At 74.3% G+C, this 57,671-nt stretch carries 44 protein-coding genes (1 of these 44 running past the window's edge); 21 read left to right on the forward strand and 23 right to left on the reverse strand.

Annotated elements, in window-relative coordinates; genetic code table 11:
- Positions 1–139: 139 nt before the first annotated feature.
- Positions 140–1,021 (reverse strand): DUF3027 domain-containing protein, encoded by an 882-nt coding sequence (locus ACFVUH_RS29275; RefSeq protein ID WP_355360892.1) that lies wholly within the window; start codon positions 1,019–1,021, stop codon positions 140–142.
- 599 nt (positions 1,022–1,620) lie between these two features.
- On the opposite strand from ACFVUH_RS29275, the gene ACFVUH_RS29280 reads away from it, so the two are divergent.
- The 4 genes from ACFVUH_RS29280 to ACFVUH_RS29295 all read left to right on the forward strand — a co-directional run bounded on the left by ACFVUH_RS29280 (position 1,621) and on the right by ACFVUH_RS29295 (position 5,227).
- Positions 1,621–2,997 (forward strand): MFS transporter, encoded by a 1,377-nt coding sequence (locus tag ACFVUH_RS29280; RefSeq protein ID WP_387916378.1) that lies wholly within the window; start codon positions 1,621–1,623, stop codon positions 2,995–2,997.
- Between the two features lie 74 nt (positions 2,998–3,071).
- Positions 3,072–3,605, forward strand: a complete 534-nt coding sequence (locus ACFVUH_RS29285) for a hypothetical protein (RefSeq protein ID WP_387916310.1) — start codon at positions 3,072–3,074, stop codon at positions 3,603–3,605.
- Between the two features lie 10 nt (positions 3,606–3,615).
- Complete coding sequence (locus ACFVUH_RS29290; RefSeq protein WP_355359981.1) at positions 3,616–4,389, forward strand: futalosine hydrolase; 774 nt, start codon at positions 3,616–3,618, stop codon at positions 4,387–4,389.
- The gene (locus ACFVUH_RS29295) at positions 4,382–5,227 is read left to right on the forward strand and encodes a 1,4-dihydroxy-6-naphthoate synthase (protein ID WP_387916311.1); all 846 of its coding nucleotides are present in this window, start codon (positions 4,382–4,384) and stop codon (positions 5,225–5,227) included. Before ACFVUH_RS29290 ends, ACFVUH_RS29295 begins: the two co-directional genes overlap by 8 nt.
- 18 nt (positions 5,228–5,245) lie before the next feature.
- On the opposite strand, the gene ACFVUH_RS29300 is transcribed toward ACFVUH_RS29295, so the two are convergent.
- Positions 5,246–5,629: a cold-shock protein gene (locus tag ACFVUH_RS29300; RefSeq protein WP_350541364.1), complete on the reverse strand. Its 384-nt coding sequence runs from the start codon at positions 5,627–5,629 to the stop codon at positions 5,246–5,248.
- A gap of 470 nt (positions 5,630–6,099) precedes the next feature.
- Here ACFVUH_RS29300 and ACFVUH_RS29305 point away from each other — a divergent pair, with 470 nt between their 5' ends.
- Positions 6,100–6,336: a hypothetical protein gene (locus ACFVUH_RS29305; protein WP_355359987.1), complete on the forward strand. Its 237-nt coding sequence runs from the start codon at positions 6,100–6,102 to the stop codon at positions 6,334–6,336.
- Here the strand turns inward: ACFVUH_RS29305 and ACFVUH_RS29310 are convergent, their stop codons facing one another.
- Positions 6,337–6,972: an HAD family hydrolase gene (locus ACFVUH_RS29310; protein ID WP_355359990.1), complete on the reverse strand. Its 636-nt coding sequence runs from the start codon at positions 6,970–6,972 to the stop codon at positions 6,337–6,339. It abuts the gene before it with no gap.
- 100 nt (positions 6,973–7,072) lie between these two features.
- On the opposite strand from ACFVUH_RS29310, the gene ACFVUH_RS29315 reads away from it, so the two are divergent.
- The 4 genes from ACFVUH_RS29315 (at position 7,073) to ACFVUH_RS29330 (ending at position 11,143) form a co-directional block, all read left to right on the forward strand.
- Positions 7,073–8,101 carry a FecCD family ABC transporter permease gene (locus ACFVUH_RS29315; protein WP_387916312.1) on the forward strand — a complete coding sequence of 343 codons (1,029 nt, stop codon included), beginning with the start codon at positions 7,073–7,075 and terminating at the stop codon, positions 8,099–8,101.
- Positions 8,098–9,150, forward strand: coding sequence for an iron ABC transporter permease (locus ACFVUH_RS29320; RefSeq protein WP_355359996.1), 1,053 nt, complete (start codon positions 8,098–8,100; stop codon positions 9,148–9,150). The genes ACFVUH_RS29315 and ACFVUH_RS29320 overlap by 4 nt, the downstream gene beginning before the upstream one ends.
- Before the next feature lie 15 nt (positions 9,151–9,165).
- The gene (locus tag ACFVUH_RS29325) at positions 9,166–10,056 is read left to right on the forward strand and encodes an ABC transporter ATP-binding protein (RefSeq protein ID WP_387916313.1); all 891 of its coding nucleotides are present in this window, start codon (positions 9,166–9,168) and stop codon (positions 10,054–10,056) included.
- A 103-nt stretch (positions 10,057–10,159) separates the two neighbouring features.
- On the forward strand, positions 10,160–11,143 hold the full coding sequence (locus ACFVUH_RS29330) for an iron-siderophore ABC transporter substrate-binding protein (protein ID WP_355360002.1): 984 nt from the start codon (positions 10,160–10,162) through the stop codon (positions 11,141–11,143).
- 7 nt (positions 11,144–11,150) lie between these two features.
- On the opposite strand, the gene ACFVUH_RS29335 is transcribed toward ACFVUH_RS29330, so the two are convergent.
- The 4 genes from ACFVUH_RS29335 to ACFVUH_RS29350 form a co-directional block, all read right to left on the reverse strand.
- A complete protein-coding gene (locus ACFVUH_RS29335) occupies positions 11,151–11,522 on the reverse strand; it encodes a hypothetical protein (protein WP_387916316.1) in 372 nt (123 codons plus the stop codon).
- 6 nt (positions 11,523–11,528) lie between these two features.
- Complete coding sequence (locus ACFVUH_RS29340) at positions 11,529–13,076, reverse strand: protein kinase (protein ID WP_387916318.1); 1,548 nt, start codon at positions 13,074–13,076, stop codon at positions 11,529–11,531.
- A 476-nt stretch (positions 13,077–13,552) separates the two neighbouring features.
- Complete coding sequence (locus tag ACFVUH_RS29345) at positions 13,553–14,776, reverse strand: hypothetical protein (protein ID WP_387916320.1); 1,224 nt, start codon at positions 14,774–14,776, stop codon at positions 13,553–13,555.
- Positions 14,773–15,648: an RNA polymerase sigma factor gene (locus ACFVUH_RS29350; RefSeq protein WP_387916380.1), complete on the reverse strand. Its 876-nt coding sequence runs from the start codon at positions 15,646–15,648 to the stop codon at positions 14,773–14,775. Before ACFVUH_RS29350 ends, ACFVUH_RS29345 begins: the two co-directional genes overlap by 4 nt.
- A 283-nt stretch (positions 15,649–15,931) precedes the next feature.
- Here ACFVUH_RS29350 and ACFVUH_RS29355 point away from each other — a divergent pair, with 283 nt between their 5' ends.
- The 6 genes from ACFVUH_RS29355 to ACFVUH_RS29380 all read left to right on the forward strand — a co-directional run bounded on the left by ACFVUH_RS29355 (position 15,932) and on the right by ACFVUH_RS29380 (position 20,490).
- Positions 15,932–16,657, forward strand: a complete 726-nt coding sequence (locus tag ACFVUH_RS29355) for a hypothetical protein (protein WP_387916321.1) — start codon at positions 15,932–15,934, stop codon at positions 16,655–16,657.
- A gap of 177 nt (positions 16,658–16,834) precedes the next feature.
- A complete protein-coding gene (locus tag ACFVUH_RS29360) occupies positions 16,835–17,506 on the forward strand; it encodes a VC0807 family protein (RefSeq protein WP_387916322.1) in 672 nt (223 codons plus the stop codon).
- Between the two features lie 139 nt (positions 17,507–17,645).
- Positions 17,646–18,386: a tyrosine-protein phosphatase gene (locus ACFVUH_RS29365; protein WP_387916324.1), complete on the forward strand. Its 741-nt coding sequence runs from the start codon at positions 17,646–17,648 to the stop codon at positions 18,384–18,386.
- Positions 18,387–18,468: 82 nt separating this feature from the next.
- A complete protein-coding gene (locus ACFVUH_RS29370; RefSeq protein ID WP_387916326.1) occupies positions 18,469–18,918 on the forward strand; it encodes a GNAT family N-acetyltransferase in 450 nt (149 codons plus the stop codon).
- Between the two features lie 41 nt (positions 18,919–18,959).
- Positions 18,960–19,664: a class I SAM-dependent DNA methyltransferase gene (locus tag ACFVUH_RS29375; protein ID WP_387916327.1), complete on the forward strand. Its 705-nt coding sequence runs from the start codon at positions 18,960–18,962 to the stop codon at positions 19,662–19,664.
- 67 nt (positions 19,665–19,731) lie between these two features.
- A complete protein-coding gene (locus ACFVUH_RS29380; RefSeq protein ID WP_355360029.1) occupies positions 19,732–20,490 on the forward strand; it encodes a Clp protease N-terminal domain-containing protein in 759 nt (252 codons plus the stop codon).
- Positions 20,491–20,546: 56 nt separating this feature from the next.
- Here ACFVUH_RS29380 and ACFVUH_RS29385 read toward each other — a convergent pair whose 3' ends face one another.
- Together ACFVUH_RS29385 and ACFVUH_RS29390 are read right to left on the reverse strand one after the other, a co-directional pair.
- Positions 20,547–21,038, reverse strand: a complete 492-nt coding sequence (locus ACFVUH_RS29385; RefSeq protein ID WP_355360032.1) for an NUDIX hydrolase — start codon at positions 21,036–21,038, stop codon at positions 20,547–20,549.
- A gap of 60 nt (positions 21,039–21,098) precedes the next feature.
- On the reverse strand, positions 21,099–21,536 hold the full coding sequence (locus ACFVUH_RS29390) for an SRPBCC domain-containing protein (protein ID WP_387916330.1): 438 nt from the start codon (positions 21,534–21,536) through the stop codon (positions 21,099–21,101).
- Between the two features lie 160 nt (positions 21,537–21,696).
- Between ACFVUH_RS29390 and ACFVUH_RS29395 the strand changes: the two genes are divergently transcribed.
- Positions 21,697–22,053 (forward strand): STAS domain-containing protein, encoded by a 357-nt coding sequence (locus ACFVUH_RS29395; protein ID WP_387916331.1) that lies wholly within the window; start codon positions 21,697–21,699, stop codon positions 22,051–22,053.
- Here ACFVUH_RS29395 and ACFVUH_RS29400 read toward each other — a convergent pair.
- The 3 genes from ACFVUH_RS29400 to ACFVUH_RS29410 all read right to left on the reverse strand — a co-directional run bounded on the left by ACFVUH_RS29400 (position 21,958) and on the right by ACFVUH_RS29410 (position 23,746).
- The gene (locus tag ACFVUH_RS29400) at positions 21,958–22,938 is read right to left on the reverse strand and encodes a sigma-70 family RNA polymerase sigma factor (protein WP_387916333.1); all 981 of its coding nucleotides are present in this window, start codon (positions 22,936–22,938) and stop codon (positions 21,958–21,960) included. The genes ACFVUH_RS29395 and ACFVUH_RS29400 overlap by 96 nt on opposite strands.
- A gap of 129 nt (positions 22,939–23,067) precedes the next feature.
- Positions 23,068–23,343, reverse strand: a complete 276-nt coding sequence (locus ACFVUH_RS29405; RefSeq protein WP_355360044.1) for a hypothetical protein — start codon at positions 23,341–23,343, stop codon at positions 23,068–23,070.
- Between the two features lie 136 nt (positions 23,344–23,479).
- Positions 23,480–23,746, reverse strand: a complete 267-nt coding sequence (locus ACFVUH_RS29410) for a UBP-type zinc finger domain-containing protein (RefSeq protein ID WP_355360047.1) — start codon at positions 23,744–23,746, stop codon at positions 23,480–23,482.
- Between the two features lie 77 nt (positions 23,747–23,823).
- Here ACFVUH_RS29410 and ACFVUH_RS29415 point away from each other — a divergent pair, with 77 nt between their 5' ends.
- Positions 23,824–26,319 carry a lysylphosphatidylglycerol synthase domain-containing protein gene (locus tag ACFVUH_RS29415; protein ID WP_387916335.1) on the forward strand — a complete coding sequence of 832 codons (2,496 nt, stop codon included), beginning with the start codon at positions 23,824–23,826 and terminating at the stop codon, positions 26,317–26,319.
- Between the two features lie 28 nt (positions 26,320–26,347).
- On the opposite strand, the gene ACFVUH_RS29420 is transcribed toward ACFVUH_RS29415, so the two are convergent.
- The gene (locus tag ACFVUH_RS29420) at positions 26,348–26,539 is read right to left on the reverse strand and encodes a hypothetical protein (RefSeq protein ID WP_355360053.1); all 192 of its coding nucleotides are present in this window, start codon (positions 26,537–26,539) and stop codon (positions 26,348–26,350) included.
- Between the two features lie 212 nt (positions 26,540–26,751).
- Between ACFVUH_RS29420 and ACFVUH_RS29425 the strand changes: the two genes are divergently transcribed.
- The 3 genes from ACFVUH_RS29425 (at position 26,752) to ACFVUH_RS29435 (ending at position 28,556) form a co-directional block, all read left to right on the forward strand.
- On the forward strand, positions 26,752–27,222 hold the full coding sequence (locus tag ACFVUH_RS29425) for a carboxymuconolactone decarboxylase family protein (RefSeq protein WP_387916337.1): 471 nt from the start codon (positions 26,752–26,754) through the stop codon (positions 27,220–27,222).
- 123 nt (positions 27,223–27,345) lie between these two features.
- A complete protein-coding gene (locus ACFVUH_RS29430; protein ID WP_355360058.1) occupies positions 27,346–27,990 on the forward strand; it encodes a methyltransferase in 645 nt (214 codons plus the stop codon).
- Positions 27,987–28,556 carry a TrmH family RNA methyltransferase gene (locus ACFVUH_RS29435; protein WP_355360061.1) on the forward strand — a complete coding sequence of 190 codons (570 nt, stop codon included), beginning with the start codon at positions 27,987–27,989 and terminating at the stop codon, positions 28,554–28,556. The genes ACFVUH_RS29430 and ACFVUH_RS29435 overlap by 4 nt, the downstream gene beginning before the upstream one ends.
- 90 nt (positions 28,557–28,646) lie before the next feature.
- On the opposite strand, the gene ACFVUH_RS29440 is transcribed toward ACFVUH_RS29435, so the two are convergent.
- The 5 genes from ACFVUH_RS29440 to ACFVUH_RS29460 form a co-directional block, all read right to left on the reverse strand.
- Positions 28,647–29,705, reverse strand: a complete 1,059-nt coding sequence (locus ACFVUH_RS29440) for an MDR family NADP-dependent oxidoreductase (RefSeq protein ID WP_387916339.1) — start codon at positions 29,703–29,705, stop codon at positions 28,647–28,649.
- Entirely contained in the window at positions 29,702–31,480 is a 1,779-nt protein-coding gene (locus tag ACFVUH_RS29445) for a phytoene desaturase family protein (protein ID WP_387916340.1), read from the reverse strand. Before ACFVUH_RS29445 ends, ACFVUH_RS29440 begins: the two co-directional genes overlap by 4 nt.
- Before the next feature lie 99 nt (positions 31,481–31,579).
- Positions 31,580–32,770 carry a cytochrome P450 gene (locus ACFVUH_RS29450; RefSeq protein WP_355360070.1) on the reverse strand — a complete coding sequence of 397 codons (1,191 nt, stop codon included), beginning with the start codon at positions 32,768–32,770 and terminating at the stop codon, positions 31,580–31,582.
- 58 nt (positions 32,771–32,828) lie between these two features.
- Positions 32,829–42,284 (reverse strand): amino acid adenylation domain-containing protein, encoded by a 9,456-nt coding sequence (locus tag ACFVUH_RS29455; RefSeq protein WP_387916342.1) that lies wholly within the window; start codon positions 42,282–42,284, stop codon positions 32,829–32,831.
- Between the two features lie 270 nt (positions 42,285–42,554).
- Positions 42,555–43,433 (reverse strand): sterol desaturase family protein, encoded by an 879-nt coding sequence (locus tag ACFVUH_RS29460; protein ID WP_387916344.1) that lies wholly within the window; start codon positions 43,431–43,433, stop codon positions 42,555–42,557.
- Positions 43,434–43,627: 194 nt separating this feature from the next.
- Here ACFVUH_RS29460 and ACFVUH_RS29465 point away from each other — a divergent pair, with 194 nt between their 5' ends.
- On the forward strand, positions 43,628–44,914 hold the full coding sequence (locus ACFVUH_RS29465; RefSeq protein WP_387916345.1) for a hypothetical protein: 1,287 nt from the start codon (positions 43,628–43,630) through the stop codon (positions 44,912–44,914).
- A 335-nt stretch (positions 44,915–45,249) separates the two neighbouring features.
- Here the strand turns inward: ACFVUH_RS29465 and ACFVUH_RS29470 are convergent, their stop codons facing one another.
- The 5 genes in view from ACFVUH_RS29470 to ACFVUH_RS29490 are tightly spaced (at most 56 nt apart) and all read right to left on the reverse strand, a layout consistent with a single transcriptional unit that may run on beyond the window.
- On the reverse strand, positions 45,250–45,735 hold the full coding sequence (locus ACFVUH_RS29470; RefSeq protein WP_355360082.1) for a nuclear transport factor 2 family protein: 486 nt from the start codon (positions 45,733–45,735) through the stop codon (positions 45,250–45,252).
- Between the two features lie 56 nt (positions 45,736–45,791).
- The gene (locus tag ACFVUH_RS29475; RefSeq protein ID WP_387916347.1) at positions 45,792–47,993 is read right to left on the reverse strand and encodes an MMPL family transporter; all 2,202 of its coding nucleotides are present in this window, start codon (positions 47,991–47,993) and stop codon (positions 45,792–45,794) included.
- Complete coding sequence (locus ACFVUH_RS29480; RefSeq protein WP_387916349.1) at positions 47,990–49,396, reverse strand: flavin-containing monooxygenase; 1,407 nt, start codon at positions 49,394–49,396, stop codon at positions 47,990–47,992. Before ACFVUH_RS29480 ends, ACFVUH_RS29475 begins: the two co-directional genes overlap by 4 nt.
- 51 nt (positions 49,397–49,447) lie before the next feature.
- Entirely contained in the window at positions 49,448–51,982 is a 2,535-nt protein-coding gene (locus ACFVUH_RS29485; protein ID WP_387916351.1) for a KR domain-containing protein, read from the reverse strand.
- Positions 51,983–51,990: 8 nt separating this feature from the next.
- A protein-coding gene (locus ACFVUH_RS29490) for a cytochrome P450 (RefSeq protein WP_387916353.1) crosses the window boundary here: on the reverse strand, positions 51,991–57,671 show its 3' portion. The gene runs 1,891 nt beyond the window's last position; the window shows 5,681 of its 7,572 coding nt (coding positions 1,892–7,572); its start codon lies off the right edge, out of view; its stop codon occupies positions 51,991–51,993.

Here is a 57,671-nt window from a genome sequence, read left to right on the forward strand (position 1 = left end):
GCTCTACACCCCTCATCCTGCGGGGGCCCGGGCCTGTTTTTTCACCCCCCCCCCCCCCGCCGCCCCCCCCCCCGCCCGGGGGGGGGGGGGGGGGGGCCCCCCCCCGGGGGGGGGGGGGCCCGCCGGAGGGCGACGGTGCTCAGGAGTGGCCGAGCTCCTCGGTGGGCGCGTCCGGCTCGACCGAGCCGGAGAGCCGGTCCGGGTGCAGCGGCAGCGGCTCGACCACCAGCTCGTCCAGGATCAGCTCGGCGGGCGCCGGCGGGGCCGGGATGACGGCCGCCTCGGAGTGCCCGCCGCAGCCGTAGGCGAAGGAGACGATCTGGCCGTCGGCCGGACCGAACTCGTTGCCGCAGACGCCGAAGGCCTGGCCGAGCGTGCCGCCGATCGGGATCAGGAAGCCGCAGCTGACGCAGGAGGCCGGGGCGGACTGCGCCATCGGCGTCTGCGGGCCGTGCGCCTTCTCCCAGCGGTCGGCGGCCAGGTGCATGCCCAGCCGGGAGAGCACCCGGCTGCGGCCCATGCCCAGCTCGTCGGCGACGGCGCTGATCTGGGCACGACCCGGCGCCGGCTGGACGTCCAGGTCGGAGACCAGCACGTCCTCCTGCGCGGCCTGGGCCACCGCGGAGTTCGGCGCGGGCTCGTCCTCGCCGGTCCAGCCCGGCTCCAGGCGCAGGTCGTCGGCGTCGGTGGGGAGCAGGTCCCCGGGGCCCATGTCGCCCGGGCGCAGCCGCTCGCTCCACGGCACCCACTGCGGGGCGAGGATCGCGTCGGCGCCGGGCAGCAGCACGACCTCGTCCAGCGTCACGTTCTTGGCGCGCGGGGCGCGGGCCACCGTCACGGCCCAGTGCCAGCCCCGGTAGGCCGCGTCCAGGCACTCGAAGGTGTGGGTGACGACCCGGTCGGCCTCGGCCTGGACACCCAGGTGGGCCCCGACGGTCTCGGCGCCGACGGCGTCCTCGGCGGCCTGGCGGGCGAGTTCGACGGCCTCGGCACAGAGCCGATCAGGGGTACGGCTTCGCATCGCAGCACTCACGGCGTCGATTCTCTCCCAGTTCTTCTGTCGCCCACGGCGAGTTGCCTGTTCCGTCGCGGCTCGGTTTCCCTCGTCCATTCTGCGCGACCGCGGGCCGCCGCGGATACCGGCCGCGCCGCTCGTCTGGTCCGCCGGCGCCGGTCGGGCCCTCGGGCAGACCTTGGGCAGGCTACCCGCCGGTCGGCCGCCCGGCACAGTCCGGGGCGTCCGGAGTGGCTCTGGGACGTCCGGAACAGGAACGCGGGGCGTCGGCAGCGCGGCGCGGAGCGGAATCCCGCGTTGTCGTCCCGAATGTGGGGCAGGATGGGCTTGTGGCGGACGAGAACCCGTCGCAGCACGCAGTGCGCGCCTCGCAGACCGACGGTCCGGACGAGGCGAACGCGCTGCCGCGACAGCAGCCTCCGGTCCACTCCGCGAACGAACCGCGGTCGGTGGACCCCTCGTCACTGCCCGCCGCCGAGCCCTCCGAACCATCCGAACCGGCCGAACCACTCGAACCGGCCGTGCCGCTCGGCTCCACCGCACCGCTCGTCGAGGAGGACGCCGGGGAGGAGGCCGGGGAGGAGAACGAGCCGCCCCGGCACTTCCTGGTCCGCACCGCCTCCGCCGCCGGCTCCCGCACCGGCAAGGTGGTGCACGGCACCGGCCGCCGGATCCGCCGGGCCACCGCCGCCGAGGGCGCCGGCGAGTCGGGCCTGGCCAAGCTCATCGAACTGCACGCGCTGAACGCCTTCGGCGACATGCTGATCACCGTGGCGCTCGCCTCGACCATCTTCTTCTCGGTGCCCACCGGCGAGGCCCGCGGCCGGGTGGCGCTCTACCTGCTGGTCACGATGGCGCCGTTCGCCCTGCTCGCCCCGGTGATCGGCCCGCTGCTGGACCGTCTGCCGCACGGCCGCCGGGCCGCGGTGGCGACGTCGATGCTGGCCCGCGCGGTGCTCGCCTGGACGATGGCCGGCGTGGTGGCCGGCGGCGGGCTGGCGCTCTACCCGGAGGCGCTCGGCGTGCTGGTCGCCTCCAAGGCGTACGGGGTGGTGCGCAGCGTGGTGGTGCCCCGGCTGCTGCCCAGCCGGCTCTCCCTGGTGAAGGCGAACTCCCGGGTCACCCTGGCCGGGCTGCTGGCCACCATGGTCGCGGCCGGCGTCGGCGGACTGCTGCACCTCATCGGTCCCGGCTGGCCGCTGCGCGGTGCCTTCCTGGTCTTCGTGGCGGGCACCCTGATGGCCTTCCACCTGCCGCACGCGGTGGACTCCGCCAAGGGCGAGCAGCGCGCCGTGCTGCACGCCGAGGAGCACCCGACGGGCCACTACGGCGTGCCGCCCGGCGACGAGGACGGGACGGCGCCCGCCGCGCAGCGGCCCAAGGCCTCGCTGCGCACCGTCGGCCCTTCGGTGATCCTGGCGCTGCGCGCGATGGCGGCGATGCGCTGGCTGGTCGGCTTCCTGGTGCTGTTCCTGGCGTTCCTGCTCCGCGACGAGCCGGTCGGCGGCCTGCGGCCGACCCTCGCGCTCGGCCTGGTGGCACTGGCCGCCGGCACGGGCAACGCGCTCGGCTCGGTGCTCGGCTCCTGGCTGCGGCCCCGCGGCCCGGAGCTGACGGTCACCGCGATGCTGCTGCTGGCCTGCTGCGCCACGGCCGCCGCCGCGCTCTGGTACGGCACGGTGACGGTGGTGGCGGTCGCCGGGACGGCCGGGCTGGCGGCCTCGCTCGGCAAGCTGTCGCTGGACGCGCTGATCCAGCGGGACGTCCCCGAGTCGGTGCGGACCTCCGCCTTCGCCCGCTCGGAGACGGCGCTCCAGCTGTCCTGGGTGGCGGGCGGCGCGGTCGGCATCCTGCTGCCGCTGAACGGCACGCTGGGCCTGTCGGTGGCCGCCGCGGTGGTCGGCGCGGTGCTGCTCTGGACGCTGCGCTCGCTCCTGCGGGTCGGGCTGCGCACCCGCCCGGCCGCGCCCCGGGTGGCCTGAGTCCTGCGCTCCGGAGGCAACACGTTGCCGACCCCCGCGTAGCGTGATCGCGAAAGCCCGGTAGCCTCTGACGCATGAGCCTCAGCACCCGCGCAGTCGCCGGCCTCGGCGCCGTCGTCGTCATCGCCGCCGGCACGGTCGGCGGGTCCATCGCGTACGCGTCGAACCAGCACGAGATCAGCGACCACCGCGCCACCCTGCTGGTGGGCAACTCGTCGCAGGCGCACGACCCGTTCTGCTTCAACGGCGGCCAGCCGCTGACCGACCAGCAGCAGGAGGAGTGCCAGGACAGGGCCGGCAAGGCCCTGGAAGCCGGCACCATCCCCTCGTCCGACGTGGTCGTCAGCGACCGGATCGGCATCGGTGTCAGCCCGGACGTGGCGGACCGCGGCTGGTGGGCCAACACCAACGGCGGCCAGCAGGGCCAGGGCGGCCGGTTCATCCTGGCCTCGGCGGCGCGCAACGCCACCTTCTCGGGCGCCGTCCCGGCCGGCAAGGCGCTGAACGCCTCCGGCAAGACCCTGATCACCGTGGTCGAGACCGACCCGAAGGCGCCCGAGTCGATCTACGCCGTGTGGTACTTCCAGCTGAACACCCAGGACAGCTGACGGTCGTCCGGTGACGGCACGACTTCCCGACGAGCAGTCGGACCCCGCGCGGGCCCGGCTGCTCGTCGTCGTCGCGGTGCCGGCCGAGGCCGACGCCGTGCTGCGCGGCCTGGGCGCCGCCGCCGGGGCCCCTGCGGAGCGGGTGGCGCTGCCGGGCGGGGTGCTGGACCGGGTTGCGCACTCCTCGGGTGTGACGGTGGACGTGCTGGCCGGCGGGGTCGGCCCGGGCGCCGCTGCGGCCGCCGCCGCCACCGCGCTCACCGCCGCCCGCTACGACCTGGTCCTCTCGGCCGGGATCGCCGGCGGTTTCGCCCCCCGGGCGCCGATCGGCACGACCGTGGTCGCCACCGGCATCGTCGCCGCCGACCTGGGCGCCGAGACCCCCGAGGGCTTCGCCGACGTGACCGAGCTGGGCTTCGGGACCGTCCGGCACACCCCGCCGCCGGCCGCCGTGGCGCTGGCCGTCGAGACCCTGGCCGCCGAGGCCTCGGGCGCGGTCGCCGGGACGGTGCTGACCGTCTCGACGGTGACCGGCAGCGCGGCGCGCGCCGCCGCCCTGACCGCCCGCCACCCGGACGCGGTGGCCGAGGCGATGGAGGGCTTCGGCGTCGCCGAGGCCGCCGCCCGGCACGGCGTACCGTCGTTCGAGCTGCGGACCGTCTCCAACGCCGTGGGCCCGCGCGACCGGTCCGCCTGGCGGATCGGCGAGGCGCTGGCCGCGCTGGAGCGCGCGTTCGCCGTCCTGCCCCACCCCGCGCTAGTGAAGGAGGCCGGCCGTGGCTGAACGGCTGAGCATCGCGTACTCGCCCTGCCCGAACGACACCTTCGTCTTCCACGCCTGGTCGCACGGTCTGGTCCCGGGCGCGGAGGCCCCCGAGGTCACCTTCGCCGACATCGACGTCACCAACGGCCTGGCCGAGCGCGGCGAGCTGGACGTCCTCAAGGTCAGCTACGCCGCCCTGCCCTGGGTGCTGGACGAGTACACCCTGCTGCCCTGCGGCGGCGCGCTCGGACGCGGCTGCGGCCCGCTGGTGCTGACCCGCCCGGAGAGCGGCGACGACCTGAGCGGCAGGACGGTGGCCGTCCCCTCCGAGCGGTCCACCGCCTACCTGCTGTTCCGGCTCTGGGCGGCCCGGGCGGTGCCCGGCGGCCTGGGCGAGGTCGTGGTGCTGCCGTTCCACGAGATCATGCCCGCCGTCCGGGACGGCCGGGTGGACGCCGGCCTGGTCATCCACGAGGCCCGCTTCACCTACCAGGAGTACGGCCTGCGCTGCCTCGCCGACATGGGCGAGGCCTGGGAGCGGGAGACCGGCCTGCCGATCCCGCTGGGCGCGATCATCGCCCGGCGCTCGCTGGGCGCGGAGCGGCTGCGGGCGCTCACCGAGGCGATCCGCGGCTCCGTCCGGCAGGCCTGGGACGACCCGGAGGCCAGCCGCGGGTACGTGCTGGAGCACGCCCAGGAGATGGACCCGGACGTCGCGGCCCGGCACATCGCGCTGTACGTCAACGAGTTCACCGCGGACCTCGGCGAGGAGGGGCACGCGGCCGTGCGCGCGCTGCTCACCCGGGCCGCCGCGGAGGGACTGGTACCGCCGCTCGGCCCGGGTGCGCTGGACTTCTGAGCCCCGCCGCGAAGGCCCCTACACGTCGAACTGGTCGGCCACCCCGCGCAGCAGCACGGCGAGCTTCTGTCCGGCCGGCTTGGCCGGGTAGCGGCCGTGCTGCAGGCCCGGCAGTACGGCGTCCATCATCGTGATGAGGTCCTGGACGAGCGCCGCCATGTCGTCCGGGCTCTTGCGCTGGGCGGCGGCCACCGACGGCAGCGCGTCCAGCAGCTGGACCTGCATCGCCTGGTCGCCGCGGTGCCCCGCGACCACGCCGAACTCGACCCGCTGGCCCGGCTTCAGCGACGTGATCCCGGCGGGCAGCGCCTTGGTGTGGACGAAGACGTCGCCGCCGTCGTCGCGCGACAGGAAGCCGAAGCCCTTCGTCTCGTTGAACCACTTGACCTGGCCGGTGGGCATCTCGAACAGTCCTCGATGTGGGTGTGAGGGATCCCGGCCCTGGCCGGGGATCACTGGGTGGTGGAAGAGCGGGCCGGCCCGGGGGGACACGCCGCAGGGGCGCGCACGGTCAGCACGCTGTAAGGAGCAGACTAACGGTCCGTCACTGTCTCATCCGCGTTCCGCACAAGATCCGTCCGGAACTCCGGCGGCCACGGGCGGCCCGGAACCGGCACGGCCGGGGCGCGGCTCGGCGCTGTCCACAGGCTCGCACCCCCGGTCGGAGAGAACGGGGCGCACTGATCGCGCCCCTCGGCACAGCCTGCATACCCCCGCCCAGCAGGGATCAAAACTCCCAGCGCCCGGAAAACTGCGCAACGTGACGGGACCGCCCGCCCTCGTGGCGGCCGCGCGGGAACGGCCGCCGGCGGCCTCTGCGAGACTGGGACGGCAGCCGAACCCGCCGTCCCGGCCACAGAGGAGCAGACCCCGTGAGCAGCCAGAGCACCGACCGCGGCGAGGCCTGCGTCAAGGCCGGGACGATCGTCTTCGGGCTCGGCGCGCTCGCCACGCTCGTCACCTTCGTCCCGCTGTTCCTGCACCTGACACCGCTGCCCACGGCCGCCTACTGGCTGAGCATGCTGATGCCGCTGGGCTTCCTGCTCGCCCTCACCGGTCTGCTGCTCTCCGCGCGCTCCCAGCGCCGCCGGGCCCGCGCGAACGCCTAGTCAGGGCCTGGCCGCGGCCAGGTGCCCGGCCAGCCAGGCCGGGAAGGCGGTGAGGTCGGGCAGCACCGCGTCCGCGCCCGCCGCCCGCAGTTCCTCGACGCCGTACGGGCCGGTGGCCACCGCCACCGCGAGGGCGTCCGCGTGCCGGGCGCCCCGGATGTCGCCGAGGTGGTCGCCGACGTAGACGGTGGCACCGTGCTCGCGCAGCGCCTCGCCCTTGGTCTCCGCCCAGCGGTCGCCGGCCACCGCGTCCGCCCGCAGGCCCGCGTGCTCCAGGTGGAGCCGGGCGTTCGGCTCGTACTTGCCGGTGACCACCGTGACCCGGCCGCCGTGCGCGCGGACCGCGTCCAGGGCGGCGTGCGCGCCGGGCAGCGCGACCGTCGGCGCGAACGCGTGGTCCCGGTACAGCGTGCGGTAGCGGTCCGCGACCTCCTCCAGCCGCTCCTCCGGGAACCAGTTGCGCAGTTCGTGGAGGAGCGGCGGCCCGAGCCGGGTGACCGCCAGGTCGGCGTCGATGGCGGTCCCGGTCTCGGCCGACAGCGCCAGGTAGGTGGCGCGGATGCCGGGCCGGGTGTCCAGCAGCGTCATGTCGAGGTCGAAGCCGACGGTGAGCGGGGCGTCCGAGGTCACAGGCATGCCGCCAGGCTATCCAACGGCCGGGCCGGACCGAAGGAACGATTTGCCCCGGCTTCGACGGGGAACTTAGGTTTGCCTCAGCTATCTGCGAGAGAGAGCCATGACCGACACCACCGCGCCCGGCAGAGCCCGCCTGCTGCGCCGCCGCATCCTGTGGCTCGCCGCCGCGCTGGCCGTGCTGGCCGCCGCGGTGCTGCTGAGCCTGGCGGTCGGCAGCCGGAACATCCCGTTCGGCGACACCGTCGACGCCCTGCTGCACGGCGGGGACACCACCAACGCCGTCGTGATCCGCGAGCTGCGGGTGCCGCGCACCGTCGTCGGCCTCGCGGTCGGCGCGGCGCTCGGCCTGGCCGGCACCGTCATGCAGGGCATCACCCGCAACCCGATCGCCGACCCCGGCATCCTCGGCGTCAGCCAGGGCGCGGCGGCCGGCGTGGTGCTGGCGATCTCCGCGTTCGGGATCTCCACGCTCACCGGGTACGTCTGGTTCGGCTTCGCCGGCGCGGTGATCGCCACCGTGGTGGTGTACGGGCTGGCCGGCCGCGGCCGGGGCGGGGCGACGCCGGTCAAGCTGGCGCTGGCCGGCTCGGCGGTGTCCGCGTTCATCGCCTCGCTCAACACCCTGGTGCTCACCACCGACGCGGCCGCGATGGACCAGTTCCGGTTCTGGCACGTCGGCTCGCTCTCCGGCCGCACCGCGGACGTCGCCTGGCAGCTGCTGCCGTTCCTGGCCGTCGGCACGGTGCTGGTGTTCGCGGTGGCGCGCGGACTGGACGCGCTGGCGCTCGGCGACGACACCGCCAAGGGGCTCGGCGCGAAGACCGGGCTGGTGCGGGCCGTCGGCGCGCTCGGCGCCACCGTGCTGACCGGCTCGGCGGTCGCCGCGGCCGGGCCGGTCGCCTTCGTCGGCCTGGCCGTGCCGCACGCCGCCCGCGCGGTGGCCGGCGCCGACCACCGCTGGGTGCTCACGCTCTCCGCCGTGCTCGGCCCGGCGCTGCTGCTGCTCGCCGACACGCTCGGCCGGGTGCTGTTCCCGCCCTCCGAGGTGCCCGCCGGGGTGATGACCGCGCTGGTCGGTGTGCCGGTGCTGGTCGCGCTGGTCCGGCGGCGGAAGGTGGTGGCGGCGTGACGGCCCCGACGGTTCCGCTGCGCGGCTACACCGTGGTGCGCGCCCGGGGCGCCTCCTTCCTGCTGCACCGGCGCTCGGCGTACGCGGCGCTCGGCCTGCTGGTGGCGCTGGCCGCCACCGTCGTCGCCTCGCTCTGCCTGGGCGAGTCCACGGTGGCGCCCGGCGAGGTGCTGAAGGTGGTGTTCGGGCAGCCGAGCCCGCACGAGCTGGTGGTGGGCGAGTTCCGGCTGCCCCGGGTGGTGGTCGGCCTGCTGGTGGGCACCGCGCTCGGGCTGGCCGGCGCGCTGATCCAGACCGTCGCCCGCAATCCGCTGGCCAGCCCGGACGTGGTCGGCGTCTCCTGGGGCGCCACCGCCACCGTGGTCGGCCTGCTGGCGTACGGCGTGGTCGGCTCCACCGGCCAGGTGCCGTACGCCGCCGTCGCGGGAGGGCTCGCGGCGGGCGTGCTGGTCTACCTGCTGGCCTGGCGGCGCGGACTGCACGCCCAGCGCTTCGTCCTGATCGGCATCGGCATCTCCGTCGCGCTCTCCTCGCTGACCTCGGTGTTCCTCACCAAGGGCGACGGCTTCCAGGCGCAGGCCGCCAAGGTGTGGATGACCGGCAGCCTGAACGGCTCCGGCTACGACCAGGCCGGCTGGCTCGCCTGGGTGCTGCTGGCCGCCGTCCCGGTGGCGCTGTGGGCGGCGCGGGCGCAGCGCTCGATCTCCTTCGACGACGCCACCGCCGTCGGCCTCGGGCTGCGGCTGAACCGGATCCGGCTGGGCATGGCACTGCTCGGCGTGGTGCTCGCCTCCTGCGCGGCCGGGGCGGCCGGGCCGGTGGACTTCGTCGCGCTGATGGCCCCGCAGATCGCCGTGCGGCTGGCCCGCTCGGCGCAGATCCCGCTGTTCTGCTCGGCGCTCACCGGGGCACTGGTGGTCGTGCTGGCCGACCTGCTGGCCCGTCGGCTGCTGGCGCCCACCGAGCTGCCGGTCGGCGTGGTGACCGGGCTGGTCGGCGCGCCGTACCTGATGTGGCTGCTGATCCGCTCCCGCCGTGGAGGTTCCTGAGTCGTGGAGGTCCCGATGCCCGCCGACGCCGAGTCCGTCGATGCCGTCCACACCGAGTCCGCCGGGGCCGCCGGGCGGGCGTCCGCCCACCGCCTGGAAGCCCGGGAGCTGACCCTCGCCTACGAGGCGCGGACCGTCGCCGAGAAGCTCTCGCTGCGGATCCCGGACGGGAAGGTCACGGTGATCGTCGGGCCGAACGCCTGCGGCAAGTCCACCCTGCTGCGTGCGCTGGGCCGGCTGCTGAAGCCGGTTCGCGGCGCGGTGCTGCTGGACGGCGAGGAACTGGCGCGCGTCCCCACCAAGCAGATCGCCCGGCGGATCGGGCTGCTGCCGCAGTCGCCGAGCGCCCCCGAGGGCATCGCGGTGGCCGACCTGGTGGCGCGCGGCCGCCAGCCGCACCAGAGCTGGTGGCAGCAGTGGTCGGCGCAGGACGAGGAGGCGGTCGCGGAGGCGCTGGAGCGCACCTCGACGGCCGAGCTGGCCGAGCGCGGGGTGGACGAGCTGTCCGGCGGGCAACGGCAGCGGGTGTGGATCGCCATGGCGCTCGCCCAGGGCACCGACATCCTGCTGCTCGACGAGCCGACCACCTTCCTGGACATCGCGCACCAGGTGGAGGTGCTGGACCTGGTGCGCCGGCTGAACGTGGAGCGCGGGCGGACGATCGTCGCGGTGCTGCACGACCTCAACCAGGCCGCCCGGTACGCGGACCACCTGGTGGCGATGCGGGAGGGCCGGATCGTCGCGCAGGGCCCGCCGGCCGAGGTGGTGACGGCGGAGCTGGTGCGCGAGGTGTTCGGGCTGGAGTCGGTGGTGGTGCCGGATCCGGTGACCGGGACGCCGCTGGTGGTGCCGGGCGCGCCGTGGACGGCCGGGGCGCAGGCACAACGGGCCGCGGCGGACGCGTAGCGGGCCGGGGCGGACACGTAGCGATGTTTTACGCACCGATTACGCACCAATTCGGACATAATCGACGCGCCGTGCCCGCCCGCCCCCGTCGTCCGAGGTGCCGATGTCCCCGCTCACCCGCCGCACCCTGCTGACCGCGCTCGGCGGGCTCGGCGGCACCGCGCTCACCGGCTGCACCACGCACCGCACCGCGCCCTCGCCGCCCGGGCTCACGGCCGGCGAGACCCCCTCCCCCACCCCGCTGCCGGACGTCACCGTGGCCACCGCCACCGGACCGGTCACCGTGCCCGGCGCGCCGATGCGGGTGGTCACCCTGGACACCGCCGAACTGGACTCCGCGCTCACCCTCGGCATCACCCCGGTCGGCGCGGCCCGGCCCGCGGCGGACCGGGGCTTCCCCGACTACTGGCCCGCCTCCCGGCTCGCCCGGACCGCCTACGTCGGCCCGGCCGGCTCCCCGGACCTCGCCGCGGTCCGCGCCCTGCGGCCCGACCTCATCCTGTCCAACCAGGCCCGCGACGGCGACCGGTACGACGAGCTGCGGGCGATCGCCCCGACCGTGCTCACCCAGACCACCGGCGCGCCCTGGAAGGCCAACGTCCAGACCCACGCCCAGGCGCTGAGCCGCCAGGCCGCGGCGACGGCCTTCGCGACCTCGTACCAGCGGCACGTCAACCAAGTGGTGACCGCGCTGGCGGACGCCAAGGCGGGCGGCCGGAAGGTCAGCCTGCTCCGCTTCGTCGAGGGCGGCGGGATCCGGCTCTTCGGCAAGCAGAACTTCCCGGGGTCCGTGCTCACCGACGCCGGCCTCGGCCGCCCGGACGCCCAGAACACCGACCAGTCCGACATCGAGCTCCCGCCCGACCAGCTCGCCAGGGCCGACGGCGACCTGCTCCTCTACGCCGACTACGGCGACCCGGACCGCAACGGCCTCAACGCCACCCTGGCGAGCCCCGCCTGGCAGTCCCTGGAGGCTGTCAGGGCGCACCGCGCCTTCCCCGTCGACGACCAGCTGTGGTTCCAGGGGATCGGCTACACCGGCGCCAACTACGTCCTCCAGCAGCTCCAGCGCTTCCTCGGCGCCTGACCGGGGCTCAGGCGCGCGGGAGGTCCGTCGCCAGGATCAGGCGCTGGACGTCGAGCACCAGGGCGAGCCGGTAGCGGCCGGTGGCGGCGAGGGCGTCGTAGAAGCGGCGGGCCGCGGCCTCCTGGCGGACCAGGTCGCCGTCGACGTCCTTCACGTCGAGGTAGGAGTCGTAGCGCTCGAAGGGGATGCCCTTGTCCTCCTCGAACTCGTGGGAGAACGCCAGCCAGACCTTCGTGCGGTCGAACCCCGCGTACCGGTCGTCGAACTCGTTCCCGCTCGGGAGCAGGGGCACGCCGCAGGCGGCCTCGACGTCCGCGACCAGCTGATCGTGGGAGACGCCTTCGGCGCGCTCGACGAAGACCTCGTGGTGCGTGCTCATGGCGGGTCAGTCCTCCTGGTCGGCGACGGCGTTGAGGGAGGTGATGAGCGAGGAGAGGCCGGAGTTCCAGTTCTGGTACGTCGGACCGTCGATGGCGTGCTTCTTGGCGAGGTCGCGGACGGTCCGCTGGGCGCCCTTCAAGCGGGCGGCGGCGTCGTCGGGCCGGCCCTCGTTGAGACGGGCGGTGGCCTCGTCGAGGGTGCGCAGCAGGTCGATCTGACGAGCGCGCTCCTTCTCCACCTGGGTCTGCGCGATGCTCTGCCGCAGGGCGTTGATCTGGACCAGCGGCGCCGGGTCGTGCGGGGCCGGGGTGGTGGCGGGCGCCGTCGGGGTCGGCCGGGCCGACGGGGTGGTGGCGGTCGGGGTGGGCGTCGGGGTCGGGGTCGCGGCGGGAGTGGACGGCGGGGCGGCGGGGGCGCTCGCGGTGGGACGGGCGGACGGCGCGGCGGCGGGGGTGGCCGGGTCGTCGAAGGCGGTGAGCGCGAGCACCGCGGCGCCGGCGACACCGGCCAGGCCGAGGGCGCCGAGCACGATCGGCTTGCGGCGGCTCTCCCGCTCGGGCTCCGCCATCGGCGCCGGGGCCGCCGGGATCGGCGCCATCACCGAGGTGGGGGCCGGCGGCGCCGGCTGGGGCGGCAGCAGGGTGGTGTGCTGCTGGTCCGGCCCGGGAACGGCGAGGTGGGCGGGCGGCAGCGGGGCGGCGGCGAGCAGTTCGGTGGTCGGGTCGGCGGGCACCGACCCCGGGGCGCAGGCCAGCAGCTCGGCCCGCGCCGCGAGGGCGTCCGCCGGACGGCCGGCCGGGTGCTTGGCGAGCAGCCGCAGCACCGCCGCGTCCAGCGCGGGCGGCAGGCCGGGACGCCGAGCCGAGGGCGGCAGCGGCTGCTCGCCGACGTGCTTGTAGGCGATCGCCACCGGCGTCTCGGCGGCGAACGGCGGCGCGCCGGTGAGCATTTCGGTCAGCACGCAGCCGACCGCGTAGAGGTCGGTGCGGCCGTCCAGCGGACTCGCGGTGGCCTGCTCGGGCGACAGGTAGGCGGCCGTGCCGAGCACCGAGGCGGTCTGGGTGAGGTTGTGCGAGGAGCCCGCCCGGGCGATGCCGAAGTCGACGACCTTCACCCCGCCGTCGTCGGTGATCATGATGTTGCCGGGCTTGATGTCCCGGTGCACCAGGCCCGCCGCGTGCGCGTGGGCCAGCCCCTCGCAGACCGCGGCCGCGATCCCGACCGCCTGCTCGACCGGCAGGACCGGCCGCTGGGCCAGCAGCGCGGCCAGTGAGCGGCCGTGCACCAGCTCCATCACGATGTACGGCGAGCCCTGGTCGACCCCGGAGTCGAAGACCATGACGATCCTCGGGTGGACCAGCATCGCGGCGTGCTGCGCCTCGCGGCCGAACCGCTCGGCGAACCGCGGGTCGTCGGCGAGGCCCCCGTTGAGGACCTTGACGGCCACCTGACGGCCCAGCACGTGGTCCACTCCGCGCCAGACCGTGGCCATGCCGCCGACACCGAGTATCTCGACGAGTTCGTAGCGCCCGTTCAGCGCGCGTCCGATCACCTGGAACCGCTCCCCTCAGAGGCCCGCCCGGGGTCCCGGACCGCCTCGTGCACCTGTGCACGATAGCCCCCCTACGACGACCGGCCCCGGGCGGCGGCGGCCTGCCCGGGAGGGTGGGCGGCCGGGGAACCGGGCAGCGGATCCCCGACCGCCGGCTCATGGGTCGTACGGGACGACGGTCACGGTCGGTGCGGGTCGGACTGGTCGAGCGGGTGCCGGCCCGCCCTGACTGCGGGCGGGCGGGCCGGCGGGTTCCGGTCCGGCCGGGCCGGCGGGCGCGTTCCGGGGTGCGCCTGCCGTCCCGGCCGGGGCCGGCCGGGTGGACGGCCGGCACGGGGGGCCTGCCGACCACCCGGAGTCCTCGGGTGGAGCGGGGTACTGCGGTGGTGCGGTCACTGCGGTGGTGCGGGGTGGAGCGTTCCGGATGAGCGACGGGCCCGGGGGGAGTCGCTCGCCGCCCATCCGGAGATCGTGGGTCACCTCGTGTTGTCCGAGGTGATGTCGGGCCGGTCCGTGCGATCGGTCCTCGGCTGCCCCGGCGGGGCCGCCGTGGTCGCCGCGGGTGGTGCGGGCTGTGCGGTGGCGGCCTTCGACGGCCGGCCCGCGTTGCCGTTGCCGTTGCCGTTGCCGTTGCCGCCGCCGTTCGCGCCGGAACCCGAACTGTTGCCGGAGCCTTGGCCGTTGGAGCCCTGGCCGTTGCTCCCCTGGCCGTTGGAACCCTGGCCGTTGGAGCCCTGGCCGTTCGAGCCCTGGCCGTTGCCGCCCCCACCGTTCCCGGAGGTCGCGGCGCCGGACCGGGACGGTGTGGGACCGCCCTGCTGATCGCCGCCACCCGCGCCGGAGAGCAGCCGGGCGCAGTACTCCTCCACCTTGTCCACCCCGCCGGCCGCGGCGGCCAGCCCGCCGAACTGCGGATCGGTGACCAGTGTGTGCGGGCGCTCACCCTTGCCCGCCCGGTCGGAGAACGCCTTGCAGAGCGCCGCGTGGGCCGCCGGGTTCGACGGACCGCGTCCGTCCCCCGGCGTGGCGGCGGACGGCTGCGGCGTCGGCGGCCGGGTCGCCGGGGCGGACGGAGCGGCGGTGGCCGGACCGCCCGAGGGGCCGGACGAGGAACCGTCCGAGGGGGCGCCGGAGGTTCCACCGGTCGGAGCGGCCGTGAACGGCCCGGCCGACGGCGCAGCGGAGCGCGCCCCCGCCGTGGCCGTCGCGGTCGTCGCGGCCGACGTCACCGGAGCGACCGCGTGCCGCGGCTCGTCCGGTCCGCCGCCCAGGGCCGAGGGGAAGTTGCCCGTTCCGGCCGCGACCGCGACCCCGCCGAGCGCCGTGGCGCCGAGCATGACGACGGCGGCCTTCGTGCTGAAGGCCCTCGTCAGCGCGGCGGTTGCCATCGAACGTCTCCGGACGGGTGCGGGTGCGGCGGGTACTGCGGGGACAGGCGCGAGACGGGCCTCCCGGAACGCGGCCAGGGCCGCTTCCTCCCCGGCCAGTTCGCCCCGCGTCGCCGGCGCCGCGGCGGCGGCGAGCACCCGGGCGACCCGTTCTTCCGGCCCGTGCTCGGGCGGGAGGGTCCCCGTGTGCCCGGTGTTGCCGTCCGGGCCGGTGAGCGAGGCGTCCCGCCCGGCCGACGGGCCGGCCACGGCACCGGCGAGCAGTCGCTCGGCAGTGTCACGGTCGATCCGACGGGATCGGTTGGTGCTCATCTCATGTCCTTCAGCGTCGCGGCCCGGCGTTCTGTCACACCCTGTGGAGAATTTTTTTTCGCGGTCCTCCCCAGCCCCTTCCGGACGGCCCCGCTGCCGGTCGGCCCCCCGGCCGGACCGCCGGCCGGATCCCCGTCCCGGCCCGGCCGGACCGCCGGGATCCCCGGTCCGCCCGCGCCTGCCCCCGCGCCCGCGGGGAAGGACTGTTCCAGCAGCTTGGCGAGCCGCTTCAGTCCCCGGTGCGCGGCCATCCGGACGGTGCCGGAGCGCTTGCCGAGCACCTGGGCGGCGCTCTCCGCGTCCAGTTCCATCACCACCCGCAGCAGTACCGCCTCGGCCTGGTCCCGGGGCAGCCGGGAGATCAGCGCCAGCGCGTCCGAGGTGCCGACGGCGGCGAGCGCCGCGCCCGCCGTGTCGTCCCCGCCGGCCAGTTCGGCCAGGTACTCGAAGGGCAGGTCGGTGACCGGCCGGCGGCGGCGGGCCCGCAGGTGGTCCAGCGCCCGGTGCCGCGCGACGGTCGCCGCCCAGCCGCGGAAGCCGTCGCCGTCGCCGGTGAACGAGCCGAGGTCGCGGGCGATCTGCAGCCAGGTCTCGGAGGCGATGTCCTCGGCGTCCTGGGCGTCCTCGGGCCGGCCCCCGACCAGCACCCGCAGGTAACGGAGCAGACCCGGCTGGACACTCCGGAACAGCAGCCGGAAGGCCTCCTCGTCCCCGCCCTGCGCGGCCCGGACGGCTTCGGTCAGCTCGACGGGGGTGGTGGCCGCGCCCGTGGGCGGACCGGGTGGCGGGCCTGACGTCGGGACCGGTCCGGACCGGCCGACGGGGCTGTCGGTGCCCGCACCGGGGCGTTCTGCACTCTGCACCCGCCACATCATCCGCCATGCGGACGAACGGCCCGTTCCGGCGGGTCCCGACCGTCGCCCGCCGACGCACCGGTCGCCCGGGCGTCGTGACACGGGCCGCAAGCCAGCCCCCAAGAAACCTTCAGGTCGAAGGTCCCGAGAGCATCTGGCCTTCGTCTACGGCATTAGAACCGCCACATCACCTACGTTGTAGGTGAACGATCCATTCCGGCCGCTGCGCCGCCGCCCTCGCGCCCTCCCCCTTCCCCGCGCCCCGGGCATCGCCGGCCGCTCCCCCACCCCCAGGAACGCCATGACCTCCGCCGCCCACGAGCTCTTCGAGCGCGGCCTGCGCGACCACCTCGCGCCCGCCCTCCGCCGCCTGGGCCTCACCGGCTGGCGGCGGACCTTCAGCCTCCCCGACCCGACCCACTGGGCGCTGCTCGGCCTGGTCGAGCAGCGCACCGACGGCCGGCTGCGCTACACCTTCGACCTGAGCCTGGTCCACCGCGCCGACTGGACCGCCGCCGCCCTCCCCGGCCCGCGCCCGGACCCGCGCGCCGTCTACGGCATCGAGTCCTGGCGCACCCGGATCGGCGAACTGCTGCCGGTCGGCGAGGACGTCTGGTGGGAGGTGCTGCCCGGACCGCGCTGGCGGGTCACCCTGGACGACTCGGTGGCCGCCGTCCGGCACTACGGGCTGCCCGAGCTGCGCCGCCGGGCCGAACGGGAGCGCGGCGCCGCCACCGGCGAGACCTATCTCTCGGCCGCCGAGCTGGAACAGGTCAACACCGCGCTGCTGGCCGTCCCGGTGGCCCGTATCCAGCGCGCCGAGCTGGTCGACGGTGCGCTCGTCCTCACCGGCGCCTGGACCCGGGCGGACGCGCCCGCCCGCACGGTGCTGCGCGGCGTCGCCCACGGGTTCCTCTCCGCCGAGGAGGAGTCGGCCGGGGACGCGTCGACCGGGGACCGGCTCTTCGCCGTGGTGCGCTGCGTGGACACCCTCGGCCGACCGCTCTGGGACTTCGGCCACCCCTGACGCCGCACGGCGTTCGCCCTGCTCAACGGCACCGTCACGGTGCGCGCCGTGACAACTGTCATGCGGATCCGGCAACGCACGGCACTGCTGGGCGGGCGGCCCCGCTCGGAAGACTGGAGGCACGACGGAGCGGGCAGCGGCCCGCCGACCGAGCAGCCAGTCCGGGGAGGACCCACCATGAGCCAGATCTCCGCCACCGCCACCACCGGCAGCGCTCCCCACCCCCTCGGCAAGGCCCTCCGCCCGCTCGCCGTCGACATCGCCGGCCCGCTCGCCGGCTTCTACCTCCTCCACTCCGGCCTCGGTCTGAGCGAGTTCGCCGCCCTCGCCTGGAGCAGCGCCTTCCCGGTCGCCCGCACCGTGCTCGGCCTGGTCGGGGAGCGCACGCTCAACCGCTTCGCCGCCCTGATGCTCGGCGTCAACCTGGTCGGCCTGGCGCTCACCGCCGTCAGCGGCGACGCCCGACTGATGCTCGCCAAGGACTCCGTGCTCAGCGGCTTCATGGCGCTGGCGATCCTGGCCTCCGCGCCGACCGCCCGTCCGCTGATGTCCGCCGCGCTGCGCCCCTTCCTCACCAAGGGCGACCCGGCCCGCGACGACGCCTGGGACCGGCTCGCGACGGGCTCGCGCGCCTTCCGCCGCCACGAGCGGCTGTTCTCCGCCGTCTGGGGCGGCGCGCTGCTCGCCGAGTGCGCGGCCCGGGTGGTCGGCGCCTTCACGCTGCCGGTGGCCACCATGGCGTGGCTGTCGACCGTCCTGCTGGTCGCCGGGCTGGCCGCCGGCTCGGTGCTCGGCCGGGCCGCCGCCGAGCCGATGGCGAAGCTGGTCCGCGCCGAGGCCGCCGCCTGACCACCACCGCACCACCCCGCACCACCCTGCCCCACCCCGCACTGATCATCCGACCATCCCAGGAACCATCCGGCTCCACCGGAAGTCCACACATCACGAGGGGGTAACGGGACCCCCTCGTCGAGGAAACGGGGAACCGATGAGCCGGGCCGATGCGCAATCCACCACCACCGAGGACCGCACCCTGGTCTGGGACGGCTGCCTCAACGTCCGCGACCTGGGCGGACTGCGCACCACCACCGGCGCCCGCACCACCCGCGGCGCGATCGTCCGCGCCGACAACCTGGACCGGCTCACCGCCGAGGGCTGGGACGCCGTCCTCGACCACGGCGTGCGCACCGTCGTCGACCTGCGCGACATCACGGAGTACAAGCCGCTCCTGCCGCTGCCCGAGGGTGTCGAGCTGATCCGCGTCCCGCTGGACGAACTCGCCGGCCCCGCCTGGTGGAAGAGCTACGGCCACCTCGACGGCACCCCGCTGGCCCTGCGCCCCTACCTCGACCACTGCCCGCACGCCGCCGCCGAACTGATCACCACCATCGCCGGCGCCCGCCCCGGCGGCCTGGTCGTGCACTGCGGCGCCGGCCGCGACCGCACCGGCCTCGCCGCCCTCCTGCTGCTCGCCCTCGCGGACGTCACCCCCACCGAGATCGTCGCCGACTACCTCCTGAGCGCCCCCAACGTCCGCCCCCTCTACGGCATGCTCGGCCTCCCCGACCAGTACCACCGCATCGACGCCGTCCTCGCCGAGGCCGGCACCACCGCGGAGGCCGCCGTCGCCGCCACCCTCGCCGGCTTCGCGCCCACCCCCTACCTGCTGTCCGCCGGCGTCACCTCCGCCGACCTCACCGCCGTCCGCGGCCGCCTGCTGCCCTCCTGACGGACCGCCACCCGGAGCGGGAGGCCGATCGGTCCGGCCCTCCCGCCCCGGCGGCCGGTCCGCGCTCTGACAGACTCCGGTCGTGATCTTCCGTACCGCCACCCGCCGGGACCTGCCCGCCGTCATCGCCCTGCTCACCGACGAGGAGGGGGTGACCGATCCCGCCTCGGTCGAGGTCGACGAGACGTACGCCCGCGCCTTCGCCCAGGTGGACGCCGATCCGCGCAACGAGATGCTGGTGCTCGACGAGGGGGACGGCACGGTGGTCGGCTACCTCCAGGTGACGTACATCCCGGGGCTCGGGCGCGGCGGGGCGGAGCGGGCGCTGTTCGAGGGGGTCCGGGTGCGGGCGGACCGGCGCGGGGCCGGGCTGGGGCGGGAGTTGATGATCCGGGCGATCGAGCGGGCCCGGGCCCGCGGGTGCACGCTCGTCCAGCTCACCAGCAACAAGCGGCGGACCGGGGCGCACCGGTTCTACGGGTCGCTGGGCTTCGACCGCAGCCACGACGGGTTCAAGCTGACGCTCCGATAATCGTTCGCGGTCGGCCCGGTGAGCGCTCAATACTGCCGGGCATGGTGGACTTCTCCGACTTCGACACCCGCAACTACCCCACCGTGGACGTCCGGACCGGCTACGCCGGCTGGGTCGACACCTACGAGCAGACCGTCGAGGACGCGATGGACCTCGCCGTCCTCGACCGGCTCGCCCTGCCCGCCTGGCCGGAGGTCCGCCGGGCCGCCGACCTCGGCTGCGGCACCGGCCGGACCGGCGCCTGGCTGCGCGGCCGGGCCGTCGAGGGCCTGCTACTGGACGGTGTGGACCTCACGCCCGAGATGCTGGCCCGCGCCGAGGAGCGCGGTGCCCACGACACCCTCACCGAGGGGGACGTCGCCGCCACCGGACTCCCCGCCGGCGGCTACGACCTGGTGATCTCCTCACTGATCGACGAGCACCTGGCCGACCTCGGCCCGTACTACCGCGAGGCCTTCCGACTGGCCCGCCCGGGTGGGCGCTGCGTCCTGGTCGGGCTGCACCCGTACTTCATCATGGCGGCCGGCATGCCGACCCACTTCACCGGCGCGGACGGCTCGGACGTCGCCATCACCACCCACGTCCACCTGGTCTCCGACCACCTCACGGCCGGCCTGGCGGCGGGCTGGACGCTGGTCGAGATGCGGGAGGCGGTGGTGGACGAGGGATGGATCGCGCTCAAGCCGAAGTGGGAGAAGTACCGCAGCCGCCCGGTCTCGGCGGCCTACGTCTGGGAGAAGCGGTAGGGAGGCCGGCCACTCCGGCGTCAACCGATGGTTGACGATGGCGGATCGACAACCTAAGGTTGACGCTATGGAGAATCCGATCGTTCCCAAGACCACTCAGCTGCGCCTCGACGATCTGATCGACGCGATCAAGAAGCTCCACCCCGACGCGCTCGACCAGCTCTCCGACGCCGTCATCGCCGCCGACCACCTCGGCGAGCTCGCCGACCACCTCATCGGCCACTTCGTCGACCAGGCCCGGCGCTCCGGCGCCTCCTGGACCGACATCGGCCGCAGCATGGGCGTCAGCAAGCAGGCCGCCCAGAAGCGCTTCGTCCCCAAGGACCCGGCCACCCCCAACGACCTCGACCCGAGCCAGGGCTTCGGCCGGTTCACCGACCGGGCCCGGCACGTCGTGATGGCCTCGCAGGAGGAGGCCCGCCAGGCCGGCAACGCCGAGATCGGCGCCGAGCACCTGCTGCTCGGCCTGCTCGTCGAGCCCGACGGCCTGGGCGTGCGGGCGCTCGCCACCCAGGGCGTCACCCCCCAGGCGCTGCGCACGGCCGCCACCGCCGTGCTGCCGGCCCCGGACGCCGAGGTGCCGGCGCTCATCCCGTACGACGCCCGGGGCAAGAAGGCACTGGAGCTGACCTTCCGGGAGGCGCTGAAGCTCGGTCACAACTACGTGGGCACCGAGCACATCCTGCTCGCCCTGCTGGAGCTGGAGAACGGTGCCGGGGTGCTGAACGACCTCGGCGTCGAGAAGGCGGAGGTCGAGCGCGTCGTCGGCGAACTCCTCGCCGCCTTCATCGCGTCGAACGCGAACGACGACGAGGGCCAGGCCTGACCGGACCGTTCCGGGGCCGCGCGGGACGGGCGCGGCTCCGGGACGCCGTCGGTCGCTCAGAAACCCGACACATGGGTGGTGACGATCCGGACCCGCCCGTCCGACTGCGCCGCCAGGGCCGCGCGCAGCCGCAACGACCGTGCCGGCCCCAGTAGTTCGAGCGCTTCCTCGTCCTCGACCCAGCGATGGTCGTCGAGTTCGCCGGCCGGGACGGTCACGGGGGTACCGTCCGGGACGGCGCCGAAGTCGAAGAGGAAGTGCTCGGCCGGGTGGTCGAGTTCGTCCGACGGGTGGGTCCAGGAGATGGCCAGCAGCTCCCCGGCCTCCCGGACGATGCCGGTCTCCTCCAACAGCTCCCGAGCCGCGCACTCCGCGGGCCCCTCCCCCAGGTCGATCGTCCCGCCCGGGAACTGCCAGTGCTCCCGGTAGCCCGCCTTGACCAGCAGGATCCGCCCGGAGGCATCCCGCAGGACGCACCCCGCCGCCGCGTAGATCCGCGGCAGCGAGGCCAACCACTCTTCACGGGACTTCAACGGCTCGACCGGCACGGCTGGGCCTCCTGGGGGGCGGGGACACGATGCGTCCCACTCTGCCAGCCGGCGGAACGGTCAGCTCCGGGTGGCCATGTACTCGACCAGGCGGTCGAAGCTGGAGTTGTGGCCGGCCTCCGCCTCCGGGCCCAGGAACATCGCCGGGACGTTCTCCTGCTCCATGAGCACCTGGGTGCGGCCGTCGCCGAGGTCGCTCAGGGTGATCCGGCCGGTGAGGCCGACGCCCTCCTCGAAGAACTCCAGCATCTCGTCCTTGCGGATCGCGGTGAACCGGGCGCGCAGCGGGTAGCGGTCGCCGGTCGCCTCGATCACCATCGTGCTGTCGAAGCGTCCGCCGACCTCCGGCTCGATGGTCACGGTGTCCAGCGGGACGTGGGTGCCGACCGGGCCCCAGAAGCGGACGAACTGCGCGGGCTCGACGTACGCCCGGAAGACCTCGGCCGGGGTGGCGCGCAGCTCACGGACGATGGACAGGGTGCCGAGGTTCTCGGTCATGGTGGTGGTTCCTTCGGTTCGGAGGGAGCGCTGCTCGGTGCCGCGCTTTCACAGAGGTAGACCGGAGGCGCATCGGAAACTCATCGCTCTTCGGCGAACTTTTTTCGGGAATCTTCTCCGGCGGCCGATGAGGCCGGTCCGCCACACCGGTCTCATCTCCGTGGAGACCGAACCGAAGACCGAAGCAACGACCGAAACGACAACCGAAACGAAGGCATCCGCCGACCGGTCGCTGAGCTGCGACCTGGGCGCCCTGACCGCCCCCGACCTGTCCGTCGTCGACGCCCTGGCCCGGCTGCGGCTGGCCGCCGCCCGGCACGGCGTGCGACTCGTCCTGCGCAACGCCGGCGGCCCGCTGCGCGAACTGCTCGCGTTCAGCGGGCTGGCCGCCGTCCTCCTGGTCGAGGACGACGGCACGACGCTACTCCCCGGCCGCCAGCCGCGGCGGCAGGCCGAAGAGCGGGAACAGCACGTCGGTGTCGAGGAAGTTGGTGAGCCCGGTGATCCGGCCCGCTGACACCTCCAGCACGATCAGCGCCCACGGCTCGTGCCCGCCGTCCGGGCTCGGCCGGTACTGGCCGAACGCCGGGCCGCCGTTGGCCTGCGCCGCGACCAGCCGCGAGCCCCGGCAGCCGTGGCCCGGCCCGAGCATCCACTCCCTGAGGTCCGCGTGCCCGGTCAGCCAGAGCGCGAACGGCGGCATGTTCAGCGTGACGTCCTCGTGCAGCAGCGCCGCCAGGCCGTCCATGTCGTACGCCTCGAAGGCCGCGACGTACCGGGCCAGCAGGGCCCGGTGGTTCTCGTCCAGCGCCGGGGCCGGCCGGGCGGAAGCCGGATCGGCGGCCAGCGCCGCCCGGGCCCGCTGGAGCGCACTGTTCACCGAGGCGACGGTGACGCCGAGCAGCTCGGCGACCTCGTTGGCCCGCCAGCCGAGCACCTCGCGCAGGATCAGCACCGCCCGCTGCCGGGGTGCCAGCCGCTGGAGCGCGGCGACGAAGGCCAGCCGCACCGACTCGCGCTGCGCGGCCACCTCCGCCGGATCACCGCTCTCGGGCAGTACCCGGCCGTCCGGCGCCGGGCCGATCCAGGTGACCTCGGGCCGCTGGGCGTCGCTCGCGGTGGCCACCGTGGAGGGGCCCGCCAGGTCCATCGGCCGGGCCCGGGCGTTGCGGCCGTTCAGCGCGTCCAGACACACGTTGGTGGCGATCCGGTAGAGCCAGGAGCGCAGCGCCGCGCGGCCCTCGAAGCCCCGGTACCCGCGCCAGGCGCGGACCATGGTGTCCTGCACCGCGTCCTCGGCCTCGAAGACCGAGCCGAGCATGCGGTAGCAGTACCCGGTCAGCTCCGTCCGGTACCGCTCCAGCTGGAGCTCGACCGGCTCCTCCGTCATCAGCTCGGCCATCGCCCGCGCCCCCGCTCACCTGCTGTCCTCGATCGCCAGGAAAGGTACCGCAGACCACTGACAACGCCACCGCACGGCCCCGGTCGGCGTCCTGAACACGGATCAGGACACCGACCGGGGCGGGGGCGCTCAATGCGCGCTGTGCTTCTCGGCACCGCGGTGCCGGTGCCCCCGGAGTTCGGCGTGCTGCGCCGGCACGGAATGCGGAACGGCGGTCACCGCGTCCCGGCCGCCGTGCCGGAACGATTCGGCGCCCGCCGCCCCGGCCTCGGCTGCGGCCTGCGGGACGCCGGTGCGCAGCCGGGGCGGGAGCGTGTCCGGCACCGCCGCCATGCCCCGGCGCTCCAGCAGGTCCTGGGCGCCGCGGCGGAGCCTGGGAGAGCTTCCCGCTGTTCGTTCGGTCATCGTCGGCCTCCCTTCGGTGGCCGCCGGCCGGACGGAACCGACCGGAGGCCGCACGGGCGTTATGTCCCGATTGGTCGGGGATTACACCTCAACCCATGGCGGCCGGAACGTCAACCCGGTCATCCCGTCGGGCCGGTCACCCCATGAGCTCGTGGACGAAGCACCATCGCCAGTCCTCCCCCGGCTCGTAGGACCGGATCACCGGGTGGGAGCTGTTGTGGAAGTGCGCGGTGGCGTGCCGCTGCGGCGAGAAGTCGCAGCAGCCGATGTGGCCGCAGTCCAGGCAGAGCCGCAGGTGCACCCAGTCCCGGCGCCCCTGGGCCAGGCAGTCGGCGCAGCCGTCCACGGGCGGCAGCGGCGCGATGTCCCTGGGTGCGGCGGCGAGGTCTTCGCAGTCGCTCATGGAACGCACAGTAGTGACGCCGGGCCCGGCCCGCTCCCCGGGACACGTACCGGGAGGGCTCATGGGAGCATGCACCAGTGGCGGAAGTGACGGGGAACGCGACGATCAGCACGGCCGGCGGCACCGGGGACCCCCCGCCCCCGGGCATATCCGGCACCGGCCGGATCCGGCAGCCCGCGGCACTGATCCGGCTGCTCGCCGGCCTCGCCGTGACCGCCCTCACCCTGCTCGGCGCCGACTACGCCCGGGCCACCACCAACGGCCTCGCCGAGGACGTCGCCGCTCTCGCCGCACTGGTGCCGCACCCGCTGGGCGGCGTCGCCACCGGCTTCAGCACCGCCGCGCTGCTGCTCCTGCCCGGCCTCTCGGCCGTCTGCCGGTTGTTCGGCACCGCGGCGGACCGGCGGCGCGTCCTCCAGCAGCTCGCCGACGGCCTGCTGGCCGCCGTCCTCGCCTACGGTGCCTCGCTCGCCGTCGACCTGTGGATCGACGGGCGCGCGCCGTTCTCCCTGGTCTCCGCGCTCACCCGGCCGCTGCCCGGCGACCCGCTCGCCCGCACCGAACCGGTGTACGGCTACCTCGCCCCCGTCCTCGCCTTCCTCATCGCCTCCGCGGCCCGCGAACGACGGGTGCCGTGGGCCGTCCTCAGCCTCTCCGCGCTGGCCGGACTCGCCGGCGGGACCGCCACCCCGACCGCCCTGCTGCTGGGCCTGCTGATCGGCTGGACGGCCGCCCACGGCACCCGCTGGGCCGTCGGCACCCCGGACCCGCGGCCCCGGCCCGGCCGGCTCCTGCAGAGCCTGCGCGAGGCCGGACTGCGCCCGGCCGCCGCCACCCCGGCCGGCCCGGACCGCTACCTGGTCCGCCAGCAGGACGGCCGCCCCGAGCTGGACGTCCAGCTGCTCGACCGGCAGGCGGTCACCGCCGCCCTGATCCAGCGGGCCTGGCGGCGGCTGCGGCTGCGCACCGCCCCGCACCCGCGCGCCCTGCGCTCACTGCGCACCGGGCTGGAGCACGAGGCCCTGGTCTCCTACGCGGCGGTGGCCGCCGGGGTCCGCACCCACCGGATCGCCGCCACCGCCGAGCTCGGCCCGGACACCGCCCTGGTCGCCTACGAGCGGCTGCCCGGCCGCACCCTGGACGAGCTGGCCGACGAGGAGCTCACCGACGCGCTGCTCGCCGACGCCTGGGGCCAGCTGGCCCTGCTCCAGCGGCGGGCGATCGCGCACCGCGCGCTGGTGCCCTCCGCACTGCTGGTGGACGCGGCCGGCGCGGTGCACCTGGTGAACCTCGCGGACGGCGACATCGCGGCGAGCGAGCTGGTGCTGCGCTGCGACGTCGCCCAGTTGCTCACCACCCTCGCGCTGCGCACCGGGGCCGAGCGCTCGGTGCGCGCCGCGCTGGCGGTGCTCGGCCCGGACGCGGTCGCCGCCGCCCTGCCGCTGCTCCAGCCGATCGCGCTGACCCGCGGCACCCGGCTCGCCCTCAAACGGGCCGGACGGACCGCACCGGCCGCCCCGGACGGGCCGCCCGCACCGGTCACACCGCCCGCACCGCCCGAGCCCGACCTGCTGGAGCAGATCCGCACCGAGATCCTCCACAGCCGCCCGCAGGCCCCGGTCCGGCCGGTCCGGCTGGAGCGGCTGCGCCCCCGCACCGTGCTCGCCGTCGGCGGCGGCGTGGTGGCCGGCTGGCTGCTGATCCCGCAGTTCTTCGCCACCGAGCGGAACCCGCTCGTCGCCGTCGCCGACGCCGACCCGTTCTGGATCGTCCTCGCCCTGCTCGCCGCGGCCACCAGCCACGTCATGGGGGCGATGGGCTTCATCGGCTTCGTCCCCGAGCGGCTGGACTTCCGCAACGCCGTGCTGGCGCAGGTGGCCGGCTCCTTCGTGAAGCTGGTCTCCCCCGGCGGGGTCGGCGGGGTCGCCCTGAACACCCGCTTCCTCCAGCGGGCCGGCATCCCGACCGCCCAGGCGCTCTCCAGCGTCGGTGTCGGACAACTGCTCGGACTGGTGCTGCACCTGCTACAGGTCGGCGCCTTCGTCTACCTGACCGGCCTGGAGGCCGGCGGCTCCGAGCTGGAGATCCTGCCGTTCGTGGTCGGCGGCATCGCGGTGGCGGGCGCCCTGCTGGCCGCGGTGTCCGCCGTGCCGCCGGCCCGGCGCTGGCTGGTCGCCCGGCTGCGCCCGCTGACCGCCGAAGTAATGCCCCGGCTGGTGGAGCTGGCGCGCAACCCGGGGCGGCTGGCGGTCGGCTTCACCGGGCAGCTGCTGGTGTCGATCACGCTGATCGCCTGCCTGTACTGCTGTGCCCGGGCGGTCGGCTCGGAGCCGGGCTTCGCCGCGGTCGGCGTGGTGTTCCTGGTCGGCAACGCGGCGGGGAACGCCGCGCCGACCCCGGGCGGGGCCGGCTTCGTGGACGGCGCGCTGATCGCCGGCCTGCAGGCGGCCACCTCGATGGGCTATGACGGGGCCCTGGCCACCGTCACGCTCTTCCGGCTGCTCACCCTCCTGCTGCCGGTGCTCCCGGGCTGGGCGGCGTTCAGCTGGCTCCAGCGCCGCGGGGCGCTCTGACCCCGGCCGGCCCCTTCGCGGTGCGGGCCTACTCCCGGTACTCGTCCTCGTCGAGCTGGACGACCCGGTTCTGCTCGGCGACGTCCGCGACGTCGGTGGCCGGGTCCGCGCCCAGCGACCGCCGCTCGGCCAGCTCGTCGTACTCGTCCTCGGCCGTCTGCTCGTCCGGCTCCGCGGCCTCGTCGGCCTCGTCCAGGTAGTCCTCGTGGTTCTGCGGCATGGCGTCCGTCCTCGTTCCTCGAAGGTTCCTCGGAGGCTTCCTCTGACCCGATGGCCACGGCCCGGTGGGGTACTGGCAGTATCCGTCGGCCGCCGCCCGGGCGCGAAGCGCCGACGGCGTGTCGGCGTGTTGCCTCCTTCCCGGATTGACCCGTCAAAACCGATCGGAAGTGCACCACAGCAGGGGTGCACTTACTTCCTAGGGTCATAGCCATGACGACGAACGCGAACGCTCCGCAGCACCCCGCCCGCCTCGACTACGCCCGTACCGTCCCCAAGGTCTTCCGCGCGGTGATCGCGCTGGACGCCGCCGCCCGCGAGGGCCTCGACCCGGCGCTCGTCGAGCTGGTGCAGATCCGCGCCTCCCAGCTCAACGGCTGCGCCTACTGCCTGGACATGCATGTCAAGGACGCCCGCAAGGCCGGCGAGAGCGACGAGCGGATCTACCTGCTGCCGGTCTGGCGGGAGGCGCCCGAGGGCGTCTACAGCGAGCGCGACCTCGCCGCCCTCGCGCTGGCGGAGCAGATCACCCACATCGGCGGCGGCGTCGACGACGAGGTGTACGGGCGGGCCGCCGAGCTGTTCCCGGAGCAGGAGCTGGCGCAGCTGATCTCGCTCTGCTTCACCATCAACACCTGGAACCGGATCAACGTCGCCACCCGCAAGACCCCCGGCACCCGCTGACCCCCGCGCCGCCCGCCGGGCAGAACGGGCCTCCCGGCCACCGGGGTACGATCGGAGCCGTACCAGCAGGGCTTACCCACACCTCCCGGTGGCCCCGAGGCCCTTACGAACGACGGGGAAATCATGTCCGGCTCGCACTACTTCACCGGTGCACCCGAGGTCGCCAGTGAGCGCCGACCGATCACGGTCACCCTGCCGGACCTCACCCTGGAGCTCACCACCGACGCGGGCGTCTTCTCCCGCACCCGGCTGGACCCGGGCACCCGGATCCTGCTGGAGCACGCGCCGGTGCCCCGGGCGCGCGGCCCGATCCTGGACGTCGGCTGCGGCTACGGCCCGATCGCGCTGACCTGGGCGACCCGCCGCAAGCGGCTCCCGGTCTGGGCGGTGGACGTCAACGGCCGCGCCCTGGAACTGGTCCGGCACAACGCCGAGTCGCTGGGGCTGGGCAACGTCCAGGCCGCGCTGCCCGAGGAGGTCCCCGCCGAACTGCGGTTCGCGGCGATCTACTCCAACCCGCCGATCCGGATCGGCAAGGCGGCGCTGCGCCGGCTGCTGGAGCAGTGGCTCGGCCGGCTGACCCCGGACGGCTCCGCCTTCCTGGTGGTGCAGAAGCACCTCGGCTCGGACTCGCTGCAGAAGTGGCTGAACGAGCAGGGCTGGCCGACCACCCGGCTGACCTCGGTCAACGGGTTCCGGATTCTGGAAGCGCGGCCCCGCCCGACGGCGGGCGAGGGCCCCGAGAGTGGACGAGGGACGACGTCGTGAAGCAGCTCCGCGGGACCGAATTGAAGCGGCTGCACCGCTCGTGGCGGCGTGGCAACGAGTTCCGGCTCGCGATGATCCTGGAGAACCTCCAGTCGCCCTTCAACGTCGGCTCGGTCGTCCGGACCGGTGCCGCGATGGGCGCGGAGAAGCTCTACCTGACCGGTGACACCCCGTCGGTGCGCTCGTCCGGCGCGCAGAAGGCCGCGATGGGCACCGACAAGTACCTGAAGGTGGAGCACTTCCCCACCGTCGCCGAGGCGATCGAGGCCGCCAAGGCCGACGGCTTCAAGGTGGTCGGCCTGGAGCTCGCGGACGACGCGGTGCCGATGTTCGCCGCCGAGCTGACCCCGGCGGTCGCCTTCGTGCTCGGCCACGAGGACCGCGGGGTGACGGCGGACGCGCTCGCCCTCTGCGACCAGGTGGTCTACGTGCCGCAGCTGGGCCGGGTCGGCTCGCTGAACGTCTCCGCCGCCGCCACGGTGGCCTGCTACGAGGCGCGCCGCCAGGGGTACGCGATCACCGGCACCCCGGACGGCTCCGACGCCGGCGGCCCCGACGAGGACTGAGCCCGGCAACGGCCGAGCCCGACGACCGGGCCCGGCAACGGCTGAACCGCGTCCCGGGCGGGGACCGATCCGTCCCCGCCCGGGACCGGGTCACACCTCGACCAGCACCTTGCCCCGGTTGACGTCGCGGTCCAGGTAGAGGCTCCGGTAGGCCTGCGGGATCGCGTCGAACCCCTTGTGCACGGTCTGGTGGTAGCGGATCTCCCCGCTGCCGACCAGCCCGCCCAGCTCCTGGTGCATCTGCGCCAGCAGCGGCTCGGTGAACCACTCCTGGGCGAAGATCCCGCGGATCGTGGTGCGCGGGAACATGATGTACGGCAGCAGCCGCGGCCCGGTCAGCTCGCCGTTCACCGTGGTCGCCCACTGCCAGCAGACCGCCACCCGGCTGTCCACGTTCAGCATGGTGAACACCGCGTCGGTGACGGCCCCGCCCAGGTTGTCGAAGTACCGGTCGACGCCGTCCGGCGCGGCGATCAGCAGCGCCTGCCGGACCTTCTCCGCGTCGTCGCCCTGCGCGTAGCGCACCACCTCGTCGAAGCCCAGATCGCGCAGGTACTCGGCCTTGCCCGGCGAGCCGGTGGTGCCGACCACCCGGCCGGCGCCGGCCCGCTTCGCCAACTGGCCCACCAGGGTGCCGACCGAGCCGGACGCCCCGCTGATCACCACGGTGTCGCCGGGACGGACCTCCAGGAAGCGGGTGAGCGTGCCCCAGGCGGTCATCCCGGGCGCGCCCATGATGCCCAGCGCGGTGGACAGCGGCAGCCGCTCGTCGTACCAGGACGGGTCCAGCCGGCGGTAGGCCGGGAAGACCATCGGGAAGGTGCCGGTCGTCCACAGCTCCTCGGCGCCGTTGTGGACGACGTGGGTGCGCCAGCCGCCGAAGCCCTGCACCAGGTCGCCGACCGCGAACGCCGCCTCCGGTCCGGCCTCGATCACCTCCATGATCGAGTCGGCGCCCATGTGGTGGCCGACCGGCGTCTCCAGCGCCAGGCCGTTCTGGTACGGGTCCACCGAGACGTACCTGGTCCGGAACAGCATCTCGTCCGGCCGCAGGTCGATCGTGACGTCCTCGACGACCTTCTCGTAGATCCGGTTGACGTCGGGCACGCCGTCCAGGTGCTCCCGGACCACCCACTTCTCGATCCTCATGCCAGGGCTCCCGTCTGCACGTTCTCGTTGTCCTCGCTGCCTTCGCCCCGCGCCGCCTCGCCGGCACCCACCGGCGCCGTCCGTCTGGCCGGCTCGGCGGGCCGCCCCACCGGGATGACCAGGTGCGTCGGCAGCGGGGCGCTCCGGTCGATCTCGGCGGTGAACTCCAGCCCGTCGTCCCGGCAGACGAACTGCATGACGTGCCGCCCGGCGGCGGCCGCCCGGATCAGCCCGCCGATGGTCGCCCAGACCCCGGAGAGGTAGAAGTTCGACAGCCCGGGCAGCACCGGGCCGCTCCGCTTGATCTCCTCCTCCACCGTCTCGGCGCCCTCCACGAAGGGGTTCCAGCCGGGGAAGGTGCCGTCGTAGACGCCGGTGTAGCGGACCTGGGTGAGCGGGGTGGACACGTCGGCGACGGCCACCGCGTCCTTGAAGCCGGGGAAGCGCTCGTCCAGGAAGGAGACGATGCCGTTGCGGACCCGCCGCTTGGCCGCCACGTACTCCCGGCCGTGCTTGACCGGCAGGGTGTGCAGTTCCTCGCCGCGCCGGACCCGCGAGGACCGCTCCGGGCCCTCCGACAGCGCCCGCCAGGGGGCGATGTCGGAGAAGTACGTCGCGAACACCACGGTGGAGTCGGACGGCGCCAGCTCCGGGTAGTGCCGGGTGCGGAACTGGACGTTCATCGAGGGGCAGCGGATCCCGGTCAGCGCGGCCGCCTCCCGCTCGCCCAGCAGGTAGGTGGTGCACGGGTCACCCGCCGGGAAGGGCTTGCGCAGCCCCAGGAAGAGCGCCACGTAGCCCGGCGACAGCTGGCCCGGCTCGTCGATCAGCGAGGTGTAGAGCCGGCGGTAGGTGTCGTTGAGGTACCGGCCCTTGAGCAGCTTCATCACCGTGGTGTGGCCGTCGGCGGCGGACACCACGATGTCGGCCCGGAACTCCCGGCCGTCGCTGAGCCGCACGCCCACCGCGCGGTCCTCCTCGACCAGGATCTCCTCGACCTTGGCGTTGTAGGTGATCTCCCCGCCGAGCCCGCGGTAGCGGTCCTCGATCGACCGGGCCAGCGCGAGCGAACCGCCCTCCGGCACCCCGGCCGCGTGGTTGGCGTGCGAGGCGAGCTGGAAGTAGAACGGCAGCACCGGGAAGGCCGGGTGCTTCTCGTAGAGGATGAAGTTGAACGCCTCGCGCAGCAGCGGGTCGCTGAACCGCTGCGAGAAGTCCGTCATCAGCACCGCGATCGACTTGCGGATGGTGTTGAAGTACGGCGTGAAGGAGGCCAGCATCCGCCAGCGCTCCAGTCGGCCCATCAGCCCGACCGGCTTGAGGAACGGGTAGGCCGCGAGCGCCCTGCGGAAGGTCCGGATCCCCGCGCAGAACTCCCGGATCGGCGCCGCGTCGACCGGCGAGAGGCCCAGCAGGTGCGCCTCCAGCCGGTCCGGGTCGGAGTAGAAGTAGACCGCCCGGCCGTCCCGGCCCCGGACGATGTTGAAGACGTCGAAGTGCCGCATCTCCTTGCCCTGGAGCGCGCCCAGTTCGAGCCAGATCTGGTACATCTCGTTGCCCGGGCCGTTGCCGAGCAGCCAGCTGATGCACCAGTCGAAGGTGAAGTCGCTGCGGTCCCAGCCGGTGCAGGACCCGCCGGGGATCTCGTGCATCTCGAAGATCCTGGTGCGGTAGCCGTTCATCCGGGCGTAGCACCCGGTGGACAGGCCGCCGAGACCGCCGCCGACGATGATCATCGACTCCCGCCGGCGTGCGGTGTCTGTCTGCCGTGCCATTACTGGCCTTCCTCGTCGTCCTTGCCTTGTCCGGCCGAGCCTTGTCCGGCCGTGCTTTGCCGTGCCCTGCTTTGCCGTGGCGTCAGTGGGGGCGGGCGTTCACCAGGCGACCGGGAGCGCCTGCAGACCGTTCACCATCGCGTCCTCCTTCCAGCGCAGCTCGCGCTCGGGCACGGCCAGCCGCAGCCCCGGCAACCGGGTCAGCACCTGCTCGATCGCCACCTGGAGCTCCAGCCGGGCGAGGTGCGCGCCGATGCAGTAGTGCACGCCGTGGCCGAAGCCGATGTGCGGGTTGGCCGGCCGGTCCAGCACCAGCCGCTCCGGCTCCTCGAACACCTCCGGGTCCCGGTTGGCGGCGGCGGTCGCGATCATCACCGCCTCGCCGGACCGGATCACCACCCCGCCCAGCTCGACGTCCTCGGTGGCGTACCGGGGCAGACTGAAGCCGGTGAGCAGCGGCACGTAGCGCATCAGCTCCTCGACGGCCTTCGGGATCAGCCCGGGGTGCTCCCGCAGCCTCGCCGACTCCTCCGGGTTCACCAGCAGCTGGTGGAAGAAGTTGCCGATCTGGTTGGTGGTGGAGACGAAGCCGGCGATCAGCAGGTCGCAGGCGATGGAGAGCAGCTCCTCCTCGCTGATCAGCCGCTGCTCGCGGCAGGCCCGGACCAGCGTGGTGAGCAGGTCGTCGCCGGGCTCGCGGCCGCGCAGCTCCAGCACCCCGGCCATGTAGTCGATGAACGCCTGCCCGTCGACGGCCAGCACCTCGCCCGGGGTGACGGCGGAGAGCACCGTCTCCGCCCACCGCCAGAGCATCCGGTGGTCCTCGGCCGGGATGCCGAGCACCTCGCAGATGATGGTGGTCGGCATCGGGATCGCGAAGTCCTCGACCAGCTCGGCGGGCTGGCCCTTGGCGAGGATGCCGTCGAGCAGCTCGTCGGCCAGCTCCCGGGCCCGCACGCGCAGCCCCTCGACCCGGCGGGCGCTGAACTCCTTGGCCACCAGCGAGCGCAGCCGGGTGTGCTCGGGCGGCTCGGTGGAGAACAGGCCGGCGCCGGTGCGGGCCACCGGGCGCATCCGCGGCTGGTCCTCGCCCATCGCGGCGGCCAGGCTGAACCGCGGGTCGCCGAGCACCGCCCGGACGTCCTCGTACCGGGTGGCCAGCCAGGCGCCGTCGCCGTACGGCATCCGGATCCTGACCAGCGGCTGATCGCGCAACTCGGCGTAGCGGGGGTCGAGTTCGAGGCCGTTCGGCTCGAAGGGGTAGCTCAGCGGCGGGTGCTGGCGGAGCATGGGCGGATCCGTCTCTCGTGCGGGGGCGGGAAGACTCGGGGCTCGGCCCCGGACCGTCTCAGGACGCATGGGGGGCGGCTCCGGTGAGGATCGACCGGGCGAGCCCGGCGTTGTGGGCGATGAAGTCGCGGTCGAGCATCTCGGCGTGGGTGCCGAAGCCCTTGAAGACCGCCGTCCGGGTGGCCGAGCTGCCGTGCCAGGCGCCGTGCTGCCCGGCCTCGTACAGCGCCACCTTCTCGTCGTCGGAGATCACGCTGAGCGCGGCGGTGACCACCCCGAGGTTGGGCGTGCGGCTGCAGAACCGCAGGTAGTCCCGGGCCTGTTCGCGGGTCTCCTGGGCGACCGCGGCGGAGCCGGTGTGCCGCTGGAGGTGCTCGGCCAGCTCCCGCTCGAAGGCCTGGAGGTGCTCGTCACCGAGGTCGAAGGACTCCGGGATCCGGTGCGAGTCCATGATCACCACATTGGGCACCGCCCGGCCGCGCCGCTCCAGCTCCTTGGCCACCTCGAAGGCGAGGTTGCCGCCGAGCGAGTAGCCGAGCAGGGCGCACGGGCCCTCCGGCTGGAGCACCTCGACGAGGTCCGCGTAGCGGTCGACCTTGTCGTCCCCCGACACGTAGTTGAAGGCGACCGTCCGGTACTCCGGCAGGTGCGCCGCGAACTGCCGGTACACCAGCCCGTGGCCGCCGGCCGGCGGGAAGCAGAACAGCGTCTGCTGCTGGTCCTGGTTGAACCAGAGGTACGGCTGGGCGCCCTCGATCCGGCCGGTGATGATGTGCTCGACGGTCTTGGCCATCCCGTGCAGGGTGGTGACCTTGAAGAGCTGGCTGACCGGGATGCTGATGTTGAACTCGGCCTGCAGGCCGTGGATCAGCTCGATCAGCTTGATCGAGGAGCCGCCCGACTCGAAGAAGTCGTGCTGGAGGCCGGGCTCCTCGACTCCCAGCAGCGCCCGCCAGTGCTCGGCCATCCGGACCTCGTAGAGGGTGACCGGCGGCTCGGCGGCCTCCGCGGCGTCGGTGCGGGGCTCGGGCAGCGCGGCCGTGTCCACCTTGCCGTTGGCGGTGAGCGGCAGCGCGGGCAGTTCGACGAAGTGCGTCGGGATCATGAAGGTCGGCAGGTAGCCGGCCAGGTGGCGGCGCAGCTCCCGGTGGTCGAAGGTCCGTCCGGGGGCGGGCACGCAGTAGGCGCAGAGCACGTGCTCGCCGTCGCGGTCCGGCCGGACGGTGACCACCGCCCGCTCCAGCTCGGGCCAGTCGGCGAGCTGGGTCTCGATCTCGCCCAGCTCGATCCGGTGGCCGCGGACCTTGATCTGCGAGTCGGCCCGGCCGAGCAGGTGCACCCCGCCCTCGGCGTCCCAGCGGGCGAGGTCCCCGGTGCGGTAGAGCCGCAGGGGCTCGCCGCCGTCGGCGCCGCCGAGCGGCAGGGTGGCGAACCGGCCGGCGGTCTGCTCCTCGTCGCCGAGGTAGCCGAGCGCGACGCCGGAGCCGCCGATCCACAGCTCCCCGGTGACGCCGGGCGGCACCGGGCGGCCCTGCGCGTCGAGCAGGTAGAAGGCGCTGTTGGGGAACGGCCGCCCGATCGGGACCATCCGGCTGGGCTCCAGGCCGTCCGCCGGGCCCTCGAAGTAGGCGCTGTCGATGGTGGCCTCGGTCAGGCCGTAGGAGTTGACCAGCCGCGTCCGGGGCCCGCACAGGGCGCCCAGCCGCTGGTACTCCTCGACCTTCCAGACGTCCGAGCCGACCACCAGCAGCCGCATGAACGCCAGGTCCTGCCCGGTGCGTTCGCAGTGGTCCAGGACGGTGCGGACCACCGCCGGGACGAACTCGGCGGCGTCCACCCGCTCGGTGCGCATCACCTCGTACAGCCGGGCGGTGTTGAACAGCAGCTCCCGGCCGATCAGCACCAGGGCGCCGCCGGAGCAGAGCGCGCGGACCACGTCCCCGGTGAAGACGTCGAAGGCCGGGCCGGCCATCTGGAGGTGGACCCGGGCGTCGGTGTCCAGCCGGTACTCGGCCTCCCAGGCCCGGTAGGCCGAGGCGAGGTTGCCGTGGGAGACCCGCACCGCCTTGGGCCGGCCGGTGGAGCCGGAGGTGTAGATGACGTACGCCGGGTCGTCGTGGCTCACCACCGCGTCGGTGAACCCGTCGTCGTCCGCGTCGAGTTCGGCGGTGGTGACCAGTCGGGCGGGCAGCGCGCCGAGCCGCTGGGCGTCGTCGCCGACCAGCAGCGCGGCGCCCGCGTGCTCCACCATGTACGCCAGCCGGTCCACCGGGTGGCCCGGGTCCAGCGGCAGGTAGGCGGCGCCGGTGCGGAGCACCGCGAGCAGGGTGGTGATCAGCTCCGGCGACTTGGGCAGGCAGATCGCCACCACGCCGCCCGGCCCGGCGCCCAGCGCGCGCAGCCGGGCGGCGGCCCGCCGGGAGCGCTCGGCCAGCTCGCCGTAGGACAGCCGGGCGGTCGGGCCGAACTCGGCCGGCGCGGCCACCGCGGGCGCCGCCGGGTCCGCCGCCGCCGCGCGCAGCACCAGCTGGTGCACCGGCTCACCGAACGGGACCTGCCGGTCGGCACCGCTCCACCGGCGGAGCACCACCGCGCGCTCCTCGGTGCCGAGCAGTTCGAGACCGGTGGCGGCGCGCTGCGGACCGGCCGTGGTCAGCGCGTCCAGCAGATTGACGTAGTGGCCGGCCATCCGGGCCATCGTCGCGGACAGGAAGAGGTCGGTGTTGTACTTGAAGACGCAGTGGAAGCGGTGCTCGGCCTCGTCCTCGTAGGCGGACAGGGTGATGTCGAACTGCCCCTCCTCCTCCGGGAGTTCGATGTACTCCAGGTGGTAGCCGTACTTCTCGGTGGCCACCTTGTGGTGGAGCAGGATGAACATCGCCTGGAAGACCGCCGAGCGGCTCGGGTCGTGCTGCAGCCCGAGCTTCTCCACCAGCAGCACGAACGGGTACTCCTGGTGGTCGAGCCCGCCCAGCACGGTGGTCCGCACCCGGTCCAGCAGCTCGGCGACGGTCGGGGCGCCGGCCAGCGAGACGTGCAGCGGCAGCGGGTTGACGAAGTAGCCGTAGACGCCGGCGAACTCCTCGTCGGTGCGGCCGGTCACCGGGCTTCCGACGATGATGTCGTCCTGGCCGGCGTAGGCATGCAGCAGCAGGTAGTAGGCGCTGAGCAGCACCATGAAGACGGTCACGCCGTGCTCCCGGGCCAGCGCGTGTACCCGGGCGCTGAGCTCCTCGTCCAGGACGAAGAACTCGGAGGCGCCGTTGTGGGTCTGCACCGCCGGGCGCGGCCGGTCGGTGGGCAGGTTGAGGATCGGCACCTCGGCAGGCAGGTGCGAGCGCCAGTACTCCAGCATCTTCGGCGCCTCGCGGCCGGCCAGGAAGGCGTTCTGCCGGTTGAGGAAGTCCAGGTAGCGGGCGGCCACCGGGGGCAGTTCGGGCACCCGGCCGCGGCGCAGCCCCTCGTAGACGGCAAGCAGTTCCTCGATGAAGGTGAAGGTGGAGATCGCGTCCGAGATGATGTGATGGACGGCCTTCATGATCACCCAGCGGGCCGGTCCGCGCCGGAACAGCCGGAACCGCACCAGCGGGTCCCGCTCCAGGTCGTACGGCTTGCGGTACTCGCGGACGATCATCGCGTGGATGTCGTCCCAGGCCAGGCCCTCGACGTCGAAGACCCCGAAGTCCGGCTCCACCGCGGCGGAGATCCGCTGCACGGCCCGGCCGGCGTCCAGCACGAAGTTGGCCCGCAGGCTCGGGTGGCGCTCGACCATGGCCCGGAAGGCCAGCGCCATCAGCTCGGGCTCCAGCTCCACCCGGACCTCGACGGCGCCGCCGATGTTGTAGGCGAAGCCGTCCGGGTTGAGCTGCTTGAGGAACCAGAGCGCCTTCTGGTTCTGGGTCAGCGGGTAGGCCGACTCGTCCTCGTGGCGCTCGGCCACGACCGCGCCCGCGCCGTCCGGATCCTCGTCCAGCAGCTCGGCCAGCGACTCGTGCAGCCGGGCGACCAGCTCGGCCACCGGGGTGTTGCCGAGCAGCGCCACCACCGGGAGGGTGGCGCCGAGTTCGCTGCCCAGGCGGGCCCGCAGCTCCATCGCGAGCAGCGAGTCCAGGCCGAGGCCGCCGAGGCCCGCGGCGGGGTCGATCTGCTCGACCGGCACCCGCAGCACGGTCGCGGCCAGCGCGGTGAACCGCTCGGTGAGCAGCACCCGCCGCTCCTCCTCGCCGGCCGCCCGCAGGGCGTCCAGCAGGCCGGTCTGCCCGGCCGCCGGCGCGGTCTCCCGGGCCGCGGCGGCGAGTTCGGCGACCAGCGGCGGCGGGGCCGGGTACCAGGAGAGGAACACCGGCCAGTCGACGACGGTGGCGACCAGCAGCTGGGCGCGGTCCTGGCCGAGCACCCGCTCCAGCACGGCCATCCCGGTCTCCGGGGCGAGCGAGCTCATGCCCCGGCTGTACCGGTAGTGGTCGATGAGACCGAGCTCCTCGATCATGCCGGTGGCCCACGGACCCCAGTCGAGGCTGAGCGCGGGCAGGCCGAGGGCGCGGCGGTGGTGTGCCAGGGCGTCCAGGAAGGCGTTGCCGGCGGCGTAGTTGGTCTGTCCGGCGGTGGTCAGCAGCGAGGCGATCGAGGCGAACAGGACGAAGTGGTCCAGCGGCTCGCCGGCCAGCTGCCGGTGCAGGGCGAAGGCGCCGAGCACCTTGGGGCCGTAGACGGTCTCGAAGGTCTCCCGGTCCAGCTCGCCGACCAGGGTGTCCCTGACCTGCCCGGCGAGGTGGAAGACGCCCCGGATCGGCGGGCGGTCCAGCCGTCGGTACTCGGCCAGCCAGGCGGCCAGCGCCGCCTCGTCGGTGACGTCCAGCGGTGCCGGGACCGGCTCGGCCCCGAGCGCCTCCAGCTCGCGCAGGAACGCCGCGCGCTCCCCGGCCGGGCTCGCCGGATCGAGCGCGCGCCACTGCTCGCGCGGCGGCAACGGGCTGCGGCCGACCAGGATCAGCCGCCGTGCCCCGCGCTTCACCAGGGTGCGGCAGAGCAGCCGCCCGAGCGCCCCGAAGGCCCCGGTCACCAGGTACGCGGCGTCCGGCCGCAGCCGCGGCGCGAGCGGCCGGCTCAGCCCCTCGGCCGTCCGCAGCCGGCTGGTCAGCCGGCGCCCACCGCGCAGCGCGATCTCGTCCTCGTCAGCGAGCGCGAACTCCCGCAGCAGCGCCTCGGCCTCGACGGCGGCCTCGGCCTCGACAGTGGCCCCGGTCTCCGCGGACGGGCCGAGGTCGACCAGCTTGCCCTGGTGGGACGGGAGTTCCTGGTGGCGCAGCACCCGGGTGATGCCCCAGGCCGGGGCGGCGAGCGGTTCCACGAGCTCGCCGGGGCCGGTGCACTGGGCGGAGCGGGTGACCACGTGCAACCGGCTGTCGGGGAGTTCGGCGGCCAGCAGCGCGGCGAGGGTGATCAGGCTGTAGGCGCCCTCGGCGGTGTGGCCGGCGACGACGGCATGGTCGGCCCCCGCCAGCCCGGGCCGGTCGAGGTTCCACAGGTGGACCACGGCGGCCGGGTCGGGGGCTCCGGCGGCCCGGCGGTCGGCCAGCAGCCGGGCGAGGTCCTCGGCGGAACCTGGGTCGACGGTGGCCGGGCGGTCGCCCTCGGCGGGCCGGTAGCCGCCGCCGGGGCGGACCCGCAGACAGCTGCCGCCGCGGGCGGCGATCCGCTCGGCCAGCGCGTCGGCGACCCCGCCGCGGTCGGCGAACAGCAGCCAGTGGTCGGGGTGTTCGGCGAGCAGGTCGGTGGTGTCCTCGGCGGCCGGCAGCTCCGACCAGGACGGTTCGGCGAGCCAGCCGTCGATGGTGCCCAGGCCGACGGCGGTGGCCGCCCGCTCGACGTCGGCGGCCCGGAAGCCGGTGATCCCGCCGAGCGGCGCACCGTTCTCGTCGTGCACCGCGAGGTCGCCGACGAGCTCGCCGCCGACGTCCCGGGTGACGGTGGCGTGCACCCACAGCGGGCGCTCGCCGACCGCGTCCAGCCGGACCTCCGCGATCGCCACCGGCAGCCGGATGCCGGTGGACTCGGTTCGGCCGTCCAGCAGTTGGGGCGTCAGCAGGGTCTGGAAGAACGCGTCCATCACCACCGGGTGCACCTGGTGCCGCTCGCCCTGCCCGGCGACCGGCGCCGTCGGGCGGATCCGGGCCAGCGCCTCGCCGGGCCCGATCCAGACCTCCTCGATGCCCTGGAAGGCGGGACCGTAGTGGTAGCCCAGCGCGGCGAGTTCGGTGTAGCAGTCGGGCCCGGCGAGCCGGCGCAGGGCCCGCCCGCGCACCGCCTCGACGTCCAGCGGCCGGGCGGGCCGGCGGCGCTGGGCGGGGCGGACGGTGCCGACCGTGTGCACGGTGCGCTCGGCGCCCTCGCCGGTGGCGACGGTGAACGAGCCGTGCTCGGCGCTGAGGGTGAGCCGGACGGCACGGCTCTCCTCGTCCGGCAGGAACAGCGCCTTGCGCAGTTCGATGTCGGCCAGCGCGGCGTCCGTGCCGCCGGTGAGCGCGCGGACCGCCTGGACGGCCATCTCCAGGTAGCCGGCGGCCGGGAACAGCACGTCGCCCTGGATCCGGTGGTCCTCCAGGTAGGGCAGGGCCTCGGCGTCCAGCCGGGCCTCCCAGGCCGGTTCGGCACCGGGCAGCCGACGGCCGAGCAGTGGGTGGTCGACCTGCCCGCGCCGGACCTGCTCGACCGGCTTCGGCTCCACCCAGTGGCGGTCGCGCCGGAACGGGTAGCGCGGCAGCGGGACGATCCGGCCGGCGGGCTGGAGCGCCGACCAGTCGAGCGCCACCCCGAGGTTGTGCAGCGCGGCCAGCGAGGCGGTGAAGACGGCCCGCTCGTCCTCCTGGCGGCGGATCGAGGGCAGGGTCCGCACCTCGGGCCGGTCCGCCGTGCCCGGGTGGGCCTCGACGGTCTCCTGGATCGAGCGGCCGAGCACCGGGTGCGGGCCGATCTCCAGAAACAGGCTGTAGCCGTCGTCGGCCAGCCGCTCCACGGCCTGCCGGAAGCGGACGCTGTCGCGGACGTTGTGCCACCAGTACCCGGCGTCGAGCTCGGTGCCGTGCGCGGTGCCCTCACGGCCGGTGAGGTAGAGCGGGACCTGCGCCGGGCGGGCCTTGAGGTCGGCCAGCGACTCCAGCAGCTCGTCCTTGATCAGCTCCATCCGGGCGCTGTGGTACGGGACTTCGACGGTCAGCGGCCGGGCGAAGACCTGCTCGGCGGTGAGCGCCGCGGCGAGCTCGGCCAGCGCCGCCTCGTCGCCGGCGAGGGTGAGCGAGCCGGGGCTGTTGACGGCCGCGACCGAGACGGCGTCCCCGTACGGGCGGAGCCGGCGCAGCGCCTCGGCCTCGGTGAGCGCGACGGCGAGCATGCCGCCGGTGCCGGCGAGCTTCTGCTGGAGGCGGCTGCGGTGGACCACCACCTTGACCGCGTCGGCCAGGTCGTAGACGCCGGCCTCGTGGAAGGCGGCGACCTCGCCGGTGGAGTGGCCGACGATCGCGTCCGGCCGCACGCCCCGGCTGCGCCAGAGCGCGGCGAGGCCGATCTGGACGGCGAAGTTGGCCGGCTGGGCGAGCCAGGTCTCGGCCATCCGGGAGACCGGCTCGTCGGCGGCGAGTTCGTCGATCAGCGACCAGCCGGTGAGGTCGGCGAGGTGCGCGGCGCACTGCTCGACGGCCTCCCGGTAGACGGGTTCGGCGGCGAACAGCTGGCGGCCCATCGCCCACCACTGCGGGCCCATCCCGGTGAAGACCCAGGCCAGCCGGCGGTGCCGGGCCTCGCGGCGGTGGTCGGCCAGCACCCGGGGGTGCGGCTCGCCGCGCAGGTGGGCGGTGAGCGCCTCGTCCAGGGAGGTCCGGGCGGTGTGCTCGCGGGCGTCGTAGACGATCGAGAGCCGGGCGTCGTGGTGCTGGCGGCGGTGGGCGAGGGTGTGGCCGAGGTCGGCCGGGCGGGCCGGGCTGCCGCCGCGGACGCCGGCCAGTTCGGCCCGGACGCCGGCGGCCAGTTCGGGCAGCGCGGCAGCCTCCCGGGCGGTGAGCGGCAGCACCGTCCAGGCGGGGACGTCGGCGGGCTGCGCGGCGCCGATGTCGCTGCCGGCGTGGGGGCCGGCGTCGGCGGAGGGCACGGGCTCCGGCGCGGCCTCCAGCAGGACGTGCGCATTGGTGCCGCCGAAGCCGAAGGAGTTGACCCCGGCCCGGGCCGGTCCCTCGTGGGCCGGCCACGGGGTCGGCTCGGTGGGGATCCGGTAGGGCAGGGTGTCCGGGTCGATCGCCGGGTTGAGCCGTTCCAGGTTGATGTGCGGCGGGATGGTCCGGTGCTTCAGGGCGAGCGCGGACTTGATCAGCCCGGCCAGTCCGGAGGCGGACTCGGTGTGCCCGATGTTGGTCTTGACCGAGCCGACGTAGCAGGCGTCACCGGGGCGCCGGCCGACGGCGAGCGCCCGGGCCAGTGCGTTCGCCTCGATCGGGTCGCCGACCGGGGTGGAGGTGCCGTGCGCCTCGACGTACTGGAGGCCGCCGGGGGTGATCCCGGCCTCGGCGCAGACCCGCTCGATCAGGGCGACCTGGGCGTCCGGGTTGGGCACCGTGATGCCGTTGGTCCGGCCGTCCTGGTTGACGCCGCTGCCGATGACCACGGCGTGCACCGGGTCGCCGTCGCGCAGGGCGTCGGAGAGCCGCTTGAGCGCCACCACGGCGACGCCCTCGGCCCGGACGTAGCCGTCGGCGGCGGCGTCGAAGGTGCGCGAGCGGCCCTGCGGGGAGAGGAAGCCGCCCTTGGTCTCGGCGATGGTGTACTGCGGGGCGATGTGCAGCAGGGTGCCGCCCGCCAGCGCCAGGTCGGTCTCGCCGCGCTGCAGGCTTTGTGCGGCGAGGTGGACGGCGACCAGCGAGGAGGAACAGGCGGTGTCGATGGAGACGCTGGGACCCCGGAAGTCGAAGCAGTGCGAGATCCGGTTCGACACCATCGTCATCATGGTGCCGGTGGCGGTGTGCGCGGCGAGCGTGTCGAAGGAGAGGTCGGAGAACTGGACGATCTTGTAGTCCAGCGTGAACGCGCCGACGTAGACGCCGACCTCGCGGCCGGCCAGCTCGGCCGGCTTCTGCCCGCCGTCCTCCAGCGCCTCCCAGGCCACCTCCAGCAGCTTCCGCTGCTGCGGGTCCATGTGGTCGGCCTCGCGGCCGCTGATGCCGAAGAACGCCGGGTCGAACTCGTCGAAGCCGTCGATGTAGCCGCCCCGGCCGCCGACCAGCCGGCCGGGCTTGGCCTTGTCGCGGCTGCCGAGGGTGGCCACGTCGTAGCGGCTGCGCGGGGTGGGGGTGATGCAGTCCTTGCCGTCGACCAGGTTCTGCCAGAACGCCCGGTGGTCGCAGGCCCCGCCGGGCAGGCGGAGGCCGATCCCGATGATCGCGATCTTCTCCCGCCCGGCGGCGGACGGGCCGGCGGGTGCGGGGCGTTCGGAGAGTTCCGGGGAGGTGACGAAGCGGGAATCCGTCATGCGAGTCGAGTCCTTGGGTCGCTGCGTTCGCGCGTGCGGGCGGGGTGCGGGAGCGCCGCGCGCGCCGGGGGACACGGGCCGTGCGCCGGTTCCGGGCAGGCCGGACGTCGGGTCGGCCGAAGGGGACGAGCCGGTGGTGAGGAGGGTCGGTCGATGCCAGAGCGTCAGGTGCGGGAGCGTCGGGTACGGACCGCTTCGAGTGCGGGCGGGTCGGACGCGGGAGGGGCAGGGATGAACGGGTCGGACGCGCGAGGGCGAGGTGCGGGAGGGTCAGGTCGAGCCGGTCGGGGAGCCCTCGGCCCGGGCTGGTCGGCGCCAGGCCTGGAGGTGGCTGGCCACCACCCGGCCCGTGGCGGGGAAACCGCCCGGATCGGCCAGCCCCACCGCGGCCGGACGGCGCCCCGGCCGCCAGGTGAAGCTGCCGAAGGCGTGGTCCCACACCGAGAGGTCGGAGCCGTAGTGGCCGGCCTCCGACAGGTCGGTGCTGTGGTGCAGCCGGTGCTGCTCGGGCCCGGCCAGCACATGGTTGAGCGGGCCGAGCCGGACGTCGATGTTGGCGTGCACGAAGTAGCCCTGGGCCACGACGAACAGGCCCACCACGAACACCGCCGGCTCCGAGAACCCGGCCAGGGCCAGCGAGAACTGGACACAGCCCTGGGTGAGCAGGACGTCCAGCAGGTGGTTGACCCCGTTGTTGCCGACGTTCACCTTGTCGGGCACGTGGTGCACCCCGTGCAGCCGCCAGAGCCTCGGGTTGGTGTGGCACCAGCGGTGGACCAGGTAGTTGGCCAGCGAGCCGAGCAGCAGCGCGCCCGGGATCTCCGCCCAGAGCGGCAGCACCCCGTGGACCGGCGCCGCCCAGCCGACGAGGGCGGAAACGGGCACCTGGGACAGGGCCCCACCGATCATCGTCAGCACGAAGTACACGCCGTACCACCCCCACTCACGCGCGTTCGGAACCCAGTCCGGTTCGTACGGAATCAGCCGTTCGAGCAGCGCCATGTACCCGATCGTCCCGAGCAGGAAGAGCTGATTCGCCCGGCCGAGATCCCAGCGCAGCCGCAGGGTGGCGGCCGATATCACGACCAGTCCGACCAGCAGGAACGGGTAGGCGCCATGACGCACAGCGGTTCGAAGCTGCTCCCCCATGACATCCCCCTTCGCGGCCGACAGTCGAACGATCACCGAAAGTGTTCGTTCAGATACTAATGGCGCCTGGAACCCGTGGCGAGGCATTTTCGAGGGGAATCATGGAATTCTCGATTTGTCTGATGATCTACAGACAAACAATATGTCAGGATGCCTAGAAATTGAGCCACCTACGGAATACGGCAGGTTATTTGATGAAGGAATCATCATTCCGGAGCTCTGCCGACGGCTACTGGGACCCGCTGCCCACGGCCCGGCGGCTGCTCGCCGAGCAGCCGTTCCTGGACCAGTTCGAAGGCCTCTGGCGGGAACGCAACTGGCGGAACGTCCCCGGGCCGTTCTACGGCGCCCGTACGGACACCTTGGAGATGGGCCGGCAGGACGCGCCCTTCCACATCGTCTACGACGACGACGGCCGGGAGTTCGTCTACCGCCAGCCGACCGACCCGGCACAGGTCCGCGACCTCCTGTACGGCTGCGTCATCGGCCACGGCGGCCACGCGATGGACGGCGACGACCACTGGACCGTCCCGGGCGTCCGCGAGTGGTGGCACGACCGCAGCCGGGTCCGGCAGTGGGCCGCCACCACCTCCGACGGGCTCGCGCGGCTCGGCGGCCGCTACCGGGAGCACCACCGGGACGCCGCGCAGGGTCTGCGCGACTACATCGCCCATCTCGACGGCGGCCTGGACGACTACCTGCGCGCCTACCTCTTCTGGCTCGCCGAGCGCCGCCCGCCCCGCCCGGGCGAGGCCCGGCCCGACCTGGTACTGCCCCACCGCCGTGCTCCCGTACCGCCCGCCACTCCGGCGGTTCCGGCCGTTCCGGCCGGCGGCGCTCCGCTGCTCGCGGGCTACTTCGTGACGGCCCCCGAACCGCTGACCGGCCTGGACGTCCCGCACGAGCGGCTGACCACGGCCTGCGACTGCCTGCTCGACCGGCTGCCGGTGGACGGCTGCTGGTTCGACACCCCGCAGGAGGCCCTGGACGCCTGCGCGACGATCCAGCTGCCCGCCGGAGCCCGGCTGTTCGCGCTGCTGGTGCCCCCCGAGCACGCCGACGGCCTCGTCCGCGCCATCCGCGCGTCCGCGGTGTACGAGCCGGTGCTGCTCGCCCACCTGGACCGCCCGGCCGGCGCCGGCCCCGCCCCCGAAGTGGCCTCCGGCGGACGCCGGATCGGCTGGGAGGTACTCGGCCACGAGGACGGCATCCTCCACAGCTGGCTCTGCAACGACCTCTACCAGGACGCCGTGCGCGACCTCGGGGTGACCACCGACGAGCGCGGGCTCCTCCCGTCCCGCGAGCCCGCCGACCGCCTCGCCGCCTGGGCCAACGCCCGCGACGACACCAAGCCGGTCACCTGGTTCCCGGCCGCCCTCGTCGAGTGGGACACCCCGATCGAGAGCCGCTTCGTACCGATCGTCCCCGCGCCGCCCGTCCCCACCCCCATCCGCTGGTGGGAGCGCTTCCTCGAGCTGTGAACCCCGAGACCGGTGAACCCCCGGACCCGTGCACCCCGAGCCCTGTGCCCCGAGCCCTGTGCCCCGACCGGGTCGGCCTCACCCGCCGGGTCGGCCCAGGGTGTGGCGCAGCCGGTGCGGGACGGAGGTGAAGGAGCCCCGGAGGGCCACGGCGGCGGCGTGCCGGGGCCGGCCGGAACATTGGCGACGGCCCAGCCCGGCGGGCGGCGGGCCGGATCGGCGGTGCCCAGGTAGCCGGCGGCGGGCGACCGGCCGAAAACCTGCCGCGGGCGGCCCGGGGCGGGAGCCGGACCACCCCCGTCCACGCCCGCGCACCCGCGCCCCGCGCACGCCCGTCACCGGCCGACGCGCGCCTCGCGGAACGGACCCGGGTCGCCGACCGGCTCGGCGACGGCCTCCTCGACGCCCTGCCCGCCGAGCTTCTCCAGGACCGTCTCCAGCAGTTCGGTGTCGCAGTAGATGTGCAGCTCGGTGATCCTGCCCCACTTGATCCGGACCACGTGCACCCCCTGGTTGGAGTAGTGGTTGCCCTCCCGGTCGGTGAGGTGGTCGACCCACTCGGCGAAGGCCACGGTGTCCCAGGGCCAGCCCTTGGCGACCACCTTCTTGAGCTCGAAGCGCAGGTCGGGCATGACCTCGGCCAGCCGGTCGTACCACCGCTGGATCTGCTCGGCGCTGTGCCGCCCGCCGGACAGCGCGTGCCGTCCGGAGAACCAGTGCTCCGCGTCGGGGGTGAACTGCCGCACGATGGCCCCGTAGTCGCCGCGGTCGACCGCGGCGAAGGAGTTGCGGAGGTTGCGCCGGACGATGGCGTGATACACGTTTCCACCTCGGGTCTCAGTGTGACGGTCGCGCGTGGTGACGGTTCGTCAACACCCTACGACTTCTCGACGACCAGCGGCGGCGCCCCACCCTCGCGCAGCCCGAAGCGCTCGTGGAGCCAACGCAGCGGGGCGGGCGCCCACCAGTTCCAGCGGCCGAGCAGCCGCATCAGCGAGGGCACCAGCAGGGCCCGGACGATGGTGGCGTCCAGCAGCACGCCCAGCGCGGTGCCCAGGCCCAACTCCTTGATGAACACGATCCGCGAGGTGGCCAGCGCGCCCAGCGCCACGCAGAACAGCACGGCGGCGGCCGTCACCACCCGCCCGGTGCGGCCGAGTCCCTGGGCGACCGACTCGGTCTCGTCGGCCCCGGCGTCGCGCGCCTCCTTGATCCGGGCGAGCAGGAAGACGCCGTAGTCGGTGGAGAGCCCGAACACCATCGCGAACAGCAGCACCGGCTGGGTGGCGTCCAGCGCGTTCTGCGCGTCGGCACCGAACAGCCCGGCGCCATGGCCCCATTGGAAGACGAGGACCAGGATGCCGAAGGTCGCGGCGAGGGTGAGCAGGTTCATCAGCACGGCCTTGAGCGGCAGCACCAGCGAGCCGGTCATCAGCAGCAGCACCAGCACGCTGGTGAGGAGGACGATCAGCGCGGCGGCCGGGAGCCGGCCGGTGAGGCTGTCCTTGAGGTCGACGTAGCCGGCGGTCTGCCCGCCGACCAGGACCTCGTCCGGCCCGGGGAGCGCGCGCACATCCTTGACCAGGGCCTGGCTCCGCCCGCTGAGGCCGGGCTCCTCGGGGGTGACCTGGAGCAGCCAGGTGCCACCGTCCAGCTGCGCGGCCGGGGCGACCGAGGCGGCGCCGGGCAGGGCGGCGATGCCGGCGCGCAGCGCGTCCACCCGCTGCCGCGCGACGTCCCCATCCCCGGCCCCGCCCTCGCCCTCGCCCCCGGCCCCGGCCCCAGCGGTGGCGACGACGACCTGCACGGACTCCAACGGATCGGCGGGGAAGTCGGCGCGCAGGGTGTCGTCGACCACCCGGCTGCTCGCGCCGGCCGGCAGCGAGGCGGGACCGACCGTGGTGAAGGCGACCTTCAGGAACGGCAGGCCGAGCACCACCAGCAGCGCGCTCGCGCCGATCGCTACCAGCGGGGCGCCCCGCATCACGCCGCGGGCCAGCGCGAACCAGCCGCCGTCGGTGTTCTCCGGAGCCTCCAGCGAACGGCGCAGGCGGGCCGGGGCGAGGGCGTCGATGTGCCGGCCGAGCAGCCGCAGCATCGTGGGCAGCACCAGCAGCGCCACCAGCAGCGCGGACGCCGACACCAGCAGGCCGCCGACCGCCATCGAGTAGAGGAAGCGCTGGCGGAAGACGAACAGCGAGGCCATCGCGGCGCTCACGGTCAGCGAACTGAACAGGATGGTGCGGCCCGCGGTGCGCAGGGTGGCCTCGACCGCCCGGCCGACGTCCGGGTCGGCCGCCAGCTCGCTCCGGAAGCGGGAGACGATCAGCAGGCTGTAGTCGATGGCGAGGCCGAGGCCGAGCGCGGTCACCAGGTTGAGCGAGAAGATCGACACCGGGGCGACCAGCCGGTCGACCAGCCGCAGGCCGAGCAGGGTGAGGACGACGTTCAGTCCGCCGATGACCAGGGGCAGCGCGGAGGCCACCAGGCTGCGGAAGATCCACAGCGAGAGCACGAACAGCACCGGGAAGGCCAGGAGTTCGGCCCGCTCCAGGTCGTTCTGGACGGTGCTGACAACCTGGTTGCCGACCACCTCGCTGCCGCCCAGCCGGACACTCGGGTCGCCGTCCAGCGCGGCGGACAGCCGGTCGACGGTGTCCTGGTAGTGGTCCCCGGCGCCGTCCTTGAGCCGGCCGACCACGATCGTCCGGGTGCCGTCCCGGGAGACCAGTGCCCGGTCCTGCGCCTGGTAGTACGTCAGGACATCGGCGAAGACCGGGTCGCCGGACATCAGGTCGGCGACCTTCGCGACCTCGTCACGGGTGCGCAGGTCGTCCACCGGGGCGCCGGTGTCGACGAGGGCGATGATGCCGCCGTCGCTCCGGATGCCGGTGGCCGCACCGATCCGCTCCTCGGCCCGGGCGCTGCCCGATCCCGGGGTGACGAAGTCCGGGTTGCCGCCGGTCAGCGAGGTGACGACGGGGGCGCCGAAGAAGGCCGCCGCCGCGGCCACCGCGACGGCGCCCAGCAGCATCAGCCGGGCGTGCCGGTTCGCCAGCCGTGCGATCAGGTCCATCATGCGTGGCTCCTCGGCCGGGTCGCCGCCGGCGGGTCGGCCTTCTCTGCGGGGACCCCGCCGCGCTCGGTGGCCGGCGGGTCGGCGTTCATCCGGCGGACGAGCCTGCGCAGCAGCGCCCGGTAGGAGAAGTGTTCGACCTGGAGCCAGTGCCGCTCGGAGTCGTAGTACCGGAGGCCGCCGTTCAACTGCGCCGCCGCCATCGGCGTGGCCTTGGCCCGCCTGAACCGGGCGGCCCGCTGCGGGTCGGTCCGCAGCAGGTGCAGATAGCGGGCCATGAGCTGCGACTGGTAATCCATGATCGGCCAATTGCCGGTGGAGGTCTGGAAATATCCGATGACGAAAAGGTTGTCGTATTCTGGATGGAAGGCGCCGAGGTGCAATTGCGGGGTGCGCCCGTTCCAGTTCAGGTGCTTGCGGTCGATGAAGGGGAATTCGGCCATCCGGTATCCGGTGGCGTAGACGATGACGTCGTACGCCTCCTCGCTTCCGTCGGTGAACTTCACCCGATCGCCCAGGAGTTCGGCGATGTCGGGCTTGGCGACGAGGTCGCCGTGGCCCAGTTGGTAGAGCAGCGTCGAGTTGATGACGAAATGCTCCTCGAGCAACTTGTGGGACGGCTTGGGAAGCCCGTACCGCTCCGGCTGTCCGGCGCTGTTGAGCCGCAGCAGGAGACTACCGAAGAAGCGCACCACGGGCCGGGGCATCCGCCACTTCAGTACGCCCTCGTACAGTACGTCCGTCGGCATGCCGAACAGGTATTTCGGCCAGTAGTAGCAGCCGCGGCGGATGCTCAGCGCGGTCGACGCGGCGTTCTGCGAGGACTCCACGGCGATGTCGCAGCCCGACGTCCCGCCGCCGACCACCAGCACCCGCTTGCCGCGCAGCGGCTCCGGGTCGCGGTACTCGCAGGAGTGGAACGCCTCGCCGTCGAACTTCCCGGGGTAATCCGGGTACCGGGGGCTCCAGTTGTGGCCGTTGGCGATCACCACCCCGGCGTACCGGCGCACTTCGCCCCCGTCGAGGGTGACGAGCCAGTCGGGCGAGCCGTCCCGGCGCTCGATCCATTCCACCGTTCGGCTGAACTCGACGCGTTCGTGGACGCCGAAGTGCTCGGCGTAGGAACGCAGATAGGCGTGCGCGTGCTCGCGGCCGAGGTAGGTCGGGTAGTGCGCCGGGATCGGGAAGTCGTCGTACTGGATGTAGGGCTTGGAGGTGATGAGGTGGACCGAGTCGTAGGCGGCGCTGTGGGTGTTGCCGCCGTACCAGGTGCCGCCGACGTCGTCCGCGCGCTCGATCACGTCGAACTCGAACCCGAACTCCCGCAGGTTCTTTCCGGCGGCCAAGCCACCCGCCCCGGCGCCCACGACGCAGTAGGCGTCGGAGCGGTCGACGATCGTGGTCAACGGTCCCCCTGGTGGTGTCCCCCGTGCCTCGGGCACGGTGAGTGGTCGGCGTCAGCGGTAGCGCAGGCCCGCCACCCGGAGTACGGGCGGGCGCGGCCGGAGATCCTCGGTGACGCCCCGGCCGGTCCGGTCGTGGCCGGTCCGGTCGTGCCCGGTCCAGTCCCGGCCGTCCGGGCTGCCGGTCAGCAGGACGGCGGCGCCGACGGCCGACCGCTCGGCGCGCAGCCGCTCCACGGTGAGCCGTCGCGCGTCCGCACCCGCCCCGCCCTGGACGAGCCAGCCGGCCCGCAGCACGTTCTCCACCTGGTTGAGCGGGAGCGCCGCGCCCGGGGCCGGCGAGGCGAGCAGCAGATCGGCCGTCCGGCCCGGCTCCGCCCGGGCGTACGGGCGGCCGGTGGCCCCGTCCCGCCGCCAGGCGGCCAGCCGGAAGGCCTGCCCGGTCCAGCCGAGCGCACCGCCGCGCGGGAACGGGAGCACCTCCTCGGCGCCGCTCGCACCCGGCGGCGCCGACAGGTCCCCTTCGACGGCCGACTCGCCTTCCCGGTACACCAGTTCGGCGGAGGCGAGCCGTCGGCCGTCCCGCTCCAGCGTCACCGCGACCCGCCAGCCGCCGTCCTCGGACCGGCCGCCCTCGGCATGCCGCACCAGCTCGGCCCTCGGCCGCCCGGGGCCCACTCCCAGCAGCGGCAACTCCACCTCCAGGCCGCGCAGTTCGACCAGTCGCAGCCCGTCGCCCCGCTCCGGCAGCACCCAGTCGCCGGCCGCCCGCAGGTACTCCAGGCAGAGCGAGACCGGCAGCGCCGGCTCGCCGGCCACCCGGAAGTCGTCGCAGCAGGGCAGCTCCCCGGCCCGCAGCACATGCGCCGTGGTGAGCGACCCGTGCGGCCGGAAGCGCACCGGCTCGCCCAGGAAGTGCCGGGCGGCGGCCAGCCGTTCGATGCCCGGCAGCCCGGTGTCCTGCCGGTAGCCGCGCAGGACGGACGGCAGCATCGCCGGGCCGACGTCGCCGATGAACGTCGACTCACCGGTGCCGCCGGAGAACAGCTCGCGCTTCCAGTGGTACAGGCCCTCGCGGACGTCCACCGCCGACATGTAGCGCAGGGTGGCCTCGTAGTTGGTGACCATGCCGAGGCGTTCCCAGGTCGGCCAGCAGACCGTGGAGACCGGCGTGCGGCGCGCCCGGCCGGGCTGCTCGCCGTCCTGCGAGGCCCACAGCCCGAGCCGGCTGAGCGCCTCGTTGGCGGCGCCGTAGTCGAGTTGGCCGACCATGCCGCCCCAGCGGCCGGTCAGCGAGCCGACGCTGCAGAAGAACACCGACGGCGGCCGGCCCTCGACCGCCCGCAGCAGGTTGAGGAAGCCCCCGACCTTGACCCGGACGACCAGTGAGACGATCTGCCCGGTCTTGCCCGGCAGCCGGACCGGGACGTCCACGCCCGCGTTGTGCACGACACCCGCCAGCCGGTCGCCGGCCTCGTCGACCAGCCGGGCGGCCTGCTCCGGGTCGGTGATGTCGCACCGCACGTAGTCGATCCGCAGGCCGTCCGCGCGGGCCGAGGCGAGGTTCGTCCACAGCTCGCGCCGCCGGGCCAGCTCCTCCAGTTCGGCGCGGACCCGCGGCACCCGGCGCCCGGCCACCGCCTCGCGCAGCCGCTCGTCCCGGTACCGCCGGAACTCCCGGTCGTCCAGCGCCAGCGCCGGGGTGGCCCCGGCGTCGGGCGGCGCGCCTCGGCCGCTCACCACGACCCGGGCGCCGAAGTCCTCGGCGAGCGAGCGGGCGAGGGCGAAGCCGATGCCGCGCCCGCCGCCGGACATCACCACGGTGTCGCTGGGCCGCAGCGCGCGCACCGCTGGGCCGGGCCGCTCGTGGCGGGCCCGCAGGCTGTAGCGCCGCCCGTCGCGGTGGCCGATCTCGAACGCGCCCCAGCGGTAGAGCTCCCGGCTCACCAGGTCGCCGACCTGCTCCGCCGCGTGCTCGGCGGTGAGGTCGAGGATCCGGATGTTGCAGTTGGGCACCTCCCGGGGCAGGCCCTTGGCGAGCCCCGCCCACAGGCCGCCGAGCGGCTGCTCGACCCGGTCCGGGCCGAAGCCCATCCGGCCGCCCAGCCGGGTGACCGGCAGGTAGAACAGCCGCTCGGCGTCGGTCTCGGCCACCCAGTCCGCGCAGCAGGCCCGGAGCAGCGCGAAGGTCTGCCGCAGCGGCCCCTCCCAGGCGTCCGTCCCACCCCCGTCGAAGGGCTCCTCCAGATTGAGGTCGACGATGCCGTCGATCCGCCCGGCCGCGGTGTGCAGCGCCTCGGCGGCCTCGGTGAAGCCGTCCCGCTGCCCCTCCGCGGGCAGGGCGAGCCGGTGCACGGCCGCCCCGGCGGCGGTCAGCGCCGTGCCGACCGCGGCGGCGGTGGCCTCCCGGCCGCCGACCACCGCGATCGAGCGTCCGCGCAGCCCGGGGGCGGCGCCCGGCGGGAGCGCGGCGGTCTCCACCGGCTCCCACACATGGCGCCGCACCGGGCGCACCGATCCGTCCTGGGGGTACTCCACCACCGGCGCGGCCAGGGCCCGCGCCGGGGCGGCCGGTTCCTCGATCGTCATCGGGCGGGTCACCGCTTCCTCGGCTCCACGACCAGGCGGATGCCGTCGACCGGGCGGAGGGAGACCAGCGTGCCCGGCGTCGGCCGGTGGTCGGGGACCGGCCGCAGCCGGAAGCGCTGGGCGACCATGGCGAGCGTCAGGTGCGTCTGCACCAGCGCCATCCGGTTGCCGACGCACTTGCGCTGCCCGCCGCCGAACGGGAAGTAGGCGTACCGGGGCTGCCGGGCGCGGTTCTGTTCGGTGAAGCGCTCCGGGTCGAAGCGCTCCGGGTCGACCCAGAAGTCCGGGTGCCGGTGGGTGACGTACGGGACCATGAAGACGCTGCCGCCGGCCGGGACGTGCCAGCCGTTGACGTCGTCCTCCCCGACGGCGTCGCGCGGGTACACCCAGATCGGCGGGTGCAGCCGCAGCGTCTCGGCGGCGACCATCCGGGTGTACGGGAGGTTCTCGAGGTCCGCGATGCCGGGCACGCGCCCGCCGAGCACCCGCTCGACCTCCTCGTGCAGCCGCTCCTGCGCCTCCGGGTTCCCGGCCAGCTCGTACAGCGCCCAGGCCAGGCCGGTGCCGGTGGTCTCGTGGCCCGCCATGAAGACGGTCATGATCTCGTCCCGGAGCTGCTGCGCGGTCCACTCGCCGCCGCTCTCGTCGCGTGCCCGCAGCAGCAGGGTGACCAGGTCGGTCAGCCCCTCGTGCCGGCCCGCCCGGTGGGCCTCGACGATGCCGTCCACGACCTCGTGCAGCACCCGGCGGGCCCGGCGGATCCGCCGGTTGTACGGGGTCGGCACGAACTCGGGGGTCAGCTGGTCGAGGGTGCCGCGGAAGACCATGGCCTCGACGGCGGTGACCATCGCCGGCCCCACCCGGTCGCTGACCGGGTGGAGGTCGGTGTCGAACATGACCTTGCCGAGGGCGCCGAGGGTGAGGTCCATCATCTCCGGCACCACGTCGATGCCGGTGCCGTCCGGCGCGCTCCGCTCCCACCGGTCGAGGACGAGTGCGGTGGAGTCGGTCATGGTGCTCGCCATGCCGTCGACGGCGGCCTGGTGGAACAGCGGGTTGACCACTCGGCGGTGCTGCTTCCACTCCTCGCCGTCGAGGGTGAGCAGGCCCGTGCCCATGAAGATCCTGAAGGCGTCGTAGCCCTTGCCGCGGACGTAGTTCCGGCTGTTGTCCTGGAGGACGTACCGGATGTTGTCCGGGTGGTAGTTGAGGTGGACGGTGAAGTAGCCGAGCGGCAGCCTGACCATGTCGCCGTAGGTCCGGTTCAGCTCGGTGAACAGGGCGGGCGCGTTGCGCTGGAACCTCCGCAGGTTGCCGGGGACGGTCCACGGGCCGCGCGGCCCCGGGGCGGGGCGGGCGGGGCGTGGGGCCGCGGGCGGCGCGGGGCGGCGGGGCGGGCGGGGCACCCGCTCCGTGACCGTGGCCGCGTCCGGGTTCGTGGTGCGCCGGGGGTCGGTGGTCACCGGCGTCGGCCCACCGGCCGCGCCGGCCTCAGCTTTTCCCGTCGGAGCCACCACCTCGTCGCACTCGGTCGCGGGGGACGCCCCGGCCGCCTCCGCCGTGGTCAGGAACCTGCCGGTCCGGCGGTCCAGATAGCCCATCAGCGTCCAGTCCAGGTCCTTCATCTGGAGCAGCACCCGCCCGTCCGGCCGGACCGCGACGAAGCGGTTGCCCCGGCCCGCGTCCCGCCCGTCGGCCTGCGCGTCGGGCAGCACCGCGTACAGGTCGAGCCGTCCGTAGCGCCGCGCGACCTCGCCGTCGCCGCCGTGCTCGTAGACGTCGATCCGGCCGATGCCCAGCGGGGCGGCCAGCGGGACCAGGTCGCCGTCGACCAGGGCGAGCACCCCGGTGCGGGCGAGGCCGTCGAGGAGCAGCACCGGGATCCCGAAGCTCCCGAACACCCGGTGGTCGGCGGGAAGTTCGAGGTTGTAGGTGGCCCGCCTGCCGTCCGGGTGCAGCCGGGTGTCGGTGGTCGATACGAACAGGTCGGTCAGCCGCACCGGCGAGCCCTGGACGTGGTACGGATCGGGGACCGGCGTCTCCGCCGCCGGGTGCCACGCCCGCCAGTGCGGCGCCTGCGGCAGATCACCGGCCAGCAGTACCCGCACCTCGAAGTGCGGCCGGTCCTCGACCAGCACGGTGCCGTTGGGCGCCACCACGTCCTGGGTGATCCGCACCGCCACCACCGCCTGGCCGAGGTCGGCCCGGCGCTCCACGACCTCGGCGCGGATCTTCTTGCGCAGCCCGGCCCGGTCCGTCTCGCGGACCTTGAGGAAGTGCCGGAAGCGCAGGTCCTCGAAGGCGTACACCTTGAGCTCCGGCACCAGCCAGGAGGCCGCCTCGAAGGCGATCTCGGTGACGAAGGCGCCCGGCAGGGTCGGTGTGTCGCCGACCCGGTGGTGGCGCAGGTAGTCGTCCCGCTCCAGGTCGAAGACCCGCTCGAAGAGGACCGCGTCCGCCGTTCGCTCCAGGACCTCGCCGAGGTAGAACGGCGGCGCCGGCTCCGCCCCGTCGGCCGGCCGCTCGCCGGGCACGTCCAGCGGCGAAACCGCTTGCGGCGCCCCCGGGTCGAGGAGTCCGGGCAGCAGCCGCCGCACCGCCCCGCGCTCCGCCGCACCGAGGTGCACGGTGTACGGCGAGGCCTTGGCCAGGTTCAGCTCGCGGATGAAGTGGTGCACGCCCTCGGCGGTGCTCATCGCGGAGTACAGCCCGCTCTTCTCGAAGTAGGCCTTGGTCAACTCATCCGCTCCCAGGCCGGCTTCGCTCCACAGCGTCCAGCCCACGGTGAACTCGTGGCTGCCCAGCACCTGGTGGTGGTAGGTCGCGGCGGAGCCGAGGAAGTCGTTGCCCGAGGCGTAGTCGGCCTCGCCCACCTGACCGGTCAGGCCCAGCAGCGAACCGAAGTTGCACCAGGCGCGCGGCGGCCGGCCCCGCAGGGCGTGCTTGAGGTTGGCGTAGCCCAGCACCTTCAGGTCGCGCACCTGTCGGAACTCCGCCGGACTCTTGGTCGCGATCGGCGCCGAGCGGTTCAGCCCCGCCGCGTTGACCAGCAGGTCGATCCGCCCGGCCTCGGCGTGGATCCGGTCCATCGCGGCCGTCACCTGCGCGCGGTCGGTCACGTCGCAGGGCACGTAGTGCACCGCGTCCGCGCCGCTGTGCCCGGCGATCCGGCGCAGGTTGGCCCGGACCACCCGCGCCTGGCCGATCCGCTCGTACGCGCGGCTGAGCTGCGCGGGGTTGCGGCCGGTCCGCAGCGCGAGCTGCTTGCGGATGTAGTCGGCGCGGCCCTTGGCAAAGGCCTCGTCGTCGAGCTCCAGGTACTCGGCCGGGTGGGAGTCCACCGGGTTGCTGCCGAGCACGTACACCCGGGGGCGGAAGTGCCGGGCGAGCTCGGTGAGCACCTCCGCGGTGATGCCGCGCCCGCCGCCGACCGCGACCACGACGCCGTCCGGCCCGAGCGCCGCCTCCCCCGGCGGCACCAGCTCACCGGGTTCCTCGGCCAGGGTGACGGTCAGCCGCCGCCCGTCGGCGTAGAAGACCGACGGCGCCCCGCGCCGGTACGCGGACTCCCGGCCCGCCTGGGCGACCCCGGTGGCGGCCTCCCGCGCGCCGGTGACCAGCGCGTACGTCAGGCAGTGCGGCGCGTACTCCAGGTGGATCACCTTGAACAGGCCGGTGAACATGCCCGTGAACGGGTGCGGGGTCCGGTCGGTCATCGCCCCGAGGAAAAGCCCGACGCAGCTCGCGCCGCCGACCCCGCCGACCCCGCCGACCAGCGTCGCGTGCCGCTGCCGCACCGTCAGGAACACCAGCTCGTGCAGGGCGCCGAGCGCCGCCGCCTCCGCCGGGCCGACCGTCCGCGCACCGGACAGGTCGGTGATCACCCTGATGTGCCGGATCCGCCGCTGCGGATCCGCCTCGTCCAGCAGCCCCTGGAGCGCCTCGCCGTCCGGCACGTGGCGGACCCCGGGACCGCCGGGCACCGTGGACAGCACCAGGGTGCCCGGCGGGGCTCCGGCCGCCGCCACCGTCCGCGGCCGGTCGGTCAGCACCATGGTGGGCTCCGCGGGCCAGAACGCCACCTCGGCGCGGACCGGCTCGCCCGGCGTCGCGGTCAGCCCCGGCACGTACCGGGTGATCAGCAGCGGGTGCCGGTCGCCGTAGCGCCGCTCGCCGTAGAAGGTGGACGGCACCCGGGTACCGGCCTCGGCCGGACGGGCGGGCACCGGGTCGGCGGTCGCCCCGGGGGCGGAGACCCGGACGGTGAGATCGGGCGCGCCGCTCTCACCGCGGCAGACCACCAGCGCGTCCCGCTCGGCCGGCTCCCTCCCCAGCACCTGCAGGATGCCGATCGCCCCCTCGGCGCCCAGGTAGCAGGCATCACGGCCGGTGCGCACGGCGCCGCACTCGACGGTCGGCACGGACGGCGCCGAGGGCTCCTCCGCGGACGGCGTGTCCAGGTAGCCGAGCACCTCCAGCCCGGCCGCCGCCGCGGTCTCCTCGGTCACCAGGGCGAACAGGACGGCGCCCTCGGCCAGGACGCTGCGTCCGTCGAGGGCCTCGTCCAGCAGCCGGCGCACCTCGTCGGTGCTGTTGCCGTTGATGCCGCCGACCAGCGCCATCGTCAGCTCGCCCTGCCGCAGGTAGCGGATGGCCACGTCGATCGCGCTCAGGGTCGAGGTGAACCCCGTGTCGACCGTCATGTTGAGACCCTTGAGGTCGAAGTAGTTGGCGACCCGGGCCGGGATCACGTTCGGCATCATGCCGGGGAAGGAGTCCTCGCTGGACGGCGGGACCAGCCGCCGCACCTCGGCCCCGAGCCGCTCCAGCACCTGCGGCAGCCACGGCGCCGCGGCCGGCGCGGGGTCTGCCCCGAGCGCGACGGTGAGGTCGTCCAGGTAGCAGCGCATCGCGTAGAGCGTCGCGTTGCGGGTCGCCCCCAGGTGGCCGAGCACCACGCCCGTGGTCTCGCGGTTGTCCTCCCAGAACGAGCCCAGGCCGTCGCGCAGCCGGTGGGCGCACTCGAGGATCATCAGCTGGCAGCGGTCGATGCCCCGCATCGTGCCGGGGGGCATCCGGACCTGCCGGAACGACGGCAGCGGGTAGGCCTCGCCGAAGGACAGGTCCTCCGGCCCCGCCTCGCCCAGTCGGCCGGCCAGGTCGTCGGCGCTCCCGCTGCCCGGCACGTGCACCGTCCGCGCCACGATCGCGATCCGCTGCGGCGGCTGCCGGCGCGCCTGCCGCGGCTCCGGCCGCACGGTCCTCGCCGCTCCCGCGACCGGCGGCTCCTGGACCACCAGGTGCGCGTTGGTGCCGCCGAAGCCGAAGCCGGAGACGGCGGCGGTCCGGCGGCGCCCGCCGCGCGGCCACGGCACCGGTTCGGTCGGCACCACCAGGTTGGAGCCGCCGATCGCGAAGTCCGCCGGGGTCCCGGTGAACCGGTGCTGCGGCGGGATCACCTCGTGCCGGAAGCCCAGCACGACCTCGATCAACGAGGCCACGCCGGCTGCCCAACCGGTGTGCCCGATCACGGACTTGTTCGAGGTGACCACCACCGGGCCGCGCCCGGACTCGGGATCGCCCAGCGTCTCGCGCAGCGTGGTGAACTCCGCCAGGTCACCGGCCGGGGTACCGGTGGCGTGCGCGACGATCCAGTCCGGCCGCACCCCGTCCATGCCCGGGCGGTCGA

This window comes from Kitasatospora sp. NPDC058032, assembly GCF_042885845.1.
In the GTDB taxonomy this organism is placed as follows: domain Bacteria; phylum Actinomycetota; class Actinomycetes; order Streptomycetales; family Streptomycetaceae; genus Kitasatospora.

Bases quoted from the DNA above. Each gene is read 5' to 3' on its own strand.
- ACFVUH_RS29475 (WP_387916347.1), bottom strand. From the start codon at position 47,993: ATGATGGACCTGATCGCACGGCTGGCGAACCGGCACGCCCGGCTGATG.
- ACFVUH_RS29310 (WP_355359990.1), bottom strand. From the start codon at position 6,972: ATGCCTGTGACCTCGGACGCCCCGCTCACCGTCGGCTTCGACCTCGAC.
- ACFVUH_RS29355 (WP_387916321.1), top strand. From the start codon at position 15,932: ATGACCTCCGCCGCCCACGAGCTCTTCGAGCGCGGCCTGCGCGACCAC.
- ACFVUH_RS29440 (WP_387916339.1), bottom strand. From the start codon at position 29,705: ATGAGGATCGAGAAGTGGGTGGTCCGGGAGCACCTGGACGGCGTGCCC.
- ACFVUH_RS29285 (WP_387916310.1), top strand. From the start codon at position 3,072: ATGAGCCTCAGCACCCGCGCAGTCGCCGGCCTCGGCGCCGTCGTCGTC.
- ACFVUH_RS29380 (WP_355360029.1), top strand. From the start codon at position 19,732: ATGGAGAATCCGATCGTTCCCAAGACCACTCAGCTGCGCCTCGACGAT.
- ACFVUH_RS29405 (WP_355360044.1), bottom strand. From the start codon at position 23,343: ATGACCGAACGAACAGCGGGAAGCTCTCCCAGGCTCCGCCGCGGCGCC.
- ACFVUH_RS29275 (WP_355360892.1), bottom strand. From the start codon at position 1,021: ATGCGAAGCCGTACCCCTGATCGGCTCTGTGCCGAGGCCGTCGAACTC.
- ACFVUH_RS29465 (WP_387916345.1), top strand. From the start codon at position 43,628: ATGAAGGAATCATCATTCCGGAGCTCTGCCGACGGCTACTGGGACCCG.
- ACFVUH_RS29420 (WP_355360053.1), bottom strand. From the start codon at position 26,539: ATGCCGCAGAACCACGAGGACTACCTGGACGAGGCCGACGAGGCCGCG.
- ACFVUH_RS29350 (WP_387916380.1), bottom strand. From the start codon at position 15,648: ATGTGGCGGGTGCAGAGTGCAGAACGCCCCGGTGCGGGCACCGACAGC.
- ACFVUH_RS29360 (WP_387916322.1), top strand. From the start codon at position 16,835: ATGAGCCAGATCTCCGCCACCGCCACCACCGGCAGCGCTCCCCACCCC.
- ACFVUH_RS29430 (WP_355360058.1), top strand. From the start codon at position 27,346: ATGTCCGGCTCGCACTACTTCACCGGTGCACCCGAGGTCGCCAGTGAG.
- ACFVUH_RS29400 (WP_387916333.1), bottom strand. From the start codon at position 22,938: ATGGCCGAGCTGATGACGGAGGAGCCGGTCGAGCTCCAGCTGGAGCGG.
- ACFVUH_RS29330 (WP_355360002.1), top strand. From the start codon at position 10,160: ATGTCCCCGCTCACCCGCCGCACCCTGCTGACCGCGCTCGGCGGGCTC.
- ACFVUH_RS29460 (WP_387916344.1), bottom strand. From the start codon at position 43,433: ATGGGGGAGCAGCTTCGAACCGCTGTGCGTCATGGCGCCTACCCGTTC.
- ACFVUH_RS29325 (WP_387916313.1), top strand. From the start codon at position 9,166: ATGCCCGCCGACGCCGAGTCCGTCGATGCCGTCCACACCGAGTCCGCC.
- ACFVUH_RS29410 (WP_355360047.1), bottom strand. From the start codon at position 23,746: ATGAGCGACTGCGAAGACCTCGCCGCCGCACCCAGGGACATCGCGCCG.
- ACFVUH_RS29375 (WP_387916327.1), top strand. From the start codon at position 18,960: ATGGTGGACTTCTCCGACTTCGACACCCGCAACTACCCCACCGTGGAC.
- ACFVUH_RS29315 (WP_387916312.1), top strand. From the start codon at position 7,073: ATGACCGACACCACCGCGCCCGGCAGAGCCCGCCTGCTGCGCCGCCGC.
- ACFVUH_RS29365 (WP_387916324.1), top strand. From the start codon at position 17,646: ATGAGCCGGGCCGATGCGCAATCCACCACCACCGAGGACCGCACCCTG.
- ACFVUH_RS29485 (WP_387916351.1), bottom strand. From the start codon at position 51,982: ATGACGATCGAGGAACCGGCCGCCCCGGCGCGGGCCCTGGCCGCGCCG.
- ACFVUH_RS29425 (WP_387916337.1), top strand. From the start codon at position 26,752: ATGACGACGAACGCGAACGCTCCGCAGCACCCCGCCCGCCTCGACTAC.
- ACFVUH_RS29300 (WP_350541364.1), bottom strand. From the start codon at position 5,629: ATGCCCACCGGCCAGGTCAAGTGGTTCAACGAGACGAAGGGCTTCGGC.
- ACFVUH_RS29445 (WP_387916340.1), bottom strand. From the start codon at position 31,480: ATGGCACGGCAGACAGACACCGCACGCCGGCGGGAGTCGATGATCATC.
- ACFVUH_RS29450 (WP_355360070.1), bottom strand. From the start codon at position 32,770: ATGCTCCGCCAGCACCCGCCGCTGAGCTACCCCTTCGAGCCGAACGGC.
- ACFVUH_RS29335 (WP_387916316.1), bottom strand. From the start codon at position 11,522: ATGAGCACGCACCACGAGGTCTTCGTCGAGCGCGCCGAAGGCGTCTCC.
- ACFVUH_RS29390 (WP_387916330.1), bottom strand. From the start codon at position 21,536: ATGACCGAGAACCTCGGCACCCTGTCCATCGTCCGTGAGCTGCGCGCC.
- ACFVUH_RS29455 (WP_387916342.1), bottom strand. From the start codon at position 42,284: ATGACGGATTCCCGCTTCGTCACCTCCCCGGAACTCTCCGAACGCCCC.
- ACFVUH_RS29345 (WP_387916320.1), bottom strand. From the start codon at position 14,776: ATGAGCACCAACCGATCCCGTCGGATCGACCGTGACACTGCCGAGCGA.